Annotated in this window: 57 protein-coding genes, 1 tRNA gene and 1 pseudogene (1 of these 59 running past the window's edge); 52 read left to right on the forward strand and 7 right to left on the reverse strand. The window is 43.5% G+C overall.

The features are described 5' to 3' along the window. Positions 1-100 precede the first annotated feature (100 nt). Positions 101-838 (reverse strand): tRNA pseudouridine(38-40) synthase TruA, encoded by a 738-nt coding sequence (truA, locus tag GT508_RS06800; protein WP_118310182.1) that lies wholly within the window; start codon positions 836-838, stop codon positions 101-103. A 112-nt stretch (positions 839-950) separates the two neighbouring features. Here truA and GT508_RS06805 point away from each other — a divergent pair, with 112 nt between their 5' ends. Then, positions 951-1,421: an acyl-CoA thioesterase gene (locus GT508_RS06805; protein WP_226851036.1), complete on the forward strand. Its 471-nt coding sequence runs from the start codon at positions 951-953 to the stop codon at positions 1,419-1,421. A gap of 19 nt (positions 1,422-1,440) precedes the next feature. Here GT508_RS06805 and GT508_RS06810 read toward each other — a convergent pair whose 3' ends face one another. From GT508_RS06810 to GT508_RS06825, 4 genes are all read right to left on the reverse strand, one after another. Next, positions 1,441-1,770, reverse strand: a complete 330-nt coding sequence (locus GT508_RS06810; RefSeq protein ID WP_044925018.1) for a hypothetical protein — start codon at positions 1,768-1,770, stop codon at positions 1,441-1,443. Continuing rightward, positions 1,763-2,239 (reverse strand): hypothetical protein, encoded by a 477-nt coding sequence (locus GT508_RS06815; protein ID WP_117597861.1) that lies wholly within the window; start codon positions 2,237-2,239, stop codon positions 1,763-1,765. Before GT508_RS06815 ends, GT508_RS06810 begins: the two co-directional genes overlap by 8 nt. A gap of 98 nt (positions 2,240-2,337) precedes the next feature. Continuing rightward, positions 2,338-2,649 carry a chorion class high-cysteine HCB protein 13 gene (locus tag GT508_RS06820; protein WP_117597862.1) on the reverse strand — a complete coding sequence of 104 codons (312 nt, stop codon included), beginning with the start codon at positions 2,647-2,649 and terminating at the stop codon, positions 2,338-2,340. A gap of 68 nt (positions 2,650-2,717) precedes the next feature. After that, positions 2,718-3,380: a DnaJ domain-containing protein gene (locus tag GT508_RS06825; RefSeq protein WP_055282666.1), complete on the reverse strand. Its 663-nt coding sequence runs from the start codon at positions 3,378-3,380 to the stop codon at positions 2,718-2,720. 181 nt (positions 3,381-3,561) lie between these two features. On the opposite strand from GT508_RS06825, the gene ylxM reads away from it, so the two are divergent. The 27 genes and pseudogenes from ylxM (at position 3,562) to GT508_RS06960 (ending at position 29,091) form a co-directional block, all read left to right on the forward strand. Further along, entirely contained in the window at positions 3,562-3,906 is a 345-nt protein-coding gene (gene ylxM, locus GT508_RS06830) for a YlxM family DNA-binding protein (protein ID WP_028087456.1), read from the forward strand. Between the two features lies 1 nt (position 3,907). Beyond that, positions 3,908-5,257 carry a signal recognition particle protein gene (gene ffh / locus GT508_RS06835; protein WP_028087457.1) on the forward strand — a complete coding sequence of 450 codons (1,350 nt, stop codon included), beginning with the start codon at positions 3,908-3,910 and terminating at the stop codon, positions 5,255-5,257. Between the two features lie 122 nt (positions 5,258-5,379). Beyond that, positions 5,380-5,625: a 30S ribosomal protein S16 gene (rpsP, locus tag GT508_RS06840; protein ID WP_022415031.1), complete on the forward strand. Its 246-nt coding sequence runs from the start codon at positions 5,380-5,382 to the stop codon at positions 5,623-5,625. Between the two features lie 24 nt (positions 5,626-5,649). Then, on the forward strand, positions 5,650-5,880 hold the full coding sequence (locus tag GT508_RS06845) for a KH domain-containing protein (protein WP_006427257.1): 231 nt from the start codon (positions 5,650-5,652) through the stop codon (positions 5,878-5,880). Positions 5,881-6,031: 151 nt separating this feature from the next. Next, entirely contained in the window at positions 6,032-6,538 is a 507-nt protein-coding gene (gene rimM, locus GT508_RS06850) for a ribosome maturation factor RimM (protein WP_117597864.1), read from the forward strand. Positions 6,539-6,552: 14 nt separating this feature from the next. Beyond that, positions 6,553-7,359: a tRNA (guanosine(37)-N1)-methyltransferase TrmD gene (gene trmD / locus GT508_RS06855; RefSeq protein ID WP_117597865.1), complete on the forward strand. Its 807-nt coding sequence runs from the start codon at positions 6,553-6,555 to the stop codon at positions 7,357-7,359. A 155-nt stretch (positions 7,360-7,514) separates the two neighbouring features. Next, on the forward strand, positions 7,515-7,862 hold the full coding sequence (rplS, locus tag GT508_RS06860) for a 50S ribosomal protein L19 (protein WP_022415029.1): 348 nt from the start codon (positions 7,515-7,517) through the stop codon (positions 7,860-7,862). Between the two features lie 113 nt (positions 7,863-7,975). Then, complete coding sequence (gene lepB / locus GT508_RS06865; RefSeq protein ID WP_161143849.1) at positions 7,976-8,632, forward strand: signal peptidase I; 657 nt, start codon at positions 7,976-7,978, stop codon at positions 8,630-8,632. Between the two features lie 22 nt (positions 8,633-8,654). Next, positions 8,655-9,503, forward strand: coding sequence for a ribosome biogenesis GTPase YlqF (gene ylqF, locus GT508_RS06870; RefSeq protein WP_161143850.1), 849 nt, complete (start codon positions 8,655-8,657; stop codon positions 9,501-9,503). A 17-nt stretch (positions 9,504-9,520) separates the two neighbouring features. Next, the gene (gene lepB / locus GT508_RS06875; RefSeq protein WP_055282658.1) at positions 9,521-10,090 is read left to right on the forward strand and encodes a signal peptidase I; all 570 of its coding nucleotides are present in this window, start codon (positions 9,521-9,523) and stop codon (positions 10,088-10,090) included. Next, positions 10,083-10,742: a ribonuclease HII gene (locus GT508_RS06880; RefSeq protein ID WP_161143851.1), complete on the forward strand. Its 660-nt coding sequence runs from the start codon at positions 10,083-10,085 to the stop codon at positions 10,740-10,742. Before lepB (GT508_RS06875) ends, GT508_RS06880 begins: the two co-directional genes overlap by 8 nt. 57 nt (positions 10,743-10,799) lie before the next feature. Continuing rightward, a complete protein-coding gene (locus GT508_RS06885) occupies positions 10,800-11,177 on the forward strand; it encodes a YraN family protein (protein ID WP_117597867.1) in 378 nt (125 codons plus the stop codon). A gap of 33 nt (positions 11,178-11,210) precedes the next feature. Continuing rightward, positions 11,211-12,065 (forward strand): peptidoglycan editing factor PgeF, encoded by an 855-nt coding sequence (gene pgeF, locus GT508_RS06890; RefSeq protein WP_055282652.1) that lies wholly within the window; start codon positions 11,211-11,213, stop codon positions 12,063-12,065. Positions 12,066-12,068: 3 nt separating this feature from the next. Then, positions 12,069-12,962, forward strand: a complete 894-nt coding sequence (locus GT508_RS06895; protein ID WP_118377887.1) for a mechanosensitive ion channel family protein — start codon at positions 12,069-12,071, stop codon at positions 12,960-12,962. Positions 12,963-13,044: 82 nt separating this feature from the next. After that, positions 13,045-13,117: transfer RNA gene (locus GT508_RS06900), tRNA-Thr, on the forward strand. A gap of 144 nt (positions 13,118-13,261) precedes the next feature. Further along, a complete protein-coding gene (locus tag GT508_RS06905; RefSeq protein ID WP_161143852.1) occupies positions 13,262-14,383 on the forward strand; it encodes a ComEC/Rec2 family competence protein in 1,122 nt (373 codons plus the stop codon). 34 nt (positions 14,384-14,417) lie between these two features. After that, positions 14,418-14,864: a prepilin peptidase gene (locus GT508_RS06910; protein WP_161143853.1), complete on the forward strand. Its 447-nt coding sequence runs from the start codon at positions 14,418-14,420 to the stop codon at positions 14,862-14,864. Positions 14,865-15,109: 245 nt separating this feature from the next. Continuing rightward, positions 15,110-17,221 (forward strand): NAD(P)-dependent oxidoreductase, encoded by a 2,112-nt coding sequence (locus GT508_RS06915; protein ID WP_161143854.1) that lies wholly within the window; start codon positions 15,110-15,112, stop codon positions 17,219-17,221. Next, positions 17,218-18,111, forward strand: coding sequence for a hypothetical protein (locus GT508_RS06920; RefSeq protein ID WP_161143855.1), 894 nt, complete (start codon positions 17,218-17,220; stop codon positions 18,109-18,111). The genes GT508_RS06915 and GT508_RS06920 overlap by 4 nt, the downstream gene beginning before the upstream one ends. Further along, positions 18,099-19,943 carry a DUF2194 domain-containing protein gene (locus tag GT508_RS06925; protein ID WP_243144086.1) on the forward strand — a complete coding sequence of 615 codons (1,845 nt, stop codon included), beginning with the start codon at positions 18,099-18,101 and terminating at the stop codon, positions 19,941-19,943. Before GT508_RS06920 ends, GT508_RS06925 begins: the two co-directional genes overlap by 13 nt. Before the next feature lie 39 nt (positions 19,944-19,982). After that, complete coding sequence (gene pelF, locus GT508_RS06930; protein ID WP_161143856.1) at positions 19,983-21,407, forward strand: GT4 family glycosyltransferase PelF; 1,425 nt, start codon at positions 19,983-19,985, stop codon at positions 21,405-21,407. Further along, entirely contained in the window at positions 21,388-22,857 is a 1,470-nt protein-coding gene (pelG, locus tag GT508_RS06935) for an exopolysaccharide Pel transporter PelG (protein WP_055282631.1), read from the forward strand. The genes pelF and pelG overlap by 20 nt, the downstream gene beginning before the upstream one ends. Then, the gene (locus tag GT508_RS06940; protein ID WP_243144088.1) at positions 22,844-24,622 is read left to right on the forward strand and encodes a CotH kinase family protein; all 1,779 of its coding nucleotides are present in this window, start codon (positions 22,844-22,846) and stop codon (positions 24,620-24,622) included. Before pelG ends, GT508_RS06940 begins: the two co-directional genes overlap by 14 nt. Next, the gene (locus GT508_RS06945; RefSeq protein WP_118697987.1) at positions 24,612-25,361 is read left to right on the forward strand and encodes a polyphosphate polymerase domain-containing protein; all 750 of its coding nucleotides are present in this window, start codon (positions 24,612-24,614) and stop codon (positions 25,359-25,361) included. Before GT508_RS06940 ends, GT508_RS06945 begins: the two co-directional genes overlap by 11 nt. Continuing rightward, positions 25,358-26,029 (forward strand): DUF4956 domain-containing protein, encoded by a 672-nt coding sequence (locus GT508_RS06950; protein WP_055282628.1) that lies wholly within the window; start codon positions 25,358-25,360, stop codon positions 26,027-26,029. The genes GT508_RS06945 and GT508_RS06950 overlap by 4 nt, the downstream gene beginning before the upstream one ends. 68 nt (positions 26,030-26,097) lie before the next feature. Next, positions 26,098-26,271 (forward strand): annotated as a pseudogene (locus tag GT508_RS06955) (response regulator); the annotation flags it as partial. 51 nt (positions 26,272-26,322) lie between these two features. Continuing rightward, complete coding sequence (locus tag GT508_RS06960) at positions 26,323-29,091, forward strand: response regulator (protein ID WP_161143857.1); 2,769 nt, start codon at positions 26,323-26,325, stop codon at positions 29,089-29,091. A gap of 41 nt (positions 29,092-29,132) precedes the next feature. On the opposite strand, the gene GT508_RS06965 is transcribed toward GT508_RS06960, so the two are convergent. Both GT508_RS06965 and GT508_RS06970 read right to left on the reverse strand, forming a co-directional pair. Next, complete coding sequence (locus GT508_RS06965; protein ID WP_330419042.1) at positions 29,133-30,014, reverse strand: ABC transporter permease; 882 nt, start codon at positions 30,012-30,014, stop codon at positions 29,133-29,135. Further along, complete coding sequence (locus GT508_RS06970) at positions 29,992-30,786, reverse strand: ABC transporter ATP-binding protein (protein WP_161143858.1); 795 nt, start codon at positions 30,784-30,786, stop codon at positions 29,992-29,994. The genes GT508_RS06965 and GT508_RS06970 overlap by 23 nt, the downstream gene beginning before the upstream one ends. A 143-nt stretch (positions 30,787-30,929) precedes the next feature. Here GT508_RS06970 and GT508_RS06975 point away from each other — a divergent pair, with 143 nt between their 5' ends. The 24 genes from GT508_RS06975 to GT508_RS07090 all read left to right on the forward strand — a co-directional run. After that, on the forward strand, positions 30,930-31,577 hold the full coding sequence (locus tag GT508_RS06975) for an epoxyqueuosine reductase QueH (protein WP_161143859.1): 648 nt from the start codon (positions 30,930-30,932) through the stop codon (positions 31,575-31,577). A gap of 156 nt (positions 31,578-31,733) precedes the next feature. Beyond that, positions 31,734-33,110, forward strand: coding sequence for an argininosuccinate lyase (argH, locus tag GT508_RS06980; protein WP_161143860.1), 1,377 nt, complete (start codon positions 31,734-31,736; stop codon positions 33,108-33,110). Between the two features lie 27 nt (positions 33,111-33,137). Next, positions 33,138-34,223, forward strand: coding sequence for an aspartate-semialdehyde dehydrogenase (gene asd, locus GT508_RS06985; protein WP_055282621.1), 1,086 nt, complete (start codon positions 33,138-33,140; stop codon positions 34,221-34,223). Positions 34,224-34,608: 385 nt separating this feature from the next. Beyond that, positions 34,609-36,747, forward strand: coding sequence for a polyphosphate kinase 1 (gene ppk1 / locus GT508_RS06990; protein WP_161143861.1), 2,139 nt, complete (start codon positions 34,609-34,611; stop codon positions 36,745-36,747). 71 nt (positions 36,748-36,818) lie between these two features. Beyond that, positions 36,819-38,864, forward strand: a complete 2,046-nt coding sequence (locus GT508_RS06995; protein WP_161143862.1) for a DNA topoisomerase — start codon at positions 36,819-36,821, stop codon at positions 38,862-38,864. Positions 38,865-38,879: 15 nt separating this feature from the next. Beyond that, positions 38,880-39,557, forward strand: a complete 678-nt coding sequence (locus GT508_RS07000; protein ID WP_055193692.1) for an acyltransferase — start codon at positions 38,880-38,882, stop codon at positions 39,555-39,557. A gap of 22 nt (positions 39,558-39,579) precedes the next feature. Further along, a complete protein-coding gene (locus tag GT508_RS07005; RefSeq protein ID WP_161143863.1) occupies positions 39,580-40,455 on the forward strand; it encodes an NAD(P)-dependent oxidoreductase in 876 nt (291 codons plus the stop codon). A 388-nt stretch (positions 40,456-40,843) separates the two neighbouring features. Then, complete coding sequence (locus GT508_RS07010) at positions 40,844-41,569, forward strand: CpsB/CapC family capsule biosynthesis tyrosine phosphatase (protein ID WP_161143864.1); 726 nt, start codon at positions 40,844-40,846, stop codon at positions 41,567-41,569. A gap of 1 nt (position 41,570) precedes the next feature. Then, entirely contained in the window at positions 41,571-42,353 is a 783-nt protein-coding gene (locus tag GT508_RS07015; protein ID WP_161143865.1) for a YveK family protein, read from the forward strand. Between the two features lie 9 nt (positions 42,354-42,362). Further along, entirely contained in the window at positions 42,363-43,058 is a 696-nt protein-coding gene (locus GT508_RS07020; protein WP_161143866.1) for a CpsD/CapB family tyrosine-protein kinase, read from the forward strand. Positions 43,059-43,069: 11 nt separating this feature from the next. Continuing rightward, complete coding sequence (locus GT508_RS07025) at positions 43,070-43,867, forward strand: immunoglobulin-like domain-containing protein (RefSeq protein WP_161143867.1); 798 nt, start codon at positions 43,070-43,072, stop codon at positions 43,865-43,867. Positions 43,868-43,886: 19 nt separating this feature from the next. Then, a complete protein-coding gene (locus GT508_RS07030) occupies positions 43,887-45,323 on the forward strand; it encodes an LCP family protein (RefSeq protein ID WP_161143868.1) in 1,437 nt (478 codons plus the stop codon). A gap of 178 nt (positions 45,324-45,501) precedes the next feature. Next, positions 45,502-47,316 carry a polysaccharide biosynthesis protein gene (locus GT508_RS07035; RefSeq protein WP_243144089.1) on the forward strand — a complete coding sequence of 605 codons (1,815 nt, stop codon included), beginning with the start codon at positions 45,502-45,504 and terminating at the stop codon, positions 47,314-47,316. A gap of 25 nt (positions 47,317-47,341) precedes the next feature. Then, entirely contained in the window at positions 47,342-48,544 is a 1,203-nt protein-coding gene (locus tag GT508_RS07040; RefSeq protein WP_161143870.1) for a DegT/DnrJ/EryC1/StrS family aminotransferase, read from the forward strand. Between the two features lie 39 nt (positions 48,545-48,583). Continuing rightward, positions 48,584-49,264, forward strand: coding sequence for a sugar transferase (locus tag GT508_RS07045; RefSeq protein WP_161143871.1), 681 nt, complete (start codon positions 48,584-48,586; stop codon positions 49,262-49,264). A 5-nt stretch (positions 49,265-49,269) separates the two neighbouring features. After that, entirely contained in the window at positions 49,270-50,040 is a 771-nt protein-coding gene (locus GT508_RS07050; RefSeq protein ID WP_161143872.1) for a glycosyltransferase family 2 protein, read from the forward strand. Positions 50,041-50,048: 8 nt separating this feature from the next. Then, the gene (locus GT508_RS07055; protein ID WP_161143873.1) at positions 50,049-50,822 is read left to right on the forward strand and encodes a glycosyltransferase family A protein; all 774 of its coding nucleotides are present in this window, start codon (positions 50,049-50,051) and stop codon (positions 50,820-50,822) included. Further along, positions 50,819-52,183 (forward strand): O-antigen polymerase, encoded by a 1,365-nt coding sequence (locus tag GT508_RS07060; protein ID WP_161143874.1) that lies wholly within the window; start codon positions 50,819-50,821, stop codon positions 52,181-52,183. The genes GT508_RS07055 and GT508_RS07060 overlap by 4 nt, the downstream gene beginning before the upstream one ends. A 23-nt stretch (positions 52,184-52,206) precedes the next feature. After that, positions 52,207-53,220 (forward strand): glycosyltransferase, encoded by a 1,014-nt coding sequence (locus tag GT508_RS07065; RefSeq protein WP_161143875.1) that lies wholly within the window; start codon positions 52,207-52,209, stop codon positions 53,218-53,220. 1 nt (position 53,221) lies between these two features. Beyond that, positions 53,222-54,664, forward strand: a complete 1,443-nt coding sequence (locus GT508_RS07070; protein ID WP_161143876.1) for a lipopolysaccharide biosynthesis protein — start codon at positions 53,222-53,224, stop codon at positions 54,662-54,664. A 1-nt stretch (position 54,665) separates the two neighbouring features. Beyond that, positions 54,666-55,769 carry a DegT/DnrJ/EryC1/StrS family aminotransferase gene (locus tag GT508_RS07075; protein WP_161143877.1) on the forward strand — a complete coding sequence of 368 codons (1,104 nt, stop codon included), beginning with the start codon at positions 54,666-54,668 and terminating at the stop codon, positions 55,767-55,769. Positions 55,770-55,802: 33 nt separating this feature from the next. After that, positions 55,803-55,940, forward strand: coding sequence for a helix-turn-helix domain-containing protein (locus GT508_RS07080; RefSeq protein WP_161143878.1), 138 nt, complete (start codon positions 55,803-55,805; stop codon positions 55,938-55,940). Positions 55,941-56,151: 211 nt separating this feature from the next. Further along, positions 56,152-56,844, forward strand: a complete 693-nt coding sequence (locus tag GT508_RS07085) for a response regulator transcription factor (protein WP_007890426.1) — start codon at positions 56,152-56,154, stop codon at positions 56,842-56,844. Then, a protein-coding gene (locus GT508_RS07090) for a sensor histidine kinase (RefSeq protein WP_055192238.1) crosses the window boundary here: on the forward strand, positions 56,841-57,671 show its 5' portion. It continues 201 nt past the right edge of the window; 831 of the gene's 1,032 nt are visible here — the first part of the coding sequence; it begins with the start codon at positions 56,841-56,843; the stop codon falls past the right edge of the window. Before GT508_RS07085 ends, GT508_RS07090 begins: the two co-directional genes overlap by 4 nt.

Genomic DNA, 57,671 nt, shown 5'->3' on the forward strand with positions numbered 1-57,671 from the left:
GTTTCTTATGGTATGGAACCTGAACAAGAAGCCTTATCTATTGTTTCCTTCAAGGACTGAGAGGCCGCTTCCCCGTTAATAAATTAAATCCCAAATCAAATTAATAGGTAACCTCCTGCAAATACAACCCCTTCGGATCGCAAGGTGCACTGGCTTCCAGGATTCCGGCAAAGATATCATCGATATCCTGCACAGAGCGGTTGCCGAGTCCGATATCCATCAGTGTACCAACGATGATGCGGGCCATGTTGTGAAGAAAATCATCAGCATGGATCAGGATCTGCATTTCCTCAATGTCTCCATAGATATCAATATCAAAGATCTCTCGGACTGTAGATTTCGTCTTCTTCGCACTGGAGAAATTGCGGAAATCGTGACGTCCGGTGAGCTTCTCGGCGGCCTGCTGCATCATGCGTTTGTCCGGGATACGGTAGCAGTGGTAGGTATATTTACGGTCAAAGACACTTGGCACATCATCAATAGTCATGCGGTATACATAAGTCTTGGATGTAGCATTGAGCTGTGCGTGGAAACGTTCCGGCACTTCTTCCACTTCGATGATCGCAATATCCATCGGAAGATAACGGTTCAGATAGTGCTTGATGTTCTGTGTGCTGATAGAACAGGATGTCCGGAAGTTGGCAATCTGCGCATAAGCATGTACGCCGACTTCGGTACGGCATCCGCAGAAAAGTTCCAGATCATCTTCTTCTGTCATTTTCTTTAAAACTTCTGTGATTTTATTCGATATGGTATTGCCGGATTCGTCTTTTCCCAGTCTTGTCCATCCCTGGTAACGGCTTCCATCGTATTCGATCGTTAATTTTATATTTCTCATGAGAACTCCATTCCGCTGTGAAACAGCTTTTATTGAAATTAGTTTAAGTATAACAAATACGGTGCTATAATAAAAGAGTTTAAAAAGAAAAGAGAGGTGTTTTTTTGTGGAAATGGAAAAAAGAAAGGTATCGGATTCAATCGTAGAGACGGTTCATATGGTAAGACCGCAGCACCTGAATGCGTCTGACCGTTTGTTCGGAGGGGCACTTATGCAGTGGATCGATGAAGTGGCAGGTATGGTGGCAAAACGCCACACAAGGAGAAATGTGATCACAGCATCTGTAGACAGTCTGAGTTTCCTTAGGGGTGCATATGTCAAAGATACAGTTGTGATCATTGGAAAAGTGACTTATGTTGGGAATACCTCTATGGAAGTAAAGGTAGATACTTATGTAGAGGCATTGAGCGGGGAACGTACGCCGATCAATCATGCGTATTTTACGATGGTGGCACTGGACAAGAATGACAGGCCGGTAAGAGTACCGAGACTGGAACTTGAGACAGAAGAAGAAAAAGAAGAGTGGGATAAGGGAGAAAAGAGAAGAGAACTCCGTATGATGCGTAAAGAAGAAGGACTTTAAAGCCCTTCTTCTATTTTTGTTATGTATGATTCTTCATATGTGTGCGGACCATCTGCACCATCTGGTCAATCTGCTCCTGCTCTTTGGCGGGGCGTCCCTCTTTCAGGATGTCGAGGATGAGAGACATTTCCTGCGGAGTGAACTGGATCCCTTTTTTGTTTGCGCTGGTGATGAGTGCCATCATCACAGGAGCCAGTGATCTTCCGCTTTTGCCGGCGGTCTGTTTTGCGGCGAGCCGGATCAGCTCCAGTTTGACAGGATCCATTCCATTTATAGCCGGATGATCCATCCAGCTGTTGCCGGTGTTGCTTCCGGAAGAGTCCGTTGTATGAGTGGTTCTTTCATTCATGTGAAGAGTCTCCTTTCTTTGCCGGTGATCCAGATGCGGAAAGTTCCTCGTCGAACAGTTTCATGTAATTCTGGAACATTTCCATATCTTCGCCGGACATCATTGCTTTCATAAGATCAACAGGGCTTGCAGGACCGGAAGCACCGGGATCTCCGGTTGTGGAACCGGCCTGCGCCATTGCCATCATTTCCGCCATCTGCATCACAGAAGTCATCTGATTCATCATATCCCGTTCATTTTCATCCATATAAGGCGCAAGTTCGCTGATCGATTGAAAAGAAAATGCATGGAAAGGAAGTCCCCGGAAATAGTCCATCGTATACCGGAATTCGGTAAATTTGATGTAGACGGCAAGAAAGCGCTGAATGGAAGGAGGCAGGAAGGCAAGAAACAGCTTCCATTTATATAAATAGGAGGGTGTGACAGATTTATCGAAGGGTGTCATTGGTTTAGAAGGTTTTCCGGCCATGGTGACTCCTTCCGGTATCAGCGTTATAAATATATATGAAAAAAGAGACGGGAAAATGACTCCGTCTCTTAAGTCCTATACAGGAAAATGTAAGTTGTCTAGCATCCACATCCACAGCCGTTGCCGCAACCATTACCGCAACCATTGCCAAAGCCGCCGCAGCAGCAGAGAAGAAGGATGATCCACAGACAGCTGTCGTTACCGTTGCCACATCCGCAGCCATTGCCGCAACCATTGCCAAAGCCGCCGCAGCAGCAGAGAAGAAGGATGATCCACAGGCAGCTGTTGTTGCCGAAGCCGCATCCGCTGTTATTGCATCCACAACTGCATCCGCCGCATCCACAGTCCCCGCCGAATCTGTCGCGTCCTTCGCATCCGCATCCACAGTTTGCTGTACTCAAATCGCTCATATTGAATCCTCCAATAATGATGTTTACAGTACATAATATGCAGACGGTGCAGATGTGTGAGCAGAATATTAAGTATAACTGACCAGCCGTTTCAGAGAATACTGGAAATGAAGCAGTTCTTTCTGAAGCTTCACACGTTTGAATCCACTGAGTTCTTTTTTTGAATAATCATCGTAAACCTTCAATAGATAAGATACCGGGAGATTCCGGTTCTTATACCAGGTAAAAAGCAGCCAGTCCATGATCGGAGGCAGCCAGTACTTTTCGGGAATCTCTGCCTCTCGCAGTGTTATGGCATAGCGGAGTGCCTGAGAGGAAAGATCCGACAGCCTGTCCGCTGCCTGTTTCTTATTTTTTTCTTTGAAAAGCTGTTCGCTTTCCAGCGTGATATCATATAAAGAATCAGCTGCCCGCCAGTAATTCACAAATGGTGTACCGGTGACCGGCGCTGTTTCTTCCATATTATGAAGATTGAACAGATCAAAGTTCCGGTCTGCACCTGCAGATGGCTTTCCGAATACTTTGCGGTCGTAAGAAGCACGTTTCTTCGGATCGGAAAGTATGCGGTAGGCTTCCAGGATCTGCTGCATTTTTCTGGTTGTATCGATACCATTCTTCATGTTGGCATCGGGATGATATTTTTTCGCAAGTCTGTTCTTGGCGGCAGAGATTTCTTCAGGAGAAGCTGTTCTTGACACACCAAGCATCTTGTAATAATTCTTTTTTGCCATTATATTCTCCCCTTATAATATATGGACATGATCGGAAGATACTGCATCCGGCAATATCTCCCATCAGATATATTACGACAAAGCCGGTGGGAAATCAATTTTATTTTGAAAAAACAAAGGTGTAAAGAAAAAATACTTGACACCCATCCGGAAGTGTTATATGATATCGGAGGTGAAAGACATGAATGAAATATTAGAACAGGCATTATTATATGATTTTTATGGAGAACTTCTTACGGATCATCAGAAAGAAGTGTATGAGCAGTTTGTCCTGGAAGATTTATCACTCGGCGAGATCGCAAGAGAGGAAGGAATCAGCAGACAGGGTGTACATGATCTGGTAAAGAGATGTTCCCAAACACTGAAAGGCTACGAAGAGAAACTTCATCTGGTAGAGAAATTCGTGTCGGTCAGAGAAAAAGTAAAGCAGATTGATGAATTGCTGGATGGATATGAGAAGGAGAATGCAGAAGAACTTGTTGCAGACATCCGGAAGATATCCGATGAAATTATAGAGGAGTTATAGCATGGCATTTGACAGCTTGACAGAGAAACTTCAAAACGTATTTAAGAACCTGCGAAGCAAAGGACGTCTGACAGAAGATGATGTCAAAGAAGCTTTAAAAGAGATCAAGCGCGCATTACTCGCAGCGGATGTTAACTTTAAAGTGGTAAAAGATTTCATCAAGAGCGTGCAGGAGCGTGCGATCGGTCAGGATGTAATGAATGGTCTGAATCCGGGACAGATGGTGATCAAGATTGTAAATGAGGAACTGATCAACCTGATGGGTTCGGAGACTACAGAGATTCAGCTTCAGCCTGGAAAGGCCATCACGGTCATCATGATGGCAGGTCTTCAGGGAGCAGGTAAGACGACCACGACAGCAAAGCTTGCCGGAAAGTTCAAGTTAAAGGGCAAGAAACCACTGCTGGTTGCATGTGACGTCTACAGACCGGCTGCGATCAAACAGTTACAGGTCAATGGTGAGAAGCAGGGTGTGGAAGTCTTCTCCATGGGAGAGAACCACAAGCCGGCGAATATCGCCAGGGCAGCGATCGAACATGCGCAGAAGAATGGCAACGACCTCGTGATCCTCGATACAGCCGGACGACTTCACATCGATGAAGATATGATGGCAGAGCTTGAAGAGATCAAAGAGGAAGTAGAAGTACATCAGACCATACTTGTTATTGATGCAATGACCGGACAGGATGCCGTGAATGTGGCAAAAGAGTTCAATGAAAAGGTCGGCATCGACGGTGTGATCGTTACCAAATTAGATGGTGACACAAGAGGTGGTGCGGCACTGTCCGTAAAGGCAGTTACCGGAAAGCCGATCCTGTATGTAGGTATGGGAGAAAAACTTTCGGATCTGGAACAGTTCTATCCGGACCGTATGGCGTCAAGAATCCTCGGAATGGGAGATGTCCTGTCACTTATCGAGAAGGCAGAGGCCGAGATCGATGAAGAGAAAGCCAGAGAGATGACCCAGAAGCTTAAGAAGAACCAGTTTGATTTTGACGATTATCTGGAAAGCATTAAGCAGATGAAGAATATGGGTGGTCTTGGAAATATCATGAACATGCTGCCGGGTCTTGGAGGCATGGGCAGTAAGATGAAGGGATTGGACGACGAGCAGACAGCGGAAGCTGAGAGGAAGATGGGAAGGATGGAAGCGATCATTCATTCCATGACACCGGCGGAAAGAGCTAATCCGGATATTCTTTCTCCATCCAGAAAGCACAGAATTGCCAAAGGTGCAGGGGTGGACATCAGCGAAGTGAACCGCATGATCAAGCAGTTTAACGAGATGAAAAAGCTGATGAAACAATTTGGCAAGCCGGGAAAGAAGAAAAAATTCGGATTCCCGTTTTAAATATGATATACCGCGGATCCCGCGTTATATAGATTCCAGATTATACATTAGAAGATGCCAAAGGCAGGTTCTGGGTATAAGAATAAACTATGAATATTATGATTTTACGGAGGTAAACTAACATGGCAGTAAAAATGAGATTAAGAAGAATGGGACAGAAGAAGGCTCCTTTCTATAGAATCATCGTAGCAGATTCTAGATCACCAAGAGACGGAAGATTCATCGACGAGATCGGAACATACGATCCGAACTGTGATCCAAGTGCTATCAAAGTTGACGAAGAAGCAGCTAAGAAATGGCTTGCAAACGGAGCACAGCCTACAGAAGCAGTTGCAAAGATTTTAAAGGCAGCAGGCATCGAGAAATAATTATGCCACTGGAGGTGTGCATTTATGAAGGAATTAGTTGAAGTAATTGCGAAAGCATTAGTCGACGATCCAGAAAGCGTTGTTGTAAATGAACGCGAAGAGAAGAAGACGACAGTTCTGGAAGTACGGGTTGCTGAATCTGATATGGGAAAAGTAATCGGAAAACAGGGCCGTATTGCGAAGGCGATCCGCTCAGTTGTGAAAGCCGCAGCAGCGAAGGAAGATAAGAAAGTTATCGTAGATATCATGGACTAGAATAATAATGGGGATTCCCATTTTGTCCCGGGACAGGCCCGTTTGTGGTCTGTCCCGCTTATCTTATATCAGAGTATGTGAACAGTATCTGTTATGAAAGAGGAAAAGAGCGGTATAGAAATGCCCGCAACATATAAGAAAAGGAGTATCTATGGAAGAATTGTTACAGGTAGGCGTCATCACTTCGACACACGGAGTGCGCGGGGAAGTCAAAGTATTTCCGACTACAGATGACCCGGAGCGTTTTAAGACGTTAAAGCATGTGCTGTTAGACACCGGGAGAGAGAAAAAACCTCTGGAGATCCAGGGGGTCAAATTCTTTAAACAGTTTGTGATCCTGAAATTCAAAGGAATTGATAATATAAATGATATTGAGCGATATAAGAGATGCCCGCTTCTGGTAGAACGAAAAGATGCGGTGGCACTGGAAGAGGATGAATATTTTATCGCCGATATGATCGGTATCCAGGTTGTAACAGAGGACGATGAACCATTCGGAACATTAAAAGATGTCATGGAGACCGGTGCGAACGATGTTTATGTGATCGATACCGAGGAACATGGAGAAGTGCTGGTTCCGGCAATCCGCGAATGTATCCTGGATGTTGATATAGAGAATCAGAAGATGAAGATCCACCTGATGGACGGGCTGATCTAGAAAGAGGATAGTATATGAATTTTTATATTATGACATTATTTCCGGAGATGGTCATGGACGGGCTGAACACCAGTATCATCGGGCGTGCGGTGAATAAAGGACTTCTGTCTATAGAGGCTTTGAATATCAGGGATTATGCGTTCAATAAGCATCACAGCGTGGATGACTATCCGTATGGCGGCGGTGCAGGGATGCTGATGCAGGCGGAGCCGGTATATCAGTGCTATGATGCACTTGCAAGACAGATCCGGGAAAGGAAAGCCGGGGAAGAAAGATCCGGAGAACAGCCGGACATGGCGTGTGGAAAGAAACGCACAAGAGTCATCTATCTGTCCCCGCAGGGGAAGACATTCAACCAGTCTATGGCAGAAGAATTCGCACAGGAAGAAGATCTTGTATTCTTATGCGGACATTATGAAGGGATTGACGAACGTGTGCTGGAGGAGATCGTGACCGATTATGTATCCATAGGGGATTATGTCCTGACCGGGGGAGAACTTCCGGCGATGATCATGATTGATGCGATATCCAGACTGGTTCCTGGAGTCCTCCATAACGATGTATCTGCCGAATTCGAAAGCTTTCAGGATAATCTGCTGGAATACCCGCAGTATTCCAGACCGGAAGTGTGGCATGACAAAAAAGTACCGGAGATATTGATGTCCGGTCATCATGCCAATATTGAAAAATGGAGACGCGAACAGTCTGTGATCCGCACTGCGAAGAACCGGCCGGATCTGCTTGAAAAGGCAGAGCTTACCGAGAAAGAAAAAAAGCTGGCAAAGGAAATACAAAGAGACGGGCAGCCGGTTACAGAGTAGGATCATATAAAGCAGAAAAGAGTGCAAAAAACAAGAAAAAATCCTTGTAATTTTGCACCGGGTATGATAGAATATAGCGTGTTGTGAAGAAAAATAGATGGTCCTCTGGTACAAATGTATTAAGAACATCCAAGTAAACAAGGAGGTCACACATAATGAACGATATTATTAAGAACATTGAAGCTGCTCAGTTAAAAGAAGTAGCACCAGAATTCCACGTTGGAGATACTGTTAAAGTTTACGGAAAGATCAAAGAAGGAAACCGTGAAAGAGTACAGATTTTCGAAGGAACAGTCCTGAAGAGACAGGGTGGCGGAGCAAGAGAGACATTTACAGTTAGAAAGTTTTCTAACGGAATCGGTGTTGAGAAGACTTGGCCGGTACACTCACCAAACGTTGAGAAGATCGAAGTAGTAAGAAGAGGTAAAGTAAGAAGAGCAAAACTGAACTACTTAAGAGACCGCGTTGGTAAGAAAGCTAAAGTAAAAGAATTAGTAAAATAATCAGGAAAATGAATGTAAAAAGGACAACTACATAATGTAATTGTCCTTTTTTGATATTGCCATGTATTTCGCAGGGAGCTGCCCGTGGCAAGTCATGAAGATAAGGGGATTATATGAGACGCAGAAGTAATTTGGATTTTGAAAGACGAAGAAGATCCCGGAGATCAAGTTACCGCAGACGTCAGGCAAAAAAGAAACTGTTGGGAAAACTTCCGAAGGAGAAGAAGATTCACCTGAATCTGGAAAAGATCGTATCCGGCATAAGCTGGGTGTTTAAGATCGCAGTCACCTGCCTGATCGCATTTGTCGCAGTATGGTACTGGGGACAACAGGTGAGTACCGTGGGAGATTCTATGAGACCGGTACTTAAGAATGCGGATAAAGTGCTGGTAAACCGTATTGTATATAATGCATCTTCTCCAAAGCGTGGAGATATCATTGTCTTTAAGCCGAAGGGCAATGAAAGTTCGCATTATTATACGAAGAGGATTGTTGGACTTCCGGGAGAAACGGTACAGATCGTAGAGAACCGGATTTATATCAATGGAGAGAAACTGGAAGAAGATTATACAACCACGAAGATTGATACCGCAGGCATCGCAGCCGAGAAGGTTAAGCTTGGCGGGGATGAATATTTTGTGATGGGTGATAACAGAAAGAACAGCGAAGACAGCCGGAGTGCAGATATCGGAGCGGTAAAACGGTCTTATATTTACGGAAAGGCCTGGTTTGTGGTATCACCGAAGAAGAATTTTGGATTCGTGAGATAATAGATAAGAGGAGAACGAAGATATGCATTTTCAATGGTATCCAGGGCACATGACGAAAGCAAAACGCATGATGCAGGAGAATATCAAACTAATAGATCTGGTCATTGAGCTGGTTGATGCCAGAGTACCGATTAGCAGCAGGAACCCGGACATTGACGAACTTGGAAAGAATAAAGCAAGGCTGATCCTTCTGAACAAGTCAGATTTGGCAGAAGATAAATGGAACGATGCCTGGTCGGAATATTTCCGCGAAAAAGGGTTTTCCGTTGTAAAAGTGAACTCTAAAAAAGGCGGGGGGATCAAGTCTATCAACGGCGTGATTCAGGAAGCATGTAAAGAAAAGATTGAAAGAGACAGAAAGCGCGGTATCCTGAACCGTCCGGTCAGAGCCATGGTAGTAGGAATCCCGAATGTCGGAAAGTCAACATTCATCAATGCACTGGCAGGAAAAGCCTGTGCGAAGACGGGCAACAAGCCGGGTGTGACCAAGGGAAAACAGTGGATCAGACTGAACAAGAATGTAGAACTTCTTGATACACCGGGAATCTTATGGCCAAGATTCGAAGATCAGGCAGTAGGTCTTAAGCTTGCATTTATCGGTTCGATCAAGGATGAGATCCTGCAGACGGAAGAACTGGCAGCAGAGCTTGTGACATTTATGAACAAGAATTATCCGGGAGTTTTGGAGAGTAAATATAACGTAGAAGAAGATGCGGATCCATACGGCATGATCGCAAGGATCGCTGAAAGCAGACATTGCCTGGTACGCGGAAATGAAATGGATACAGAGAAAGCGTCTGTCCTTCTGATGGATGATTTCCGTAACGGACGCCTGGGAAGACTGACTCTGGAATATCCGGATGCATATTAGAAAGGACACGCGCGAATATGTCCAGACATTCAAAGAGAGAGGAAGAAGAAAGAGACATCCTGGGGGAACTCGGCGGATGGCTTGTGTATATACTGCTTATCATCGGTCTGACCTATCTGATCATCACCTTTGTCGGACAGCGGACGATGGTAAGCGGCTCTTCCATGGAGACGACATTACAGGATGGAGACAATCTGATCGTTGATAAGATCAGTTACCGGTTCCGGGATCCGAAACGCTATGATATCATTGTATTTCCGTATAAATATGAAGAAGATACATATTATATCAAACGTATCATCGGAATGCCGGGTGAGACTGTGCAGATCCGGGACGGATATGTGTATATCGATGGAAAACGCCTGACCAGTGATATCTATGGGAAGGAGAAGATCAAGGATCCGCAGACGGCTGCAGAACCGGTTACGCTGGGAGATGATGAATACTTTGTGATGGGAGATAACCGTAATCACAGTATGGACAGCAGAGATCCGGGAGTAGGAGTGCTGACCCGGAAGGATCTGATCGGCAGAGCCTGGGTGCGTATCTATCCATTTGACAATATAGGAGTGATCCGACATGAATAAACGAGAAGAAGAAAAACTGAAAAAACAGCAGGAAAAGCTTCAGAAAGAACTGGAGCGTACCGAAGCAATGAGCGTCTATGAAAAAGAATACAGCGACTGTACCTATATCTGTGGGATCGATGAAGTCGGCCGCGGTCCATTTGCCGGTCCGGTGGTAGCGGGAGCAGTCATTCTGCCAAAAGATGATCCGATCCTGTATCTGAATGATTCGAAAAAGCTTTCGGAGAAGAAGAGGGAGGCACTTTACGATGAGATCATGGAGCGTGCAGTGGCGATAGGAATCGGGATCGTAAGTCCGGCAAGGATTGATGAGATCAATATCCTGCAGGCGACTTATGAGGCGATGCGCATGGCGATAGGGAACCTGAAGGTAGAGCCGGATCTGCTTCTGAATGATGCAGTGACGATACCGGGCGTCGATATCCGGCAGGTGCCGATCATCAAAGGAGATGCCAAAAGTGTGTCCATTGCAGCGGCAAGCATCATTGCCAAAGTGACCAGGGACCGCCTGATGGTAGAGTATGATGCAGTGATGCCGGGGTATGATTTCGCTGCCAATAAAGGATATGGCACGAAGAAGCATATTGAAGGTCTGAAAGAATTAGGACCATCACCGATCCACAGAATGACATTTATAAAAAAATATATATAAAAATATATCACAGACAGCAAAGTTGTAAGAATGTTTGCTAAAATGAACGGGAGGACTATGGCCGGAGATACAGGAAGAGAACGGAAGAATAACCGGGAGACCGGAAGCCATTATGAACGGCTTGCCGGTGCATATCTGGAGCAGGAAGGATATGAGATCCTGGAGTATAATTACCGGTGTAAGACCGGAGAGATTGATATCATAGCAAGAGAAGCGGGATATCTGGTCTTCTGTGAGGTGAAATACCGCGCTTCAGATAAAAAAGGACATCCGGCGGAGGCTGTAAATCCAGCCAAACAGAGAACCATTTCCAAAAGTGCACTTTGCTATATGGCGGTCAACGGAATTGATGAGGTACCATGCAGATTCGATGTGGTGAGCATCGAGAATCATGAGGTGACACTTTACCGGAATGCATTTGATTATACAGGATAGGAAGAGATCCGGAACAGAAAGGATGAATATGGCATGAATCTGGGCTTACATTATAAAAATCAGGACCATATATTTGATGAAAAAGAAGTGAACGGTGTCCCGTTCTTAAGTTATCCGATGCTGGAAGAGACCGGAATCGTGAATCATGGATTCTCGACCAGACTTGGCGGTGTCAGCAAAGGATGCTGGGCAACGATGAATATCAGTACAACCAGAGGTGACGATCCGGAAGATGTCAGGGAGAATCAGAGAAGGATTGCCGGAGCCATCGGTGTACAGCCGGAAGATATGACATTCACCAATCAGACCCATACGACCAATGTAGCGGTAGTAAAAGCCGGAGACAGGGGAAAGCGTTTTCAGGAGACCGATGGAATGATCACAGATGTGCCGGGAATCTGTCTGGTTACATTTTACGCAGACTGTGTGCCGTTGTATTTTGTTGATCCGGTGAAGAAGGCGATCGGTCTTTCACATTCCGGATGGCGGGGAACCGTCGGTAAGATAGGAAAAGTTACCATAGAACTGATGCAGAAGACATATGGCTCTGATCCGGAAGATATCATTGCGGCAATCGGTCCGTCCATCTGCCGGGACTGCTATGAAGTGAGCGGGGATGTGATACAGCAATTCAGGGAAAGCTTTGACGAAGCGTACTGGCCGGAGCTGTTTTATAAAAAAGAAAACGGGAAATACCAGTTGGATCTCTGGCGTGCCAATGAACGGATATTCACAGAAGCCGGAATCCGCGAAGATCATATTGCGGTAACCAATGTATGCACACACTGTAACCCGGATATCCTGTTCTCGCACAGGACTACCGGAGATAAAAGGGGAAATGTAAGCGCATTTCTTGCGCTGAAACAGATGACAACAAGAGGAGTATAACATATGACAGATACAACAATTGCAGATACGACGCAGGAAGTAACCGATGCGACCCAGGAAGCGGTCAAACAGGTTAATCAGCTGACACAATATGTACAGGACAGCATACCGGAACTGATCACGTTCGGATTGAAAGTGCTGGCGGCATTGGTGGCATTCTTTGTCGGACGGCTGGTGATCCGGTGGATCAGGAAGATCGTCAGACGTTCCTTTGAGCGCTCCGGTGCGGACAAAGGAGTGGAGCAGTTTGTAGATTCCCTGCTGAAATACGGACTGTATGCCCTGCTTGTCTTCAGTCTGATCTCCAGCCTTGGATTCGATACAACATCCGTGGCGGCAGTACTGGCATCCGGCGGTGTGGCAATCGGTCTTGCATTACAGGGAAGTCTTTCGAACTTTGCAGGCGGAGTCTTGATCCTTTTATTAAAACCGTTTGTAGTCGGAGATTATATTATCGAGGATAGCAACGGAAAAGAAGGAACCGTAAAAGAGATCCAGATCTTCTATACCAAGCTCAGTACGATCGATAACAAGACAATCGTAATCCCGAATGGAATGCTGACCAACAACAGTATTACCAATGCAACGGCAAAAGATGAAAGGCAGCTTGATCTGCGTGTGGGTATTTCTTATGATGCGGATATCCGACAGGCAAAATCAGTGATCGAAAATCTGCTGATCAAAGATGAATGTATCATCAAGAACGAACAGATCAATGTATTTGTTCATGAGCTGGCAGACAGTGCGGTTGTACTGGGAATCCGTGCATGGGTGAAGAATGAGGAATATTGGGAAACCAGATGGAGACTGCTCGAAGAGATCAAGATCCTGCTGGATGAAAATGGAATTGAGATTCCGTATCCGCAGATGGCAGTGCATATGAAGGAAAATGTGTAATTCACTACACATTTTCCTGAAAAAGTACTTGCAAATATAATAAAATGCGGTATAATTATAGACGTGGCTGTCACAGACACATGCTGGAATAGCTCAGTCGGTAGAGCACTTCACTCGTAATGAAGGGGTCGTCGGTTCAAGTCCGATTTCCAGCTTATTTTTTTAGAATCCTTGGAAAAGGGTTCTATTTTTTTGCCTGAGTATGTAAAAGTAACTGTTCGGATAAGAAATTGTCCGGATACACAGAGTGAGGGATTTCGTGTATAATAAATATGTGGATGTGAAAGGGGAAGACACAGATGAAACAAATATGGAAACAAACATGGAGACAGCGGCTGGCAGCAGCGTTGATACAGCTGCTTATGGTGCTTGCAATGGCAGGTGTCGGAATCCGGATGCCGGTGCAGGCGGCAGAAAAGAATGCGGTCACACAATCCGGTGAGATGAAGGTACATTTCCTCGACGTAGGACAGGGACTGTCTATTCTGGCCCAGTCGGAAGGAAAGACGATGATTTATGACGGTGGGGACAGGAAGACTTCAAGATTCGTAGTATCCTATCTGAAAGAACATGGCGTATCGAAAATTGATTACCTGATCAGCAGCCATTACGATGCAGATCATATGGCAGGACTGATTGGATGCCTGAATGCATTTGATGTGAAAAATGTCATATCCAGCAACTATGTGCATACGAGCAAGCTGTATCAGTCATTTGTGAAAGCAGTCAAATCCGATGGACTTAAGATGCAACATCCGGCGGTTGGAAAGACGTATAAATTTGGAAGAGGCTCATTCGAGATCCTTGCACCGAAGACGATAGAGGCGAAGGGAAGCAACAATAATTCAGTAGCAATCAAGTTGATGAATGGTGAAAACAGCTTTGTATTTACCGGAGATGCGGAGCACGAAAGCGAAGCAGCAATGTGTAATTCCGGTATCGACTTAAGTTGTGATGTGCTTGTCCCGGGGCATCACGGATCTGCAACAGCGACCTCATGGGATTTTCTTCAGAAGACAGTGCCGGAATATGCGGTGATCAGTTGCGGAACGAATAATAAATATGGACATCCGGACAAAGATACCATGGATAAGCTCCAGAGTATGGACATCCAGGTATACAGGACGGATAAGCAAGGAACGATCGTTGTGACCAGCGACGGCACGAATCTGAACTGGAGTGCGGAACCGTGTAATGACTATACACCGGGAGACGATTCGGATCAGGGAACGCAGAGTACGTCGGAAGTACAGCAGGAGGCATCAAAGACAGCAACAGGAGAGCATGTATGGGTGTCTGCGACAGGAAACAAATACCACAAGACGAATCACTGTGGCAATATGAATCCGAATACGGCAAAAGAAGAAACCCGGGAAGAAGCGGAAGCGCAGGGACTTGAACCATGTAAGAAATGTTACTAAATGAGATAAACAGTGAGAAAACGGAAAGGAATGTTTGAAAATTACAGAGTATGGAATTACGGTTGTTTACCTGATGATTTTATGCCGTATTGCTTATGCGGACTGGAAATATCAGATCATTGAGCCGTGGACACATATAGGAATCCTGACACTTGCCTGTATGGAAATGTTATTCCGTGTGGGAGTGTCTGTCCAGGAACGGTGTCTGGGCGCTGTGGTCATTGCAGTACCAATGCTGGTGTTGACAGTTCTGTTAAAAGGCGGATTTGGAGGCGGCGATATAAAGCTGATGGCGGTATCCGGTTTCCTGAACGGCGTGAAAATTATCACATATGCAGGAATGCTGGGAATCATATTGAGCGGTATATATGTAAGCATGATGCTGGCAGCAGGAAAGATGGGACGAAAGGACAGTTTTGCTCTTGGTCCCTTTCTTGTTATGGGAATTATTGGAATGAAATTATGGACTTCAATTAGTTGATATGGTAGTATATTATATTGGAGAGTATATTTTTAGACACAATTAGAGGAGAATATAGATAAATGGGAGCGTTAAGTATCAAGCGTGGGACAAAGATGCAGAGGAAAAGAATCTGCCGGAGCTGATCCATTGTGCTGCCGAGAAGATGTATAAAGACAAAAAGAGGATAAAAGAAAATACACCTTCTGCATAAATGATAGTTTGGAAATGATAGAAATGCGCAATATATGATTACGAGGTGACGTATGAAATTACTGGTGACCGGAAATATCGGATATATTACAACAGAATTTATCGAGGAGGCTTTCCCTGAGTGTCAGATCCTTCTTCTTGGAGAGACTGAACAAAAGTCAAATCGCAATAAGAGCTTATCGGTATACCCGATGCCGAAGACGGAGGAAGAATTCAAAGACATTTTCAAGACGTATGAATTTGAGGGAGTGATTTATTTTTCTAATTATCTTACATTTCATGGGACGATGGAGGGTGAGATTGAGACTTTACGCAAACTATTACATTACTATAAGGGGAATCTGAATTCCAGGCTTCTGTATATTACAGGACCGGATAGTTTATATGAAGATACAACAGGAAAGACGCTGATGGTCCGCTCGGCAGAAGAGTTCTGCAGGCAATACGGTGAACTGCATCAGATCGCTGTCAAGATTCTGCGTGTGCCGTATCTTTATTCCGGTACTTATGAGGAGGATTATTTTTTCAAGCTGTTCTCAACTGTGATCAATAAGAAGCAGATTACATTTGAAGAAGCACCGGCACAGGAGATGCATTTTCTTGCTTTGAGTGATCTTGGGGATTTATTATACAAGATTTTTGATAACTGGGGAGAGGGGAGCGCCTGTCTTCAGGTTCCGCAGGTATTTCATTTTACTTTTCAACAGTTCGGGGAGAGACTGGCACAGATGTTTCCGGCTGCAAACATTACCTATTTGTCAGAGGTGCTGATCCGGGATGGGATATCTGATGACCACGTTCTGAGAAATGAATACGGTTGGTTTCCGAAGATTTCTCTTTTGGAGGAACTCACAGAAATTTATGAGGATTATTGTGAGAAAACGAACCATAAGACACGGAAGATCGATGTAGTAAAAACTTTTTTGAAAGTACATGATAAAATCGTGAAAATCGCGGAATTGCTGCTCACATTTTTTGTTTTTGAAGCACTGAACCGGGTGGCGGGAAATCAGGTGCAGTTTCAGATGATCGATCTGAGGCTTGTTTACATCGTGCTGTTCAGCAGTCTGTACGGCATTAATTACGGGCTTGCGGCAGCGGGGCTGGAAACACTTTCATTGCTGGCAGCATATACGAAAACCGGGATCGGCTGGACGACACTTTTCTACGAACCTTCGAACTGGATTCCGTTTATCTTCTATTTTGCAGTCGGCGCGATCTGTGGTTACATCCGACTGAAAAACAGAGATAATATTCAATTCATGAAAGAGGAGAATAAACTGATCCTGGATAAATTTCTGTTTATGAGAGAAATGTATCAGGAGACGCTTTCTGATAAACGGCAGTACAAGAAGCAGATTCTGGGAAGCCGTGACAGCTTTGGTAAGATTTTTGATATTACGAAAAAACTGGATATCATTCTTCCGCAGGAGCTTTTTATTGAAACTCTGCATGTGATGGAATCAGTTCTTGAGAATCATACATTTGCGATTTATTCAGTTGGAAAGAATCAGAGATATGGACGTCTTGAGATCGCATCCCAGGGAATGACAGATGTGTTGAAAAAATCCATTTGTCTGGATGATTATCTGGAAGCGAAAGAGACGATTGTGTCCGGAAAGGTGTGGGTAAACCGGAATTTCCTGGACGGCTATCCGATGTATATGAACGGGATTCACAAGGATGGAGAGCTCGTGATGCTGATTTTCATTCAGGAAGTGGGAAATGAACAGCTTTCCCTCTATTATCTGAATCTGTTCCAGATTCTCTGCGGTCTGGTAGAAACAGCACTTTTGCGCGCACTGGAATATCAGGAGGCAATCAAGAACAGGCAGTACGTGCAGGGTACACGTATATTGAAGCAGGAGTATTTTGAAGAACGGCTGTATTCCTTCCATTCTATGAGGGAGGAGAATCGGGCATCCTATGTGCTTTTGAAGCTGGAGTATCCGAAGATGACACTGGAAGAGGCAGACACAGCGCTACAGGCTTCGGTCCGTGAAAATGATGTCAGGGGGATTTCTGAAAAAGGAGAGCTCTTCCTCATTCTTTCACAGACGGACAGAAGTTCCTTGCCGATCATTCTTGCAAGACTGGAAAATAACGGCTTCGTCTGTCATGAGATCGATACCATGGAGAATGCAAATACAGGAGAAAAATTATGATTCAGACAGTGCTTGGAGTATTCCTGATCCTGTTACATATTGTCTGCTGTGTGCTGGTCTGGCTGGGGATAAAGACACATCTGCTGAAGGTGAAAAAATATCTGATGGCACTTGTGATCTTCGTTCCTTTCTGGGGAACAGTGTGCGTGCTGCTTTTGCATTTGCAAATGCTGACCAGAAGAAACAATAGGATAGAACCGGGAGTGGAAAAGCTTCGTGTAAATGAAGAGATTTATAAAAATATTTTTCAGGCAGTTTCGGATACGGACAAAAAGATCGTTCCGTTAGAGGAAGCACTTTTGATTAACGAACCGGGAGTGCGCCGTGAACTGATCATGGATGTGTTAAATGATGATCCGGAAGAATATATGGATCTTCTGAAACAGGCCCGCATGAATGAAGATGTAGAGGTTGTCCATTATGCGATCACAGCCATGGTTGAACTTTCCAAGGAATATGATTTTCGTTTGCAGAAGATGGAGAAGCTGTATGAGGCATCACCGGACGATCCGGAGATCCTGGAGCAGTACTGTGATTTTATGGAAGAGTATCTGAATCAGGGGATTCTGGAAGCCCAGATGGAGAGAGAACAGAGGGAACGTTATATCCGTCTTTTAAGACAAAAGCTGAAGGTGAAAACGACGCTTTCCACATGTGTGCGTCTGTTCCAAAATCTGATGAAAACAGGAGATTATGTTCAGGCGGAAGAGATTCTAGGGCTGATGGATCAGAAATGGCATCGGAAAGAGGAGTTCTGGATTTTGAAGATCCGGTATCTGGCAGAACGAAAAAAGGGAGCGGAGTTGCAGCAGTGTTTAAGACAGATGAAAGAGGAGCAGATCTATCTGTCGTCTAAGAGTAAGGAGGTATTGGCTTTTTGGCTGGATTAAAATCATTGAAAACATTTCCGTTTAAAAGTATGCTGGTGATCCTGGGTGTATTTCTGATGATCGCGGTCTTCCTTTTTGCTGAACGAAGTGGAATTCAATATACTGAAAAAAACAGAAAAGTCGCATATCTCAGTCGGGAAGAAGTGGTTACGGAACAGATGGCTGCGAAATCACTGCCGAAGACCTGTCTGGTACTTCGTAACAGTGAAGATGAGGCGAGTGTGGCTGCATGGGAGCAGTTTCAACAAATTTTTAAAGATATGAAGGTTGGAACAGATGTGGTAGACCTGCAGAGTGCATCCTCTATTCCAGATTATCATGCTTATGAAACGGTTGTTGTATTACTGAGCGATGTAAGTCCGTTGAAAGAGAATCTTATGGAACTGTGTGATTGGGTGTCAGAGGGTGGGAATGTACTTTTTGCCCTGACACTTCAGAAAACAGCGTATTCATCAGTGATTGAGCAGAAGCTTGGAATCGTTTCTTCCGGATATGACAATATACGTGTAGACAGTATTTATTTTGAACCGGAATTTATGCTTGGCGGCGGACAGGCTTATGCAATCACGGATCCGTATGACTCTGCCTGGGCAGTGCAGCTGAGTGAGAATGCGAAGGTTTATGCGCGTGTCAATGGAAAAAACGGTCAGCCTGTCATTTGGGAGAACCAATATGGAAAAGGGAAGTTTGTAGTAGACAACTTTGGACTGTATGAGAAAGCGGTGCGTGGATTCTATGCGGCTTCCTACAGTCTCCTTACTGATGTGGGGGTTTATCCGGTGATCAATGGATCAGCATTTTATCTGGATGACTTTCCGTCACCGGTTCCGGAGGGAGATGGTACTTATGTGAAGCGGGACTATGGAATGAGCATTAGTGATTTCTATATGGATGTGTGGTGGCCGGATATGCAGGAGCTTGCATCTGATCACAACGTTCGCTATACCGGTGTGATTATTGAAAATTATGAGGATGCGACGGATGGAACGATTAAGAAACAGAAGGATACCAGACGTTTTCAGTATTTTGGAAATATGCTGCTTCATCAAGGTGGAGAACTCGGGTATCATGGATACAATCATCAGCCGTTGAGTCTTTCAAATGTAGATTATGGTGACGCGCTTCCGTATGATACATGGAAAAATGAGGCGGCCATGAAAAAGGCTGTAAAAGAATTGATCCATTTTGGAGAGGATACATTTCCCGGTGTATCAATGTCAGTCTATGTACCGCCGTCCAATGTATTGTCAGCAGAAGGAAGGGAGATGCTCGCGAAAGATTTCCCGGAGATCCGGACGATCGCCAGTAATTATTTCACCGGTGAGTTTGCGTATGTGCAGGAATTTGAAGTTGCAAAGGATGGGATTGTAGAACAGCCGCGTATCATCTCCGGTGCAATTATCGATAATTATATGAAGATGGCGGCACTGTCGGAATTAAATATGCATTTTGTGAACAGTCATTTTATTCATCCGGATGATCTTCTGGACGAAGACCGCGGTGCGGCGCTTGGCTGGGAAAAGATGAAGGGCAACCTCGCTGATTATATGGACTGGCTGGTGGATTCGGCACCGTCCTTGAGACAACTCACCGGTTCAGAACTATCCGGTGCGATCCAGCGTTATGGAGCGGTTACATTCACAAAGACAGTGACAGAGCGGTCTATAGAATTGAAGCTTAAAAACTTCTATGATGAAGCATATTTTATGGTGAGGATCAATGAAGGAACACCGGGTGAAGTTTCGGGAGGAAAACTTACACATCTGACAGGAAATCTCTATCTGCTTCAGGCAAAGGAACCAACAGTAACTATTGAGAAATTAGAAGATTGAAATACAAAGCGGTAACACGCGACAGATAAGGAGTTAATTGTGAGAATCTGTCTCATATTGGAGGGGTGTTATCCCTACATATTTGGAGGTGTATCCACCTGGATGCACCAGTATATCAATGAAATGAAAGAGCATGAGTTTGTTCTGTGGGTGATTGGGGCAAATGCGAAGGATAAAGGGAAATTTGTCTACGAGCTTCCGAAAAATGTTGTAGAAGTTCACGAGGTCTTTCTGGATGACGCTTTGCGACTAAAGGATTCTGGAAAAATGCTTCATGCCTTTACAGAGGAAGAGACGAACAGCCTGAAAGAGCTGATGCTGTGTAGACGCCCGAATTGGGAAATCTTGTTTCGGCTCTATCATGACCAGAAGCTGAATCCTATGTCTTTTTTAAGAAGTGAGGAATTCCTGAATATATTGACGGAGTGCTGTATAAAAGATTATCCATATACTCCGTTTGCGGATGCATTTCACACAATGCGTTCTATGCTGCTTCCGGTCCTTTATCTAATGGGAAGTGAAGTGCCCAAGGCAGATGTCTATCATGCAATCTGTACAGGATATGGCGGACTTCTTGCATGCCTGGGCGGGCATGTTTATAAGAAGAAAGTGCTGCTGACAGAGCATGGAATATACACAAGAGAGCGTGAAGAAGAGATCATTCGTGCAAAATGGGTACAGCCGGCATTTAAAAAGCAGTGGATTTCTTTCTTCTATATGCTGTCGGATATTATTTATACGAGAGCGTTTCTAGTCTCAGCATTATTTACCAATGCCATGCATGCACAGATCCAGATGGGATGTGACAAGGAGAAATGTCGTGTCGTTGAGAACGGAATCAACTATGAAAGGCTTTCCCCTATTCCATTGAAAGAGGAAGACGGATGGGTTGACATCGGTGCGATCGTGCGTCTGGCACCGATCAAGGATATCAAGACGATGATCTATGCGTTTTATGAGCTTTGCACGACAAGAGAGCATGTGCGTCTCCACATTATGGGAGGCGTCGATGATGAGGAGTATGCGCAGGAGTGCTATGCGCTGGTCGATCAGCTTCATCTGGAAAATGTGATCTTTACAGGACGAGTGGATATCATCTCTTATATGGAGAAGCTGGACTTTACAATTTTGACGAGTATATCGGAAGGACAGCCGCTGTCTGTTTTAGAATCATTTGCTGCAAGGCGGCCTTGTGTGACTACAGATGTAGGATGCTGCAGGGAACTTCTGAATGGTAACGAGGAGGATCGATACGGAAAAGCAGGATATTGTGTTCCACCGATGTATCGAGAGGGGCTCGCGCAGGCAATGGATCGGATGTGCGCTTCCAGAGCTCGGAGACTCCGCATGGGGGAGAATGCACAGAAACGAGTGAAAGCATATTATCGAAAAGAAGAAATGATTGAAAAGTACCGGAAGATGTATCAGGAGGTGGAAGAGGCAGATGGCCGGAATCGGATTTGAGTTAAAAAAATTATTCCAGAAGCGCGGACTTGCAGCGACGGCAAAAGCGTATGGGTATGCAGGAGTGATCTGTACAGGTCCGATGCTGCTTGGTATCGTGCTGTTGGTAGGAATCGCTTTTATCTGCGATCATACCGGTGCGACGAGACATAACCGGGAACTTCTGAACTGTATGATTACTTACACACTTCTCGCTTCGCTGACCGTGACTAGTTTCTTCTCTATGGTCGTGACGAGATATATTGCGGATATGCTGTATGAAGAACGCCACGAGGCGGTGCTTTCTTCTTTCTGGGGTTCAACAGCGCTCCTGCTTGTAGTCGGCGGAATCATGTATGGGATTTTTCTTCTGTTTTCAGGAATCAATCTGATCGATCAGTTTTTGTGCCTGGAGTTTTTCGGAGAATTGATCGTCACCTGGAATGCGATGAGTTATCTGACAGCGATCAAGGATTACAAAGGGATTCTTATTTCATTTATCACAGCGGTAGCGGTATCATTGTTGGTCGGATTCCTATTGATCCTGATTGGGATTCCACATGTAGAGGCGTTGATGATCGCAGTTACGATCGGTTATGGAATCATGCTGCTTTGGGATGTGACGCTGTTGTACCGTTATTTTCCGCAGAGAGAGATCAGTGCATTTTTCTTTTTACGCTGGGTGGATCAGTTCCTTCCGCTTGCGTTTACAGGCTTGTTCACGAACATCGGACTATTTGCACATCTTGTTATCATGTGGTGCGGACCGATCCGTGTACATGTTCAGGGATTATTTTATGGTGCACCGTATCATGATGTACCTGCGATGATCGCCTATTTGACGATTCTTATTACAACCGTTAATTTCGTTGTATCTGTGGAAGTGAATTTCTATCCGAAATATCGGAATTATTATAGTTTGTTTAATGACAAGGGAGAAATCAAGGATATCCTGCAGGCGGGAAATGAGATGAGAAAGGTTTTAAACATGGAGCTGAAATATACGGCGTTAAAGCAGCTACTTACAACGGCACTGGCGATTTCGATCGGACAGCTGCTTCTGACATATCTTCCGCTTGGATTTAATGATCTTATGGAAGGATATTTTAGGACACTTTGTGTCGGCTATGGACTCTATGCAATTGCTAACACAATGATGTTGATCTTACTTTATTTTACAGATTACAAGGGAGCATTATTTGCAACAGGAATGTTCGCCGCATGTACGACGACATTTACCTGTGTGTCTTTATTCTTCCCACAGGTGTATTATGGGTTTGGATTTTTACTGGGAAGTGCAGTGTTCTTTTTGATCTGTACACTGCGTCTTGGATATTTTATAAAAAAACTTCCGTATTATATTTTGAGTGTACAGCCGATTGTGGCAGAGGATAAAACAGGTTTCTTCACACGGCTTGGATGCTTTTTGGAAGAGAAAATAGAGAGGGGAGATAAGCTTGAAAAAATATAAATTACTTGCGTTGGGATGTGCCCTTTTATTAGGAATGTCCTGTTGCCTGACGGGATGTACCACCCCGGAGAAAACAGGGGATACTTCAAAGAAACAGACAGAACAACAGGAAGAGATAAAAAAGGCAGAGACACAGGATATCAACGACGTTCACCTCAGGGATAAGGATAGTCTCTATGAAAATGATGACGAGACAAGTGTTGTGACGATGTATCTCACCGTTTCCCGTGGAAATTCTTCAGAGGGAACGGCTCATACCTGGAAGGAGATCAACAGTTATTCGGCCTATGATTATGACAAGATGGGAGTAGAACGTTACCAGACAGTGGCGCTTCTTCAGGTTGGTGATGAGTCAGGTCCGCAGAGCGGAGAGGTTGGATATGGTGAAAATGTGCCGAATGCTACCGTGCAGATCAGAGGACAGACATCGAGCCGTAATTCGCAGAAAAACTATAAGATTGAGCTGAAGAAGAATAAGGGAACCTGGCGTGGACAGCGCACGATCAATCTGAATAAACATCAGACAGATGGAATGCGTTTCCGTAATAAGCTGTCCTACGATCTTCTGAAAGGGATACCGCAGCTGATGTCACTTAGAACTCAGTTCGTACATTTATATGTAAGAGATCTTACCGAAGGAAACAGCGCAGAGTTTCAGGATTATGGATTGTACACACAGGTAGAACAGCTGAACAAGACAGGAATGGAGAATCACGGAATGGACTCGAAAGGACAGTTATATAAAATCAATTCGTTTGAGTTTTTCCGTTATGAAGATGTAATAAAAAAAGAAGACGATCCGACCTATGACCAGAAAGCCTTTGAAGAGCTTCTGGAGATCAAAGGAGATTCTGACCATACAAAATTGATCGATATGCTTACGGATCTGAATGATAATTCAAAATCGATTGGTGATATCCTGGATCAATATTTTGACAGAGAAAATCTGACGTACTGGATGGCGTATCAGATACTGACCGGAAATGTAGATACACAGAATCGTAATACATATTTATATAGTCCACAGAATTCGGACACATGGTATCTGATCGCGTGGGATAATGACGGCTCTTTCATGAGAACCGAATACAACATTCAGAATCGTTTCGATCAGGGAAGTTGGGAATGTGGAGTCAGCAATTACTGGGGAAATGTTCTTTTTCAAAGATGTCTGCAGTCCGAGGATTTCCGTGAGGAACTTGACGCGGCGATCCAGGAGCTGAGATCCTATCTCAGTGTGGATCGGATCAGTAGTATGATAGAGGAATATCGTACAGTTACTCAGAAGTATTTAAATCAGATGCCGGACCAGATGTATGCACCGTTGACTGAAGCGAAGTATGAAACAATTGCATCGGCAATCCCTTCAGAGGTAGAACAAAATTATGAACTTTATAAGGAGAGCCTGGAAAAGCCACTGCCGTTTTATATCGGAAAACCGGTGATCAAGGGAAATATTTTGAAGTTCAACTGGGACGCATCGTATGACTTTGATGCAGAGACGATCACTTACACAGTTGAACTGGCAAAAGATTATAAGTTTAATGAGATTGTATTTCGTAAGGATAATATTCAAATTCCGGAAGCGGAGACTACAGTTCCGGCAGATGGTCAGTATTTTGTGCGTATCCGTGCGACAAATACATCTGGACAGACGCAGGATGCTTTTGATTATTATGTAACAGACGCTGGAAAGAATTATGGTATGAAATGTTTCTACATTACAGGCGGCCAAAATGTTGAGGAAGATATTTATGAGGAATGATTTATCAAAAGAACGCTTCCGTAATGAATGGAAATATCTGATCAGTACCAGTGAGAAAGAATTGCTGGAGCTGAGGATGAAGCATTTGCTGAAAAAGGATCCAAATGCAAAGGGAAATGGTTATATGATCCGCAGCCTCTATTTTGAAGATTATTTCAACAGCGCTTATGCGGAAAAGGAATCTGGTGTCCTGATGCGAAAAAAATACAGGATCCGTATTTATGATTGTAGTGACCGTTCGATCAAGCTGGAGCGGAAGAAGAAATTCGGAAGTTATATTTATAAAGAAAGTGCTCCGCTGACAAAGGAAGAATTCTATAAGATCCTTGATGGAGATTATAAATTTTTGTTAAGCAGTCCGTATTCATTGTGCAGAGAATTTTATGTGGAATGTGTCAGCAATCTCATGCGTCCACGCACGATCGTTGACTATGACCGTGTACCGTGGATCATGGATGAGGGGACAGTCAGGATTACATTTGACAGTGATGTGAGGGCTGCGGTCGGAAGTTATGACATCTTTGATCCGTCCCTTCCGACACTTCCGGTGCTTGAACCGGGGAAACTGGTTATGGAAGTGAAATTCACAGAGATGCTTCCACAGATCGTGCGTGACTTGCTTCCACCAAATGCACAGGAATTCACAGCAGTATCAAAATATGTACTTTGTTATGAAAAATCGCAGTATTTGCATGGATTTGAATATTGGAATGAAACACAGGAGAGAAAACTATTATGAGTATACAAGATATGATTAAGAAGTCGGTGCTGGAATCCGGCGTATTTGACAGCTTTAATGCACCGAAGATGGCAATTTCGCTGATCGTGGCGTTGCTTCTCGGAGCAGTGATCTATATGGTTTATAGCAAGTTTTATGTAGGGGTGATCTTCTCTCGGAGCTTTGCAGTTACGTTGGTCGGCATGACACTTCTCACTTGCATGGTTACTCTGGCAATCAGTACGAATATCGTGATTTCCCTTGGTATGGTCGGTGCATTGTCTATCGTACGTTTCCGTACGGCGGTGAAGGATCCGATGGATCTGCTCTATCTTTTCTGGGCGATCACGACAGGTATCACGACTGGAGCGGGAATGTATCCGTTGGCACTGATTGCAGCAGCGGTTATGATCATTATGATTTATCTGTTTTATCATAAGCAGCAGAAAGGCAGAATCTATATCGCCGTGATCCATTATCAGGGAGATGAAGCCGGTGATGAGATCATCCGCAGCTTTGGCAGAATGAAATACTTCATAAAGTCAAAGACGATGCGTGGGGAGAAAACAGAGATGGCAGTTGAGGTATTCTGTCGGCAGAATGATCTTGATTTCACAGAGAAGATCCGGAAGATCACAAATGTAGAAGATATTACATTGATCCAGTATAATGGAGAGTATCACGGATAAAATGAAAAAACTATAACTGGTTGATTCATTAAGAATATATATTCCCTTTCGTGGACAGAATGGATGGAAGTGCAATCCGGTCACTGAAACATCCAGATGCTGAGACGATCCCGATTGTTGCCATGACTGCCAATGCTTTTGCAGAAGATGTACAGCTGGCCAAAAATACAGGAATGAATGAACATATCGCAAAACCACTTGATATGAATAAGCTGAATGATGTTCTGGAAAACTGGCTGTAATTAATGTCCACAGTGCGCTGAAAAAGCAGTACTTAATTTGGAGAGAATTATATGAAAAAATTTAAGATAAATGTACAGAGATATATCTGTATTTTATTATGCCTTGTTTTATATATTACTGTGTTTCCCTTTCCTGTATCAGCAGAGGAAGAAAAAAACCGGACAGTCAGAGTAGGCTGGTATGAAGGGACCTATAATACCACAGAACCAAACGGTGAGAAAAGAGGCTACAGTTACGAATATCAGCAGGCAGTGGCTGCGCATACAGGATGGAAATATGAATATGTGGAGGGAAACTGGGCAGAACTGATGAGTATGCTGAAAAATGGAGAAATCGATCTGATGGGAGATATGTCCTATGCAGAGGAACGTTCTGCTTCCATGCTCTTTTCAGAACTGCCCATGGGCGAGGATAAGTATTACCTTTATATAAATCCTTCTGATACAGATATCTCGGCTTCAGATCTGACTACATTGAATGGGAAGAGGATCGGGGTGGTGCCGGATACACTTTCTGCCAGTCGGTTCTGTGAGTGGGAGAAAAGCCATGGAGTAAACACGCAGCAGGTTGATATTACCAGTACAGATGATGCCCGTCAGAAACTACAAAATCAGAAAATTGACGGATTTGTTTTAAATGAGTCTCCACAGTGGGAAAGAGACAACATTTCTCCTGTGCTTCTGATCGGCAGTTCCTATAATTATTTTGCAGTTAGCAAAAAACGTCCGGATCTGAAAAAGAAGCTGGATCAGGCAATGCAGAGGATAGAAAAGGAGAATCCTTTTTATACAGAAGATCTTTATAAGAGGTATCTCTCCGCAAATTCCATTGAAACTCTTACGGATGAGGAACAGAACTGGCTGGAGGAGCATGGGGCGGTCAGGGTTGGATATTTGAAAAGTGATGTAGGTATCAGCCGGGTGGATGCAGAGTCAGAGAAACCGGTAGGAATTATTAACGATTATATCAGTCTGGCTTCCGATTGTATGGGAGAAAAAAGCATAGAATTTCAGACGACAGGCTTTGATTCCCAGGAGGAAGAACTGCAGGCATTAAAGGATAACAGGATTGATATGATTTTTCATATGAACCAGAATCCATATGAAGCTGAGCAGAACGGCATTATATTGTCAAATACTGTTTTTGAAGTCAATGTTGCAGTGCTCACCGGTGTTGAAAAGTTTGATGAAAACAGGAAAAACACAGTGGCGGTGAGCAGAAATAACCTGCTGGGAAAGTGGTATATTTCTTTTAATTATCCTTTCTGGAAAATAAAGGAATATGATTCATCTGCTGAGGTTGAGAAAGCAGTTCGCAGTGGTGAGGCAGACTGCTTTGTTGTGAAGGCAGGACAGTCATTAAAGACGCTGGCAAACAGCAAAATGTACAGCGTTTTTCTTACGAAACCCGGCGATTCTTGCTTTGCAGTCACCAGGGAAAATATAACATTAATGAATATCCTGAATAAAACCATCCAGACTCTGCCTGCTTCCAGACTTTCAGGCCTGTTTTCTGTATATGAAAACGCACCGGGAAGGGTTACTCTGGCAGAATACATAAAGGATAATTTGCGGGTAGTTTCCATGAGTTTTGTAAGTGTGACCCTGGTTATTATACTGATTATAGTTTACCTGATGATGAAAGCAAGGAAAGCCCAGATTCAGGCAGAAAAGGCTAATGCTGCCAAATCGGATTTTCTTTTCAATATGTCACATGATATCCGTACACCGATGAATGCCCTGCTGGGATACAACGAGCTGATGAAAAGGGAACTGACAGATCCAAAGCTTCTGGATTATCAGGAGAAGATGGAACAGTCCGGAAATCTGCTGCTGTCTATTATCAATAATGTGCTGGACATGGCCAAAATTGAAAGCGGTAAGATGGAACTGGATGAGAATTATGTGAAGATCAGAGATGTTTATCAGGGAGTTTACAAAATTTTCCAGGCAGAAGCGGAGAAAAAGGGTATTCACCTTGAGATGGAATATGAGGTGCAGCATGAACATGTAATCTGCGATGAGACAAAGAACAGGGAAATTTTCCTCAATCTGATCAGCAATGCGGTAAAATATACAGCTTCAGGGGGAGCAGTTACCATAAGGATTACAGAGCTTGACTGTGACAGGAAAGACTATGTGAGGATACAGACTCAGGTAATTGATACCGGTATTGGAATGAGTGAAGAATTCCTGCCATCCCTGTTTGAGGCTTTTGCCCGGGAACGCAATACAACAGCCGCAAAGGTTGCAGGAACAGGTCTGGGAATGCCGATCATAAAGAAATATGTTGATATGATGGGCGGAACCATTAAAGCAGAAAGTAAGCTGGGAGAAGGAAGCAAATTTACAGTTATCATGGAATACAGGATTGCTGATAAGGGTTACTACGAGCAGGTTACGGATCCGTCCCCGGATACAGAGGAAACAGACAGGATCAGCGGAAAATATGTTCTGCTGGCTGAGGATAATGACCTGAATGCGGAAATCGCAGAGTTTATCCTGGAGGATATGGGACTTATGGTCGATCGTGTTGAGGATGGAGTTCAATGTGTGGCAAGGATGGAACAGAAACCGGCAGGGACCTACGATCTGATCCTTATGGATATCCAGATGCCGAACATGGATGGCTATAAGGCAACTCAGGCAATCAGAAGGCTGGAAGATAAGAAAAAAGCCGTTATTCCGATCATAGCTATGACAGCCAATGCATTTGAGGAAGATAGAAAAAAGGCATTTGAAAAAGGAATGAACGGACATATCGCAAAGCCTGTTGATGCAGAAAAGGTTAAGAAAACCATTCTTTCAGCTTTACGATGAGATGAAGGGAATGAGGAGAAATAAGAGATGAACGGAGAGGCTCATCTCTTATTTCTTTTTAGGTAGCAGGATTCAAGCTGATTGATGAGTGCATACAAACACATGGCAAACAGGCAGAGAAGACAGATGCTCATGAGGAGCCAATCCATTTTGAACACCTGACTGGAATAAATAATCAGATACCCCAGCCCTTCTTTCGCAGCAAGAAATTCCCCAATGATCACCCCGACCAGACACAATCCGATATTTACCTTCATATTGCTGATGATCGCCGGAATCGAACTTGGAAGCACAACTTTAGTCAGTACCTGATGCCGTTTCCCGCCAAGTGTATAGATCAGCGTCATCTTTCCCGGATCCGCGGACATAAAACTGGTATACAGATTCAGGATGCTTCCGAAGATAGCCACCGACATACCGGCAACAATGATGGTGGTACGTGTGGCACCGAGCCATACGATGAGAAGCGGGGCCAGGGCGGATTTTGGCAGACTGTTTAGAACAACCAGATACGGCTCCAGGATTTCTGAAAGCTTCTTACTGAACCACAGAAGCACCGCCGTCAGGATACTGAAGACGATAACCAGAAGGAAACTTACGATCGTCTCATATAAGGTGACGCCAAGGTGCAGGAAGATGCTGCGGTCTGCGACCATGTCGAGAAAACACCGGGCAATCTTAGAAGGACTGCTAAAGATAAAAGAATCGATGATTTGATGTGAGGCGGTCAGTTCCCAGACAGACAGGAAGACAACCAGAAGGAGAACCCGGGCAGCAGCTACGAACTTTTTGTGCAGCCGGTACTTTGATAAAAAGGTTCTTTGCGCTGTAGAAGATGAGGCGGCGGTAGAGATGGCACTTGCATTGGAAGTGATATTTGTGCCAGAGGCAGCAGGAATCTCAGTCTTTGACATTCGGTTCATCTTCATTCAGCTCCTTCCATATCAGATTAAAATAATTCTTGAATTCCGGCGTACTCCTGCGCTTCAGCGGAGTATCATGATCCAGGCGGAAGATAAGCGGAATTGTCTGCCGGATCGTTGCCGGCCGGCTGGAAAGCACGATCACACGGTCGGCAAGAGAGATCGCTTCCGACAGGTCATGCGTGACCAAAAGTGCAGATTTTCCTTCATTCCGGATGATCTGCCCGATGTCATCGCCAACCTGAAGTCTGGTCTGATAGTCCAGGGCGGAAAAAGGTTCATCCAGAAGAAGAAGCTCCGGCTCCAGGACGAGTGTGCGGATCAGGGCAGCACGCTGCCGCATCCCGCCGGACAACTCCGAAGGCCTTGCATTCTTAAAGTCACCGAGTCCATAGATGTCAAGAAGCTCATGTGCCCGTTGCTTTGTACGCGCTGTCAGTGCGTGCTGGACTTCCAGCCCAAGGACTACGTTATTATAAATCGTGCGCCATTCAAAGAGTTCATCGTGCTGTAACATATAGCCGACATTTGTCGTGCTTTCTTTCAAAGGCTTTCCGTTGAGCTTAATCTGCCCCTCTGTACAAGGCAGCAGTCCGCAGATCAGCGAAAGCAGTGTGGATTTGCCACACCCGGAGGGGCCCACAATGGCGGCAAATTCGCCTTTTTTCAATGAAAATGAGATATCAGACAGAGCCAGGGTCTCCCCTTGCAGAGTATGATACGTGTAAGAAATGTGCTGTAGATTTAAAATCTGTTCCCGAACCGGTTCCATAGAAGACCTCCTACAAGCGAAAAATAACCTATATAAGTAAGATATGCCGCAGACAGAAAACAGGTGAATAAATGTGGTGTGTGTGGTAAAATGCTGATATGGAAATGCCAGAAAGACATTAACACACCAGGAGAGGTCATTACATGTTACAAAAAATAAATTATCAAAAAGAACTGGATAGATTAATTACTGATCTGCAAAAAGAAGAAAAAGTCCCGACGCTTCTGCTTCACAGCTGCTGCGCCCCGTGCAGCAGTTATGTGCTGGAATACTTAAGCAATTACTTCAGGATTACGGTACTTTATTACAACCCGAACATTTACCCGGAGAGTGAATACAGCAAGCGCATCATCGAACAGCAGACACTGATCGGGGCGATGCATACGAAATATCCGGTGCAGTTCATTGCGGGCAGCTATGAGAAAGAGAAATTCTATGCGATGGCAAAGGGACTGGAAGAAGTAAAAGAAGGCGGCGTGCGCTGCTTCAAATGCTATGAACTCCGCTTAAGAGAGGCCGCAGAGATTGCAAAAGCCGGAGGATATGAGTACTTCACGACGACGCTCAGCATCAGCCCGCTTAAGAATGCAGCAAAATTGAATGAGATTGGATTAAAACTTGCAGAAGAGTATGGCGTGGCATATCTGACGTCAGATTTCAAAAAGAAGAACGGATATAAGCGGTCCGTAGAATTATCCGCACAGTACGGGCTTTACCGGCAGGATTACTGTGGCTGTGAATTCTCCATGCGCCAGCGCATGGAAGAACAGCAGGCACGAAAAGAACAGTGAAAATGCATAAATGGAATCAGAAAAATGCATGGATTAAGAAAAAAATCACGTTTCAGGGTGAATAAATATGTAAATTTCTGCAATAATATTTGCTTTTACGCGGAAATGTGTTAAAATCTGAAACAGTAAACTTAAAAATGAAAGGAAGAAATCCATATGGCACAGTTATGGGGAGGCCGTTTCACAAAAGAAACAGACCAGTTAGTATATAATTTCAACGCTTCCATTACATTTGACAAAAGATTCTATAAGCAGGATATCAAAGGCAGTCTTGCACATGTAGCAATGCTTGCAAAGCAGGGAATCTTAACGGAAGAAGAAAAAGAACAGATCACAGACGGACTGAATGGCATTTTGGCAGATGTAGAGTCCGGAAAATTAGAAATATCAGATAAATATGAGGACATCCACAGCTTTGTGGAAGCAACACTGATCGACCGCATCGGCGATCCGGGAAAGAAGCTTCACACCGGACGAAGCAGAAATGACCAGGTTGCATTAGATATGAAGCTTTTCACCAGAGACGAGATCCACGAGATCGACGCACAGGTAAAAGAACTTCTGGAAGTGATCCTTCACGTGATGGAGGAAAATGTCGAGACATACATGCCTGGATTCACACATCTTCAGAAAGCGCAGCCGATCACACTGGCCCACCACATGGGAGCATATTTTGAAATGTTCCGCAGAGACCACGAGAGACTGCAGGACATCGCAAAGCGTATGAATACCTGTCCGCTCGGTTCCGGAGCACTTGCGGGGACAACCTATCCGCTGGACCGTGAGTACACAGCCGAATTACTTGGATTCGACGGACCGACACTGAACAGCATGGACGGGGTATCCGACAGAGATTACTTATTAGAACTGTTATCTGCACTCAGCATCATCATGATGCACCTGAGCAGATTCTGTGAGGAAGTCATCATCTGGAATTCGAATGAATACCAGTTCGTGGAGATCGATGACGCATACAGCACCGGAAGCAGTATCATGCCGCAGAAGAAGAACCCGGATATCGCAGAACTCGTAAGAGGTAAGACAGGACGCGTATATGGTGCGCTCAATGCACTCCTTACCACAATGAAAGGGATCCCGCTTGCATACAATAAAGACATGCAGGAAGATAAAGAATGGGCATTCGATGCCATGGATACCGCAAAAGGATGCATCACATTATTTGCCGGCATGTTAAAGACCATGCAGTTCAACAAAGACCGCATGGAAGAAAGTGCAAAACACGGGTTCACCAACGCAACAGATGCGGCAGATTATCTGGTAAATCACGGTGTACCATTCAGAGATGCACACGGCATCGTAGGAAAACTTGTGCTGACCTGTATCGAGAAGAAGATCCCGTTAGATGCACTTCCGCTGGAAGAGTACAAGAAAATCTCACCGGTATTCGAAGAAGACATATATGAAGCAATTGATCTTGAGACATGTGTGAATAAGCGTATCACGATCGGAGCACCGGGAAAGGATGCGATGGAGAAGTCGATCGCAGCTTATAAGAAATATATGGCTGAATAAGAACAAAAGAAAGGGAGAGAAAAGAAGATGGAGAAGAAATTAAGAGTAGGTATTTTAGGAGCAACAGGAATGGTTGGACAGCGTTTTATCTCATTGCTTGAAAATCACCCTTGGTTCGAAGTAGTAACAGTAGCAGCAAGCCCGCGTTCCGCAGGAAAGACATACGAAGAGGCAGTCGGCGGACGTTGGAAAATGGATACACCAATGCCGGAAGGCGTTAAGAAACTGATCGTAAAGAATGTAAATGAAGTAGAAGAAGTATCTTCTACCGTAGATTTCGTATTCAGTGCCGTAGATATGACAAAAGACGAGATCAAAGCGATCGAAGAAGCATATGCAAAGACAGAGACACCGGTTGTATCAAACAACAGCGCACACCGCTGGACAAAAGATGTACCGATGGTAGTACCTGAGATCAACGCAGCACATTTCGACCTCATCAAGACTCAGAAAGAACGTCTCGGAACAACACGCGGATTCATCGCAGTAAAACCAAACTGCTCCATCCAGAGCTACACACCTGCACTTGCAGCATGGAAAGAATTCGGACCAAAAGAAGTTGTTGTAACAACATACCAGGCAATCTCCGGAGCAGGTAAGACATTCAAAGACTGGCCGGAAATGATCGAGAATATCATCCCATACATCGGAGGAGAAGAAGAAAAGAGCGAAAAAGAACCTCTGCGTGTACTCGGAACACTGGAAAATGGTGAAATTAAACTTGCAGAAGAGCCAAAGATCACATGCCAGTGCTTAAGAGTTCCTGTACTGAACGGACACACGGCAGCTGTATTCATCAACTTCGAAAAGAAGCCAACCAAAGAACAGCTGATTGAAAAACTGGAAAGCTTCAAGGGATTCCCGCAGGAAGCAGAACTTCCAAGTGCACCAAAACAGTTCATCCAGTACCTGTCAGAAGACGACAGACCACAGGTAAAAGCTGACGTTAACTACGAGAACGGAATGGGCGTATCCATCGGACGTCTGAGAGAAGACAGCATGTATGATTACAAATTCATCGGACTGTCACACAACACTGTCCGCGGTGCGGCAGGCGGAGCCGTACTTTGCGCCGAAGCACTGACTGCTAAGGGATACATTCAGGCGAAGTAGCCAGGGGGACGGGAAATCCGGCTTTTTTAGTGTCCCTGGTGGTACACTCACCGGCTTAGCATTCATAAGGCGAAGACATAAAAAGGCAAAAACATAAAAAAGATGAAAGCATAACATATAAAAAGGCGGGAACTGCAACATGTAAAAAGGCGCAGTTCCCGCCTTTTTATACGTTATATCTCCAGCAAAGAAGCCGGTCCCGCCTGCCGATACAAAATCCGATCACAAATCTGAACACCATACATCTCAGTGTTGAGAATAAAAGATGGTTTTGCTATAATAAAGTATACAATAAATTCGCTGATTACAAAGTGCCGGTGGGGACACTAAAAAAACCAAAAACACCGTCCCCATGGCCCCATGGCAAGAAACGGAGGAAGCCCCTATGGACCGAGAACTATTGAACTACACACAGAACCGAGAACTTTCCTGGCTGAGATTCGATCAGCGTGTATTGGAAGAAGCAAGAGATAAGAGCGTGCCGCTATTAGAACGTATGAAATTCGTGGCCATCTTCACCAGTAACTTAGATGAATTCTTCATGATCCGTGTCGGAAGTCTCTATGACATGGTGCAGACAGACGACAGACACAGAGACAGCCGGTCGGGAATGACGCCGCAGGAGCAGCTGGATGCGATCTACGCCGCAGTTGCCCCGTTATATAAAGAACGTGACAAGACCTACGCCGGGATCAAGAAAGAACTGTCCCCATACGGAGTCTGCGGACTGGACTTTAAAGAACTGGAGACAGATGAGAAGAAATATGTTAAGAAATGTTTCAAAGAGCAGATCCTGCCGGTACTGTCACCGCAGATCGTAGACAGCAGCCACCCGTTCCCGCATCTTATGAATAAAGATATCTACGTAACAGCCAATCTGAAGCATATCAATAGCAGGAAGAATAAAGACGACAAAGAAAAAGAACAGATCCTCGGAATCGTACCGGTTCCGACCTATGTATCCGATATCCTGATGCTTCCGGGACATGACATCCGTTATATCCGCATGGAGAAAGTCATCATGGAATACCTCAATCTGGTATTTGACCAGTACGAAGTATCCGACCCGAACTACATCTGCGTGACAAGAAATGCAGACGTATCTCCGGACGATGAGGCACTGGAGGTCACCGATGACTTCCGGAAACTCATGCAGAGTACCCTGCACAAACGCCGCAGGATGGCGGTAGTAAGATTAGAAACAGCGGAGAAACTGACACCGGAAATGCAGGAATACTTCTGTAAGAAATTCAAGATCACACCGGAGCAGATCTTCCGCACGAAGATGCCGATGAAACTGGATTATATGTTCTCCATCGCAGGAAATCTCCCGGAATCCATGAAGAAAGCACTGGTCTACGAACCATTCTCCCCGCAAAAATCAGCACATGTACAGGACGGAAACATGTTAAAACAGGTGAAAAAGAATGATATCCTGTTGTTCTACCCATACGAAAGCATGGATCCGTTCCTGAAGCTGATCAAAGATGCCGCGGCAGATCCGAACGTTATGACGATCAAGATCACCATCTACCGCCTGGCGAAGAAGGCAAGACTGGTGGAATACCTGTGCGCAGCTGCGGAAAATGGAAAAGAAGTTACCGTGCTGATCGAGCTGCGTGCAAGATTTGACGAGCAGAACAACATCGACTGGTCGGAACGTCTGGAAGAGGCAGGATGCCGTGTGATCTACGGATTTGACGGTTACAAAGTGCATTCCAAGATCTGTCTGATCACATACAGGAACCGCAATGACATCCAGTATATCACACAGGTCGGAACTGGCAATTATAACGAGAAGACAGCTGCCATGTATACCGATCTGTCCCTGATGACTGCTGATCCGCGAATCGGACAGGACGCCGCAGAATTTTTCAAGAATATGTCCATCGGCAATCTGCAGGGCAGCTATCAATACCTGATCGTATCACCGGTCAGTTTAAAGAGCCGTATCTTACAGATGATGGACGAAGAGATAGCAAAAGGAAGCGAAGGACGCATCATTATGAAGATGAACTCCGTGACAGATGTGGACTTCATAAAGAAAGTATCCGAGGCCTCCTGCGCCGGAGTAAGGGTAGACTTGATTGTTCGCGGAATCTGCTGTATACTACCGGGAGTGCCTGGATTTACGGAAAATGTCAGAGTGATGAGTGTGGTTGGCCGCTATCTGGAACATCCACGTATCTTCAGCTTCGGAACCGGCAAAGAGCAGAAGATCTATATCGGCTCCGCAGACATGATGACAAGAAATACAGAAAAAAGAGTAGAAGTAGCCTGCCCGGTATTAGACGGGCAGATCAGACGCCAGATCAACCATGACCTGAAGATCATGTTAAGCGATAACGTGAAAGCAAGGATCATGCAGAAAGACGGCACATATATGAAACGGACCGGCGGCATAAAAGCTGTGGACTCTCAGGCAGTTTTCATGGAAGAAGCACAGCATGGCGGCCGAGAAGAAGACCAACGGGGACGGGGATTACTGGCTTTTTTCCTGTCCCTTCGGCACAGAAAAAAATAAAAGCCATCAGGGACAGGAAAAAAGCCAGTAATTCCCGTCCCCATCGGCTCACCAAGGAGTAACACAATTACATGGGAAAATCACTATACATTGCCGAAAAACCCAGCGTAGCGCAGGAGTTCGCCAAGGCATTGCATATTAATACACAGAGAAAAGACGGATATCTCGAATCAGCAGAAGCAATCGTAACATGGTGCGTCGGACACCTGGTCACAATGAGTTATCCGGAAGAATACGATCCGGCATTAAAAAGGTGGAGTCTTGAGACTCTGCCTTTTATCCCGCAGGAATTCAAATACGAAGTCATCCCGGCAGTGTCAAAGCAGTTCCGAATCGTATCGGGACTGCTGAACCGCACAGACGTAGACACCATCTACGTCTGTACTGACTCGGGACGGGAAGGAGAATACATCTACCGTCTGGTCGAACAGCAGGCAGGCGTAAAAGGCAAGAACCGCCGCCGCGTATGGATCGACTCCCAGACAGAAGAAGAGATCCTGCGCGGGATCAAAGAAGCAAAAGACTTAAAAGAATACGACAACCTGGCAGCATCGGCTTACCTAAGAGCCAAAGAAGACTACCTGATGGGAATCAACTTCTCCCGCCTTCTGACATTAAAATACGGTAACAGCATCTCCAATTATCTGAATACGAAATATTCCGTCGTATCCGTAGGCCGCGTTATGACCTGCGTTCTCGGCATGGTCGTGCGCAGAGAACGGGAGATCAGGGAATTCGTAGAGACCCCGTTCTACAGAGTCCTAAGCACCATCGGAGAGAAAGGGGCAACATTCGAAGGCGAATGGCGGGCAGTCAAAGGATCAAAATGGTTCGAATCCTTCGACCTCTATAAGGAAAATGGATTCAAAGAAAAGGAAAAGGCAGAAGAACTGATCCGCTTCCTAAGCAACAGCGAGTCAGACGCCAGCCAGCCCCTGACTTGCCAGATCGTGTCCATAGAAAAAAAGAAAGAAAAGAAGAACCCGCCGTTATTATTCAACCTGGCCGAGATCCAGAATGAATGTTCCAAGCGGTTCAAGATCAGCCCGGATGAGACCCTCCGGATCATCCAGGAACTATATGAAAAAAAGCTCGTCACCTACCCAAGAACAGATGCCCGTGTCCTGTCGACAGCAGTGGCAAAAGAGATCCACAAGAACTTGAACGGCCTGATGCAGTACGAACCGGCAAAGCCATATCTTCAGGATGTCGTGAAATTTGGCAGCCACAAAGGACTGGAGAAGACGAGATACGTCAACGACAAACAGATCACAGACCACTATGCGATCATCCCGACAGGACAGGGCATGGGAGCACTAAAAGGACTTCCAAATCTGTCACAGAGGGTGTATGATGTGATCGTAAGACGATTCTTAAGTATCTTCTACCCACCGGCTGTCTATCAGAAAGTATCGATCGTGACGAAGATCAAAGAAGAATCCTTCTTCTCAAGCTTCAAAGTACTGGCAGAAGAAGGCTATCTGAAAGTTACAGGCGTGCCGGGCAGGAAGAACGACAATAACGATAATACAGACAGTACCGAGGACAAAGACACTGATGCAGCCTTCTTCGCCAGGATCCAGAGCCTCAAGAAAGGCATGACTCTTCCGGTGCAGTCCCTGGACATCAAAGAAGGCAAGACCTCGCCGCCGAAGCGCTACAACTCCGGTTCACTGATCCTTGCCATGGAAAATGCAGGACAGCTCATCGAAGACGAAGAACTCCGAGCCCAGATCAAAGGAAGCGGAATCGGCACCAGTGCCACCAGAGGCGAGATACTGAAGAAATTATTCAATAATAAATATCTGGCCCTCAATAAAAAGACCCAGATCGTCACGCCGACGATGTTAGGGGAAATGATCTACGATGTCGTAGACCATTCCATCCGGCCGCTCCTGAACCCAGAACTTACGGCAAGCTGGGAAAAAGGTCTGACGTATGTAGCAGACGGAGATATCACATCAGATGAATATATGAAAAAGCTGGATGATTTTGTATCAAGACGCACACTTGCAGTCAAAGGTCTGAACAATCAGTATCAGATGCGGGCGTGCTATGATAAGGCAGCGCAGTTTTATAAGAAGCCGGTGAGAAAGACCGGAAAAACTAAAAAATAAAAAAGGAGAACCAACATGTCAGAACAATTAACCATCAAAAACCTCTACAACCACATGGATGAAACCATCGCAAAAGACATCTTCGAAGGAGCCACCTACCCATGGGAAATCCTTCCAAAGATCAGCGGCTTCATCAAAGAACTCGGAAAGACCCTTCCGGCAGATGAATACGATCAGGTCGGCGAAGACGTATGGATCGCCAAATCCGCAACCGTATTCCAGACAGCCTACATCCACGGACCGGCGATCATCGGAAAGAACGCAGAAGTCCGCCAGTGCGCATTCATCCGCGGAAATGCGATCGTCGGCGAAGGTGCAGTCGTAGGCAACTCGACAGAACTTAAGAACGTCATCCTGTTCAATAAAGTACAGGTGCCGCACTATAATTACGTGGGCGATTCCATCCTCGGCTACAAATCCCACATGGGGGCCGGATCCATCACATCCAATGTCAAATCCGACAAAAAGCTCGTCGTAGTAAAAGCCGGAGACGAAAGGATCGAGACAGGTCTTAAGAAATTCGGAGCCATGCTCGGAGACGAAGTAGAAGTCGGCTGCGGCAGCGTACTGAATCCGGGAACCGTGATCGGAAGCCACAGCAACATCTACCCACTGTCAAGCGTCAGAGGATTCGTACCGGCACACAGCATCTACAAGAGACAGGGCGAAGTAGTGGAGAAAGTAGAAGAGTAATCAACACACGGAGGAAAAATCAATGAACAAAATAGCATTCATCGGCGTAGGCATCATGGGCAGATCCATGGTCCGCAATCTCATGAAAGCAGGATTCGAATTACACATCTACGCCAGAACCAGATCCAAAGTCGAAGACGTGATCAACGAAGGAGCCACCTTCCACGACACCATCGCAGACTGCGTAAAAGACGCAGAAGCAGTCATCACCATCGTAGGCTTCCCGACCGATGTAGAAGAAGTCTACTTCGATGCAGGCAACATCTTAGACAGCGCAAGAGAAGGCGCATACCTGATCGACATGACGACCACAAGCCCGATGCTGGACCAGAAGATCGCAGAAGAAGGAACCAAAAGAGGCTTCCACGTACTGGACGCACCGGTCACCGGCGGTGACACCGGAGCAAAGAACGGTACACTCTCCATCCTGGTCGGCGGCTCCAGAGAAGACTACGAAGCCTGCATGCCGTTATTCGAGGCGATGGGAACCAACATCAACTACCAGGGAGGATCAGGATGCGGCCAGCACGCCAAGCTTGCGAACCAGATCATGATCGCCGGCACCTTATCCGGAGTCTGCGAGGCACTCACCTATGCGAAGGCAAAAGGCCTTAACCTTCAGACGGTACTCGATTCCGTATCGACCGGAGCGGCAGGAAGCAAGCAGTTAGATACCTTCGGACCGAAGATCCTGGCAGGAGACTACGCACCGGGATTCTTCCTGAAGCACTTCGTCAAAGACATGAAGATCGCCCTTACCGAAGCGAACATGAGCAATCTCAATCTGGACGTATTAAGCCAGGTGCTTGCCAACTACGAACTCCTCCAGGCAGAAGGCTGCGGAGATCTCGGCACCCAGGCACTGATCAAGTACTACGAAGAAGAGATGGACGTATAAAACATGTCGAAAAAAAGATAAAAAATAGGGAAAATTGTATAAATTGTTGATACATAGTTGAAGCCTGCTTAAAGATATGATAAAATCATATATGTTTATGAATGGATGAGGGATGTGGGCAAAAAAATGATATATAATAATCCCAGTTATTTGTGTTTCAAAAACAGAAAACCGAATATAGAGATATTACATAACATTTATAACATGTATAAATATACGAAGAGCTTGAGAGATACCCTTCCTTCCATTGGTATGAAATGATAAGAATACCGGGGGGGGGGGTATTTTGGTGCGCAAAAATATGCGCAGAGAAGAAAAAGATATAATGAATTTATTCAAACTTGTAAGAAACCGATAAAAAAGCAGAGAATAAAGGAGTAACCACCAGATGAAAGAATGTTACATAGATATGCATTGCCACATTCTGCCGGGAGTCGATGACGGGGCGAAAGACCTTGCCGAGACGAAGAAGATGCTTGAGATCGCATACGCAGAAGGAATCCGGTGTATCATAGCAACCCCTCACCACCATCCGCACCGCGGAAAGGCACCGGTGGAGAAGCTTCGTGAAAAGGCAAAGCTTGTGCGCGAAGCAGCACACGAGATTGACGAACGCTTCCGGGTATACCTTGGAACGGAAGTCTATTTCGGACAGGATGTTGCAGACAAATTAAAAGAAGGAAAGATCCTTTCGATGAACCGCAGAGAGTATGTACTGGTAGAATTTCCGCCCTCACAGACATACAGCTACATCAGACAGGGGATCCAGCAGCTGCAGTTCGCAGGATACGAAGTCATACTGGCGCATGTCGAGCGCTATCACTGCATCGCCGAAGATGTAGAACTTGCGGAAGAACTGTACGATATGGGTGTGAACCTGCAGGTAAATGCAGACAGCATCACCGGGGGATCCGGCCGTAAGATCCGAAAGTTCATCGAAGAACTGATGAACCGCGACCTGGTATTCTGCGTCGGAACCGATGCACACGATACAAAGCACAGACCGCCGAAGATGAAGAAGGCGGCCGCTCACGTAGAGAAACGATACGGAGAAGATTATACAAGGAGGATATTCTACAGCAATGCCAAGAGTATGCTGAAGAAGAGAGATTAAGATGAGCCGAGAAAATTATGGAATGATGAATCAGGAGATTCAGGATGACGAAGTTACCATTGATCTGATGGAATTATTCAGTGCCTTATGGGCCAAGAAGACGATAATTATTCTGTCTGCAGTATTCATGGCACTGGTAGCGTTCGTGGGAACGAAGATGTTCGTGACACCGAAGTACACGTCAGTAACAAAGCTCTTCGTTATGGCGAAGAATGACGACACCTCCGCAAGCGCAACCTACACAGACTTGCAGACGGGAAGCATGCTGACAAAGGACTATATGGAACTGGTAAAGAGCCGCCCGGTACTGGAGAAGACCATCTCCAAGCTGAAGCTTGATGTGACACCGGAAGAACTGGCAGGTATGATCACCACAGAGACACCGACCGACACACGTATCATGAGCATCAGTGTGACGGACGATGATCCGAAAGAAGCAAAACAGATCGCAGACACACTCAGAAAAGCAGTCAGCGTACAGATCACAGAGATCATGAGTGCGGATTCTGTCAACACCGTAGAAGAAGGTAACCTTCCGACCAGCCCGTCTTCCCCGAATGTCAAGAAGAACATGATGCTCGGTGCACTGCTCGGACTTGTCATCTCTATGGGATTCATTGTACTGATCTCTATCTTAGATGATACGGTCAAGACTCCGGATGACGTAGAAAAGTACCTCGGACTGAATGTACTGACTTCCATCCCGATCCAGGAAGGAAGCAGTGCACCGAAGAGAGCGAAGCAGCAGAGAGAATCAAGAAATGCTGTAAAAAGCAGAAGATAGGAGAAGGACATGGCAGAGATAGTATTAAAGAATCTAACGAAAGATTACCGGAGCAACGAAGCATACAAGACGCTTCGTACCAACATCGAATTCTCCGGATCAGATAAGAAAGTAATCGTATTCACAAGCTGTACACCGAACGAAGGGAAGAGTACCGTGACGATGGGACTTGCAGCGTCCCTCGCAGAAGGCGGCAAGAGAGTCCTGTTTGTGGACGCAGACCTTCGGAAATCCGTCCTGATGGGACGCCACAGAGTCACAGGAGAAGTGAAGGGACTGACACACTTCCTCTCCGGACAGGCCGATGTAAAAGAAGTGATCTTAAGAACACAGGAACCGAATCTCTTCGTGACATTCGCGGGACCGGTTCCGCCGAATCCTGCAGAACTGCTCGGCAGCAGAAGGTTCGAAGCCTTCCTTGACGGTGCAAGACAGGCGTATGATTATGTGATCATCGATGCGCCGCCGCTCGGAAGCGTTATCGATGCGGCGATCATTGCAAAATTCTCAGATGCATCTGTGATGGTCATCTCAGCGAAGACGATCAGCTACAAGTTCGCCAGAGTGGTAAAAGACCAGCTGGAGAAGGCAGACTGCCCGATTCTCGGCGTGGTATTGAATAAAGTAGATATGAAACAGAACAAGTATTATGGTAAATACTACGGTGATTACTATGGCAATTACGGAGAAAACGGAAAGAAATAGAGGGTGAGCGTATGAACCAGCGCGTGGTTACCGGCCTGTTGACGGCCGGATGTATAGCACTGGCAGGTGCAGGATATATGACCTATAAGAATCAGGACCGCACTGCACCGGAGATAAAAGTAGACCAGAGTGAGAAGATTGCCTATACAGAAGGAGAAGACTACGGAAAGCTTCTGGAAGGCGTGACGGCACAGGACGATAAGGACGGAGACCTGACCAGTGAGGTATTTGTAGAAAAGGTCGTGCCGGTCAGTAAGAAGAAGGCAGTTGTCTATTACGGTGTCACAGACAAGGCGAAAAATGTAGGAACAGCAAGCCGGGAAGTGACCTATCAGGAAGCAGAAGACAGTGATGCGGCAGAAGAGACCGCACAGGATACGGCTTCGGAAGATACAACGCAGAAGACGGATGAAAAGTCGGAAAAGAAGACGAAGAAGAAATCAAAAAAAGCAAAGGCAAAGAAGACTGCTGAAGAAAAGAAGACAGAAGAGACCGCACAGGATGCAGCGGCAGCAGACCAGCAGAGCGCAGACCAGCAGAGTGCGGCCCTGCAGCCGAATGGCACACGCCCGGCAATGAAGCTTGCCGAAGATGCGAAGACGATAGCCAGAGGCACATCATTCAATGCACTGAATGAAGTGACCGATGCAGTGGATGACAAAGACGATAGAGACACCTTGTTCCGCGGGCTTCATATTGACGGTAATTACAATGTGAACCAGGCAGGAACCTATACATTACAGTATTACGTACAGGACAGTGACGGTAATACCTCAGATCCGATCACATTTACACTCACTGTACAGTAACAGACGAAGGATGAATGATATGAGACAGAGACTTCTGGAAATGGAAAGAAAGAACCTGATAGGAAAACTGATCACACTGATCCAGCTTCTGGTATCGGTGATCTGCATCGTGACTGTGGCAGGCAGCGGGATGCTGCCGAAGAAGTACCTGATCTTCCTGATCGGGGCACTGGCAGTACTCTTCGGTGCGACACATATCCTGCAGTATCCGAAGAATAAGGTGCTGCGCTATACAGGTATGATCATCAGTCTCCTGATGACCATCATACTGGCGGCGATCAGCATGGGAATGATGAAGACCGATGATGTACTTAAGAAAGTCGGCGGAGCCACCTACAAGACGGATAACATGGTCGTGGTCGTGAAGAAAGGTGATTCTGCGAAGAACATCGAAGATGCCGAGGATTACCGGTTCGGTTATCAGACGGCAGTAGATCAGAAGAATACCGATAAGATGATCAAGGACATCGAGAAGAAAGTCGGCAAAGACGTGAAGACCGAAGAATACGAATCATTGACGGATGAGGCAAATGCACTTCTGAATGGAAATGTGGACGCGGCGGTGTTCAATGAGGGGTATATGAGTATGATCGATGAGTCGGTAGAGGGGTTCTCGGAGAAAGTCAAGATTCTGTATCAGTATGGAATTAAGACGAAGGTAAAAAGTGAGAAGAAAGCTGATGTGACGGAACCGTTCAATGTGTTTATCAGCGGTATTGATGTGTCCGGTCCTATTACAACGAACAGTCGAAGTGATGTAAATATTATTATGACGGTGAATCCGAATACGAAGCAGATCCTGCTCACAACGACACCGAGAGATTATTATGTTACGATCCCGGGGGTATCGGGTGATGCAAGGGATAAGCTGACACACGCAGGTATCTATGGAGTAGATGCTTCTATGGCAACACTGGAGAATCTGTATGGAATCGACATCAGTTACTATGCGAGGGTGAACTTTACATCACTGGAGACGATAGTAGATGCGCTTGGCGGTGTGGATGTGAATTCGGAAGTGGAGTTCGAAAAGAATGGATATAGCTTCCATAAAGGCATAAATCATATGAATGGAGCACAGGCACTTACTTTCTCAAGAGAGAGATATAGTTTTGCAGAGGGAGATAACCAGCGTGGTAAGGATCAGGAAGCGGTATTGACTGCGATTATTCAGAAAGCCACATCTCCGGCGATCATTAAGAGTGCTAACGAGATCCTGGCAACGATCAGTGATTGTGTAGAGACGAATATGACATCGGATGAGATGGCAAAATTCATTAACATGCAGCTTAATGACGGGGCAAGTTGGAAGATTGAATCGCAGGCGGCGTCCGGTAAGGGGGATACGCAGGCTTGTTATTCATCTGGATCACAATTATTGTATGTGATGTGGCCGGATGAAGCAGTGGTAGCAAATATAAGTGATAAGATGCAAAAAGTATTAACAGAGAAATAGTATAGGAAAAGAGAAACAGGTTATGAAAATACAGGAGAAGAAAAAAGTTCATATTCGGTGGATGTTGGTCTGCTATGATATATTGATATATTTATTGTCGGCAATATTATTGCTGAGACTATACGGAGGAAATGATAAATTATCATATACAGGCATACTTCAACAAATGTGTATATCTATGGTGTGCATATTTGGCATCCGCCTGCTTGGAAATATATATGGACAGGTATGGAGATATGGAGGCATCCAGTGCTATATGCGCCTGATCTTTGCAGATGGAATAGCATGTGTGCTCTATATGATCATAGAATTTCTTCTTCCTGTTGAAAGCATTACTTTTGCAAGAATGCTTTCTCTTGTAAGTGTAGATCTGCTTGGAGCATTAACGATACGTATGTTGTACCGCTATGCATATAAATGTGGGAACAGTAATGATATACAGGGTAGATTCTGGGCGGTGCTTCTGAAGATATTCTCGGGAATTGATGCAGGACGTGAAAAAGAAATCCAGAAAATCAAAATTGCGATTATCGGTGCAGGCCGCGTAGGTGTCGGTCTTGCAGAAGAACTGCTGAATAACGAGCAGGCATCTTACGTTCCAAGATGCTTTATCGATATTAATAAGGAAAAAGTAGGACGTGAGATTCAGGGGATTCCTGTATGGTCGGAAACGGATGCAACATTATCGAAGCTGGATGATTATGAAGTGCAGGAGATTATCTTTGCAATTCCGTCTATGGAGACAGAAAAGCGTAAAGAACTGTATGATTATTATAAGAATGCCGGCTATAAAGTGAAAATCTATGATTATCCGACGATGCATGCTGCCGGAGGGAAAAGATATCTGAGAGAGTTCGACATTGAGGAATTACTCTTTAGAAAGCCGCTGGTAGTTGCAGATGAACAGACGAATGCATATTACAAAGATAAAGTAGTATTGATCACCGGTGGCGGAGGCTCGATTGGATCGGAACTCTGCCGTCAGATGGCTAAGATGCAGCCGAAACAGCTGGTTATTCTGGACATCTATGAAAATGGTGCTTATGATGTACAGCAGGAACTGAAAATTGCCTACAAAGGAAAATTAAAGTTACAGGTTGAGATTGCGTCAATTACGAATCGAAAGGCGATGACAAGAATATTCGAACAGTATCATCCGCAAATTGTAATTAACGCCGCTGCGCATAAACATGTGCCATTGATGGAACATAATTGTATTGAGGCAATTGAAAACAATATATTTGGAACGAAAACCATGGTGGAATTATGCGAAGAATATGGTGCGGAACGATTTATGATGGTATCTACGGATAAGGCAGTCAATCCGACGAATGTCATGGGTGCCACAAAGCGTATGTGTGAGATGATCGTACAGAGTGCAAGTACACATGGAAATGTAAAGTATAGTGCAACCAGATTCGGCAATGTACTTGGAAGCGCAGGATCGGTGATTCCGCTGTTCAAAAGACAGATTGCAAATGGCGGTCCTGTGACAATCACAGACAAGAGAATCATCCGGTACTTTATGACGATTCCGGAAGCGTCTCAGCTGGTACTGCAAAGTGGTGCAATGGCGCAGAATGGTGAACTGTTTGTACTGGATATGGGAAAACCTGTGAAGATTATGGATCTTGCCGAGAATATGATCCGCTTATCCGGAGTGCAGGGGATTGAGATTGTTGAGACGGGGCTTCGTCCGGGCGAAAAGCTTTATGAAGAGTTATTGGTAAAGACAGAGGAACTGGACAAGACAGAGAACAGCATGATTTTTATCGAAAGAGATACTGCACTCAGTGCAGCCGAAATTGATGACAAACTTGCAATGTTGAAGGAAGCTTGTGCTACGGATGACGACTTGAAGGCGAAAGAAGTGTTGAGAAAGGTTGTTCCAACGTTCAAAAAACCGGAAGAGGTAAATAAGACGGCATTTAAAAAACAACATAGAGAAAATGAAGAAAATTCGAAAAAGGGAATGAAAGTTGCATTGTTTTAATGAGAATAGAAAGGAAGTATAGATTATGAAAATTCCATTTTCACCACCGGATATTACAGAAGAAGAAGTCGAACAGGTTGCAGAAGCATTAAGATCGGGGTGGATTACAACCGGACCGAAGACGAAAGAGTTAGAGCGTCAAGTGGCAGGACTGTGTGGAACAAGCAGGGCTGTATGCCTGAATTCTCAGACAGCATGTGCAGAGATGACTTTAAGACTACTGGGTGTAACGGAGGGTGACGAAGTAATCGTACCAGCTTATACATATACGGCTACAGCATCAGTAGTATGCCATGTAGGTGCTAAGTTGGTCATGGTAGATGTTCAGGATGATTCATTGGAAATGAATTATGATAAACTGGCAGATGCGATTACAGAAAAAACAAAAGTAGTTATTCCGGTTGATCTGGGTGGCGTTCCGTGTGATTACGATCGAATTTTTTCAGTTGTAGAAAGTAAGAAACATTTATTCCATCCGTCTAATGAATTACAAAAAGCAATCGGAAGAGTAGTAGTGATGGCAGATTCGGCACATGCATTTGGGGCTACATGGAAAAACAAACCGGTTGGAAGCATCGCTGATTTTTCTAATTTCAGTTTTCATGCGGTTAAAAACTTTACAACTGCAGAAGGTGGCGCGGTAGCCTGGAAGAATATTGATGGAATTGATAATGAAGAGATATATCATCAGTATCAGTTGTTATCACTTCATGGACAGTCAAAAGATGCATTGGCGAAGACTCAGCTTGGAGCATGGGAGTATGATATTGTAGGACCATGGTATAAATGTAATATGACAGATGTGACTGCAGGAATCGGTCTTGCACAGATGAAACGATATAAAGGATTACTTGCAAGAAGAAAAGAAATTATTAGAAAGTATGATGAAGCATTCAAACCGCTTGGAATTGAAGTCTTGAATCATTATACAGAAGATCATCAGTCATCAGGACATTTATATATTACAAGAGTTCCTGGTATTTCATTGGAACAGAGACAGGAAATTATTGTGAAGATGGCTGAAGAAGGAATTGCTTGTAATGTGCATTATAAACCATTAGCGATGATGACTGCTTATAAGAATATGGGATTTGATATTAAGGACTATCCGAATGCTTATAAGAGATTTGAGAATGAGATTACATTGCCGCTTCATACGAAATTGACGGATGAAGAAGTGGAGTATGTGATTGAAAAGTATTGTGCGATTGTAAAGCAGTATATATAATATGGGAGTTGGTCCCAGCTGAGAGTATGAGGAATTGTTATGAGAAAATGGGAAGATCTTCCTGAATATATGAAATGTGATGAAGTGAAAGAGTATTATGATATTCTTAGTAAAAAAAAGCTCAGCTTAGTGATGAAACGTGCATTTGATATAGTTGTCGGTACGTGTGTACTTGTTGTGACTGCAATACCGATGATTGTTATAAGTGTTAAAATTGCGACGGAATCTAAAGGCGGAGTGTTTTATAGACAGGAACGAGTTACAACTTATGGTAAAAAATTTAGAATTCATAAGTTTAGAACGATGGTTGCAAATGCTGATCAGATCGGAAGTGCGGTTACTGTTTCGGGAGATAACCGCATTACGCCAACTGGTGCGTTTCTAAGAAAGTATAGATTAGATGAACTGCCACAGATATTTGATGTGTTATCTGGGAATATGAGTTTTGTTGGAACCAGACCTGAGGTAACGAAATATGTGAAGAAGTATACGAAAGAGATGCGTGCTACATTGTTGTTGCCGGCTGGTATTACTAGTGAAGCTAGTATTCAGTATAAGGATGAAGCTGAGCTTTTAGATGCGGCAGATGACGTGGATAGAGTTTATGTGGAGAAGGTGCTTCCGGAGAAGATGAAGTATAATTTGGAGAGTATTAGGAAGTTTAGTTTTTTGAGAGAAATTGCTACTATGGCGAAGACTTTAGTGGCGGTTATGAGGTAAATAGGATGATAGACGGATTAGTGTCAATAATTATGCCTTCTTGGAATACGGGAAAGTTTATAGCAGAATCAATACAATCAGTTGTTAATCAAACATATGAAAATTGGGAGCTAATTATTGTCGATGATTGTTCAACCGATAATACGGATGAAGTTGTGGCAATGTTCAATGATAAAAGAATTAAGTATTTAAAAAATAAAAAAAATAGTGGTGCTGCATTAACAAGAAATAAAGCATTACGAGAAGCTAAAGGTGAGTGGATTGCGTTTCTGGATTCGGACGATTTGTGGACTCCAGAGAAACTTGAACATCAACTGCGCTTTATGAAAAAAAACGGGTATACTCTTTCATTTACGGAATACGAAAAGATTGATGAAAAGTCCAAGCCATTAAATATTTATGTTTCGGGTCCGAAGAAGGTAAATAAGCATAAGATGTATAATTATGATTATATTGGTCAGCTTACAATGATGTATAACGTAAAGAAATTTGGGACTATTCAGATTAAAGATATTAGAAAAAATAATGATTATGCAATAAGACTTCAGCTCTATAAAAAGCCAGAAACATGTGCTTATTTATTGAAAGAAAATTTGGCAAAGTATAGAGTTAGAAAAGTAAGCATTAGCCATGATAAGTTTAGAAAAAAATTTAAAAGTCATTATGATTTGTTTCACATGTGTGATGAAAAGTCGGTGTTAGTTGCTGCGTGGTATACTTGTTGGAATATGTTTTATGGGGTATTAAAGAAAAAAAAATATGAAAAAGAAAGATAGGAGGCTTTATGAGGGTTCAGGTTTTAGTTGCGGCAATGAATCAGTATAATCATTCTTTGCTAGAAAAAATGCATATACAATCAGATGTTATAGTGGGAAATCAGTGCGATTTTAATGGTATAGAACATTTTGAGTATAAAGGATATTCAGCTACATATTTGAATTTTGAGGAACGTGGTGTCGGACTAAATAGAAATAATACGTTGATGAGAGCTACGGGTGATATTTGTCTATTTGCTGACGATGATATGGTTTATGTTGAAAATTATCCAGAGCTTATTGAAAAGGCCTTTTTGGATTATCCAGATGCAGATATTATTGCATTTAATTTAGTGGAGAAGATTCCAACCCGTTATATTATAAAAAAAGCAAAAAGGATTAGATTTTATAATTTCCTGACGTATGGTACTGCTAGAATTGCAGTGAGATTAAGTAAAGTTAGGGAAAATGGTATTTCATTTAATTTGTGCTTTGGAGGTGGAACAGAGCACTGTCATGGGGAAGATAACATTTTTATAGCTGATTGTTTAAAAAGAGGTTTAAAAATGTATGCAGTTCCAGTTAGTATAGCAAATCTTACAGAAGAGAGAGAATCTACTTGGAATAGTGGATATAACAGGGAATATTTTTTTGATCAAGGGGTATTATATAAAACTATATCAAAAAAATTATGGAGATTATTATGTTTGCAAGATGCAGTGCGACATGCAAAAAAAGAATATAAAACCAGTTGGAAAAATGCATATACCTTAATGATTAAAGGTGGCAAGGGGCTGAAATGATGACTAATAAAATAAAAAGGGAAAATGGTGGTTTTTTTTTCCTATTATTAATTAGAATTGTATATGTTGTTACTACGATAAAAATATTAGATGGTTTGTGGTACTATGGTGGAGGATATGATATAAATTTTAATCTTCAAAAAGAAATATTTGCACTATGTATGTTTGCTGCTATGACTTTTTATTTTAAATATAATTATTATGCTAATAATTTTAAAAGCATAGTAATAAAAGTTCTTTTTACATTATATTACATACCACTTAATGCGTCGTTTTCGATTCATGATCAAACAGTGTTGTATTTTGCGATAACAAATATTTATTTTTTCTTATTAATGTTTTTTTGCTGCAAAGCAATGAGAATTGGTACAATTACAATAAGTACTAGAAGTGAGCAGGGGTTTGATAGATATGAAAAATATGATCAAAAAAAATTATTTGATTTGTTGAATAGAAGAGTTGTCCGTGTAGTTTTATTCTCGATATGTTTGTTATGTATAGCTTACAAAATTTCTTATAATGGTTTTTCTTTTTCCTTAAATATATTTGGTGATTCTGTTTATACAACTAGAGAAAGTTATGTCGAAACTATGAATACGCTGGATAGTACGGCAATAGGATATATAGTTACATTAATTATGAATTTAGCTGGTTATACGGTTCCTTTTTATCTATATTTAGCAATTAGAAAAAAAGATTATTTTGCCGGATTTGTTAGTATTATAGCTTTATTATCGATATTTAGTGTTAATTCAAGTAAAAGTGCAATGCTATTTGTTTTTATTGTTTTTGCTATTGGTTTTTTGGAGAAAAATAATCTACTTAGTAAATTTTCAAAATATTTTGAGGTTTGTATTTTTTGTGTCTTAATTCTATCTTTATTTACATATTTAATTTTTAAAAGATATGATTTTTATTTTTTAATATTACGTAGAGAGATGTTTTTACCAGCTTGGCTTGATACAAAATATTATATGTTATTTGAAAATGCTCCGAAACTAGTCTGGTCTCAAGGCACTTTTTTGTTACAAAAGTTAATTCCTAGTATATATTCAACAGGATATTTACAAATGATAAATAATAATTATTTTGGAGGATATGTTCCGTCGCCAAACACAGGTTTGTTTGCAGATGCGTATATGAATTTTGGAATTATTGGTATAATAATATACCCTCTGTTAATTAGCTTTGTTTTAAATAAAAGTGAAGGTATATATCGAAAATATGGTTTGGGTATAATGACTGTTATGGCTGTTAAATTAGCAATTCATTTGACTAATGTACCACTTCTGAGAACAGATTTTATTCTTTCGTATTTTTTGTTTACATTTATTTTATGGCTTGTTTCAAAAGTTAAATAATTAGTAAATGAGGTGATGTTTGGATGGATAAAGAGGAAAAAATAAAAGTTACAGTATATTGTTTGGCATTTAATCATGCTAATTATATAGAACAGACACTTATTGGTTTTGTTTCTCAAAAAACAAATTTTGCAGTAAAATTTGTTATTCATGATGATGCTTCAACAGATAATACTGCTGAAATAATTAGAAGATATGAAAAAAAATATCCAGATTTAATATATGGAATTTATCAACAGGAAAATCAGTATTCAAAAGGAGAAAGAATTTTGGCAAAATTTATTCTTCCGCATGTAAAAGGAGATTACATTGCAGTGTGTGAAGGTGATGATTATTGGTCAGATTCATCTAAATTGCAGAGACAAGTGGATATGTTAGAGGCAAATAGTAATTGCTTTATGAGTGTTCATAAAACAAAAGAGATATATGAAAATGGGATATCGACAGGCTTCTATTTTCCTAATGAAAATTTAGAAACGGGTATTATAGAACGTGATGATTTTTTGAAATTGAGATATGGTTTTCATACAAGTTCCTATATGTTTAGAAAGAATGAATGGGTAGAATATATTAATAATCCACCAAGTTTTAAGACTACATATGGGGTAGGTGATGTCCCTTATCTTTTATATTTTGGTGCGTTAGGAGATGTGGCATATGTTGGTCGAGAAATGTCATGTTATCGTCGAGGGGTTGCAACGAGTTGGACTGTGCATCATGCTAGGTTAAATGTAAAAGAATTAACTAATCATGCATCACAGATTTACAAGATGTATGTTGAATTTGATAAATATACGGATGGACAGTTTAAAGAAATATGTATGAGTCGTGAAGCTGTGTATAAAATGCAAGAAATGGTTTTGAAAGAAAAACCAAGAGAATTGTTAACAAACGAGTATAGACAATTGATACGGTATTTGCCTATAACAAGAAAGGTGTTTTTGGTATTGTCGTTGGTTCTACCTAAAGTATTAAAAAAGGTATATATAAGACATTTGGAGTTTAATAATAACAAATGGCTAAAGAACAGGAGATAATATGAACAGTAAAACAGTTTTTACAAATTTAATATGGAGATTTGCAGAACGTTCGGGTGCACAGTTGGTAAAATTTTGCGTGGAATTAATTCTAGCAAGGATATTGCTTCCAGATGATTATGGACTAATAGCCTTAGTTACTGTTTTTATTACAATATCAAATGTTTTTGTAGATAGTGGGTTAGGAAATGCATTAATTCAAAAAAAAGATGCAGATCAAACTGATTTTTCTACAGTTTTTTTCTTTAATCTTGTTTGGTGTTTGATATTATATGGTTTGTTGTTTTTTCTGGCACCGGTTATAGCTAGCTCTTTTTCCCAACCAGAATTTTCGGCAGTTTTAAGAGTTTTAGGGTTACAGATAATTATTTCTGGAGTGAAAAATGTTCAACAAGCATATGTTTCTAAGAACTTTATGTTCAAAAAATTTTTCTTTGCAACGTTAGGAGGTACAATAGGGGCTGCGGTATTGGGCATATGGATGGCGTATCAGGGGTTTGGTGTATGGGCGTTGGTTGCTCAGCAATTGTTTAATGTAACTGTTGATACAATAATATTGTGGATTACAGTCAAATGGCGCCCATCGAGGGAGTTTTCGTGGAATAGATTTAAAAGGTTGTTTGCCTATGGATGGAAATTGCTAGCATCAAGTTTGCTAGAAGCTGTTTATAATAATATTAGGCAGTTGATTATTGGTCGGTTTTATTCATCGGGAGATTTAGCATTTTATAATAGAGGAAGACAATTTCCAGATTTTATAACATCAAATGTAAATAGTTCTATAGATAGTGTTTTACTACCTACATTAGCATCAATACAGGATAGAAGGGAACAAGTAAAACAAATGACAAGGAGGGCTATCAAAACGAGTACATATATTATGGCTCCATTAATGTTGGGCTTAGCTGCTGTTGCAGAGCCGATGATACGAGTTATACTCACAGAAAAATGGTTACCCGCATTGCCATATCTTAGGATTTTTTGTATAACATTTATGTTTTACCCGCTTCATACTGCAAATTTGAATGCAATTAAAGCTTTGGGAAGAAGTGATTTGTTTTTAAAATTAGAGGTTATTAAGAAAATTATTGGAATTATAGTTTTGATTTTAACTATGAAGTTGGGAGTGATGGCAATGGCATATAGTTTGCTATTTACTACACTGACCAGCCAAATAATTAATTCGTGGCCTAATAGAAAATTGTTGGATTATGGATATATGGAACAAGTAAAAGACATTATACCAAATATTATTTTGGCATGTATGATGGGAATAATTGTATATCCAGTAAAATATATCGAGATAAATAGTTTGTTTATTCTATTAATTCAAATATTCATAGGTATAGTTATATATTTAACAGGATCATTTGTCTTGAAGTTAGATACATTTAATTACTTAGTTGAAATTGTAAGATTATATATAAGAAAAAGGAGTATATAAGATGTCGAAAATATTAGTAACACGTTCTTCGATGCCTTCATATGAAGAGTATTGTGAAGAAATAAAGGATTTGTGGGAGAGTCACTGGATAACGAATATGGGGACAAAGCATCAGAGACTTCAACTTGAACTCGAAAAATATCTAAATGTTCCACACTGTATTCTTTATACGAATGGTCATCTAGCTTTAGAAAATGCTATTGCAGCTTTGAATTTGCCGAAAGGTGGAGAGGTAATTACGACCCCATTTACATTTGCATCAACTACACATGCTATTGTAAGAAATGGACTAATACCGATTTTTTGTGATATAAAAGAGGATAATTATACGATTGATACTGAAAAGATAGAAGCATTAATTACTGATAATACAGTAGCAATTGTTCCGGTTCATGTATACGGAAATATTTGTGATGTTGAAGAGATTGATCGAATTGCAAAAAAATATGGCTTAAAAGTAATTTATGATGCGGCACATGCATTTGCAGTAAAATATAAAGGAAAATCGTCTGCAAGTTTTGGTGATATATCTATGTTTTCGTTTCATGCTACGAAAGTTTTTAATACAATTGAAGGTGGTTGTGCATGCTTTAAAGAAGATTCTTGGGTGACATTATTAAATGACATGAAAAATTTTGGCATACATGGTCCGGAATCCGTGGAATATGTTGGTGGAAATGCAAAAATGAATGAATTTCAAGCAGCTATGGGTTTGTGTAATATGAAACATTTAGATAAAGAAATAGCAAAGAGAAAAAAAGTCGTTATGAGATATAGAGAAAGGTTGTCAGGTGTAGATGGAATAAGGCTTTCAAAAATTCAAAAAGATGTGGAGTCAAATTATGCTTATTTCCCAGTGGTGTTTGATGAATATAAATATACAAGAAATGAAGTCTTTGAGCTATTGGCTGAAAATAACATAGGGGCTCGAAAGTATTTTTATCCATTAACTAACAGCTTTGAATGCTATAGAAATTATCCAACAGCAGGAACAGAAAAAACACCGGTAGCACAGCATATGGCTCTTCGTGTACTTACTCTTCCTCTCTTTGCAGATCTTAGTTTGGCGGATGTGGATAGGATTTGTGATTTGATTTTAGATTAAGAATATAACTTACATAAGGAGGACGAGAAAATCATGGATTTAAGTAGTTCAGGTAAAACAATTGCAAAATTGCGAAAATCTGCAGGATTTACTCAGGCCTCTTTGGCTGAACGGCTTGGAATTAGCGATAAAGCGGTTTCAAAATGGGAAAGAGGAGTTTCCCATAGTTAAAGATACCACACCAAATATGATGAACCCACGCTTATACACTACCAGCTATAATAAACCGCAAGGACAGCAATTTGATGATACTGCTGTCCTTTCTTTTATAAAATTGCAGTACACATAAAAAAGCTGTAAAATGATAAATATATTTGTCCTTGTAACATTTCACGGACATTTGCCTGTTATACTATCTGCAAAAAGCAAAGGAAGTGAGGATATGAAGCAGATTTTAATTGTCGAGGACGACAGTTTTTTGAATAAGATGTTGGCCTATAACCTGACAGCAGACGGCTACGGCGTGACTTCTGCCCTAAATGCCAGAACCGCAGCCGAAGCCATCCGCCAGCGGGAATTTAATTTAGTGCTGCTGGACATCAACCTGCCGGACGGGAACGGTTTTGAACTGTGCAAGCTGATAAAGCCCCAGCACCCGGATACCATCGTGATTTTCCTGACCGCCAACGATCAGGAAAGCGACCAGATACGGGGCTATGAGGTGGGCGCGGTGGACTACATCACAAAGCCCTTTGTGATCGGGGCCTTGCAGCGGAAAATCAAAGCCATGTTCGCCATGCTGGAACACCACAAACCGGCCAAGGACATTTACGACGACGGGCGGCTGTTTCTGGACTTCTCGGAACAGACGGCTTCCTTAAATGGCAAGCCCCTGACCCTATCCCCGATGGAGTACAAAATGCTGAACCTGTTCCGCAAAAATCCCCGGCAAGTGCTGACCCGTGGGCAGCTTTTGGAAAAGCTGTGGGATATAGACGAAAGGTTTGTAGACGAACACACCCTGACAACTTCTATCAGCCGGATTCGCAGCAAGATTGAATCCGACGGCGGCGCGCCCTACATCAAGACCGTTTACGGCATGGGCTATCAATGGACGGGAGGCGAGGCAAAATGAAGTTTCAAAACCTCTCGGTAAAGCGGCTGTTTGGCCGGGTGGCAATAGGGTTTGCCCTCTCCATGTCCGGGATCACCATAGCCCTTTTTCTTGTGACAAAACAGACGGCGGTGCTGCTGACGGGCGGGGCGCTGCTGTTGTGCGCCCTTGTAGGGATTTTTGTACTGACGCAGGCGTTTGGAAAACGGTTATCACAGTTTACCGCTGACCTGTGCCAGACCTTAGACCACATGATTGCCGGAAATGAAGCGCCCCAGCGGCCAGAGGACAGCGAAACCCAGCTTGCCAGAATCGGACACCGGCTGGCAAGGCTTTACCAGATCATGCAGGAGAACCGCCGCCGGGTGGACGAGGAACGGCAGGAGTTACAGACCCTTGTATCGGATATTTCCCATCAGGTGAAAACGCCGGTAAGCAATCTGAAAATGGCGACGGACACCCTGCTGGAAAAGCCTATGGCCGAGGCAGAGCGCACCGACTTTATCCGGGGAATCCGCAGCCAGACGGATAAGCTGGACTTTCTCTTTCAGGCCCTTGTGAAAACCTCCCGTCTGGAAACAGGCGTGATCCAGTTGGACAAGAAACCGGGCCGCCTCTTTGATACCGTGGCACAGGCCATGAGTGGGATCGTGTATGCAGCGGAGAAAAAGGAAATCGCCGTGTCCGTGGACTGCCCGGAGGATTTGACCGTTTCCCATGACAGCAAGTGGACATCGGAAGCCCTCTTTAACCTGCTGGACAATGCGGTGAAGTACACCCCGGCAGGCGGGAAAATCGCTGTGTCTGTGGTGCTGTGGGAAATGTATGTGGAAATCAAAGTGACCGAC

Origin of the sequence: Dorea sp. BIOML-A1 (assembly GCF_009875615.1) — a bacterium.
In the GTDB taxonomy this organism is placed as follows: domain Bacteria; phylum Bacillota; class Clostridia; order Lachnospirales; family Lachnospiraceae; genus Dorea_A; species Dorea_A amylophila.

Excerpts from the sequence above, each read along its gene's own strand:
- GT508_RS07010 (WP_161143864.1), top strand. The coding sequence starts at position 40,844 with ATGAAAGAATGTTACATAGATATGCATTGCCACATTCTGCCGGGAGTC.
- pgeF (WP_055282652.1), top strand. The coding sequence starts at position 11,211 with ATGAATCTGGGCTTACATTATAAAAATCAGGACCATATATTTGATGAA.
- GT508_RS06825 (WP_055282666.1), bottom strand. The coding sequence starts at position 3,380 with ATGGCAAAAAAGAATTATTACAAGATGCTTGGTGTGTCAAGAACAGCT.
- lepB (WP_161143849.1), top strand. The coding sequence starts at position 7,976 with ATGAGACGCAGAAGTAATTTGGATTTTGAAAGACGAAGAAGATCCCGG.
- GT508_RS06895 (WP_118377887.1), top strand. The coding sequence starts at position 12,069 with ATGACAGATACAACAATTGCAGATACGACGCAGGAAGTAACCGATGCG.
- GT508_RS06880 (WP_161143851.1), top strand. The coding sequence starts at position 10,083 with ATGAATAAACGAGAAGAAGAAAAACTGAAAAAACAGCAGGAAAAGCTT.
- GT508_RS06920 (WP_161143855.1), top strand. The coding sequence starts at position 17,218 with ATGATTCAGACAGTGCTTGGAGTATTCCTGATCCTGTTACATATTGTC.
- GT508_RS07040 (WP_161143870.1), top strand. The coding sequence starts at position 47,342 with ATGAAAATTCCATTTTCACCACCGGATATTACAGAAGAAGAAGTCGAA.
- GT508_RS07015 (WP_161143865.1), top strand. The coding sequence starts at position 41,571 with ATGAGCCGAGAAAATTATGGAATGATGAATCAGGAGATTCAGGATGAC.
- GT508_RS07085 (WP_007890426.1), top strand. The coding sequence starts at position 56,152 with ATGAAGCAGATTTTAATTGTCGAGGACGACAGTTTTTTGAATAAGATG.
- GT508_RS07045 (WP_161143871.1), top strand. The coding sequence starts at position 48,584 with ATGAGAAAATGGGAAGATCTTCCTGAATATATGAAATGTGATGAAGTG.
- trmD (WP_117597865.1), top strand. The coding sequence starts at position 6,553 with ATGAATTTTTATATTATGACATTATTTCCGGAGATGGTCATGGACGGG.
- GT508_RS06945 (WP_118697987.1), top strand. The coding sequence starts at position 24,612 with ATGAGGAATGATTTATCAAAAGAACGCTTCCGTAATGAATGGAAATAT.
- GT508_RS07070 (WP_161143876.1), top strand. The coding sequence starts at position 53,222 with ATGAACAGTAAAACAGTTTTTACAAATTTAATATGGAGATTTGCAGAA.
- ylqF (WP_161143850.1), top strand. The coding sequence starts at position 8,655 with ATGCATTTTCAATGGTATCCAGGGCACATGACGAAAGCAAAACGCATG.
- GT508_RS07065 (WP_161143875.1), top strand. The coding sequence starts at position 52,207 with ATGGATAAAGAGGAAAAAATAAAAGTTACAGTATATTGTTTGGCATTT.
- GT508_RS06915 (WP_161143854.1), top strand. The coding sequence starts at position 15,110 with ATGAAATTACTGGTGACCGGAAATATCGGATATATTACAACAGAATTT.
- GT508_RS06905 (WP_161143852.1), top strand. The coding sequence starts at position 13,262 with ATGAAACAAATATGGAAACAAACATGGAGACAGCGGCTGGCAGCAGCG.
- asd (WP_055282621.1), top strand. The coding sequence starts at position 33,138 with ATGGAGAAGAAATTAAGAGTAGGTATTTTAGGAGCAACAGGAATGGTT.
- GT508_RS07055 (WP_161143873.1), top strand. The coding sequence starts at position 50,049 with ATGAGGGTTCAGGTTTTAGTTGCGGCAATGAATCAGTATAATCATTCT.
- GT508_RS06950 (WP_055282628.1), top strand. The coding sequence starts at position 25,358 with ATGAGTATACAAGATATGATTAAGAAGTCGGTGCTGGAATCCGGCGTA.
- rpsP (WP_022415031.1), top strand. The coding sequence starts at position 5,380 with ATGGCAGTAAAAATGAGATTAAGAAGAATGGGACAGAAGAAGGCTCCT.
- GT508_RS07035 (WP_243144089.1), top strand. The coding sequence starts at position 45,502 with ATGGTGTGCATATTTGGCATCCGCCTGCTTGGAAATATATATGGACAG.
- GT508_RS06805 (WP_226851036.1), top strand. The coding sequence starts at position 951 with ATGGAAAAAAGAAAGGTATCGGATTCAATCGTAGAGACGGTTCATATG.
- ffh (WP_028087457.1), top strand. The coding sequence starts at position 3,908 with ATGGCATTTGACAGCTTGACAGAGAAACTTCAAAACGTATTTAAGAAC.
- ppk1 (WP_161143861.1), top strand. The coding sequence starts at position 34,609 with ATGGACCGAGAACTATTGAACTACACACAGAACCGAGAACTTTCCTGG.
- GT508_RS07025 (WP_161143867.1), top strand. The coding sequence starts at position 43,070 with ATGAACCAGCGCGTGGTTACCGGCCTGTTGACGGCCGGATGTATAGCA.
- pelG (WP_055282631.1), top strand. The coding sequence starts at position 21,388 with ATGGCCGGAATCGGATTTGAGTTAAAAAAATTATTCCAGAAGCGCGGA.
- rplS (WP_022415029.1), top strand. The coding sequence starts at position 7,515 with ATGAACGATATTATTAAGAACATTGAAGCTGCTCAGTTAAAAGAAGTA.
- rimM (WP_117597864.1), top strand. The coding sequence starts at position 6,032 with ATGGAAGAATTGTTACAGGTAGGCGTCATCACTTCGACACACGGAGTG.
- truA (WP_118310182.1), bottom strand. The coding sequence starts at position 838 with ATGAGAAATATAAAATTAACGATCGAATACGATGGAAGCCGTTACCAG.
- GT508_RS07080 (WP_161143878.1), top strand. The coding sequence starts at position 55,803 with ATGGATTTAAGTAGTTCAGGTAAAACAATTGCAAAATTGCGAAAATCT.
- GT508_RS06965 (WP_330419042.1), bottom strand. The coding sequence starts at position 30,014 with ATGAACCGAATGTCAAAGACTGAGATTCCTGCTGCCTCTGGCACAAAT.
- GT508_RS06820 (WP_117597862.1), bottom strand. The coding sequence starts at position 2,649 with ATGAGCGATTTGAGTACAGCAAACTGTGGATGCGGATGCGAAGGACGC.
- ylxM (WP_028087456.1), top strand. The coding sequence starts at position 3,562 with ATGAATGAAATATTAGAACAGGCATTATTATATGATTTTTATGGAGAA.
- argH (WP_161143860.1), top strand. The coding sequence starts at position 31,734 with ATGGCACAGTTATGGGGAGGCCGTTTCACAAAAGAAACAGACCAGTTA.
- GT508_RS07020 (WP_161143866.1), top strand. The coding sequence starts at position 42,363 with ATGGCAGAGATAGTATTAAAGAATCTAACGAAAGATTACCGGAGCAAC.
- lepB (WP_055282658.1), top strand. The coding sequence starts at position 9,521 with ATGTCCAGACATTCAAAGAGAGAGGAAGAAGAAAGAGACATCCTGGGG.
- GT508_RS07060 (WP_161143874.1), top strand. The coding sequence starts at position 50,819 with ATGATGACTAATAAAATAAAAAGGGAAAATGGTGGTTTTTTTTTCCTA.
- GT508_RS07050 (WP_161143872.1), top strand. The coding sequence starts at position 49,270 with ATGATAGACGGATTAGTGTCAATAATTATGCCTTCTTGGAATACGGGA.
- GT508_RS07005 (WP_161143863.1), top strand. The coding sequence starts at position 39,580 with ATGAACAAAATAGCATTCATCGGCGTAGGCATCATGGGCAGATCCATG.
- GT508_RS06970 (WP_161143858.1), bottom strand. The coding sequence starts at position 30,786 with ATGGAACCGGTTCGGGAACAGATTTTAAATCTACAGCACATTTCTTAC.
- GT508_RS06815 (WP_117597861.1), bottom strand. The coding sequence starts at position 2,239 with ATGGCCGGAAAACCTTCTAAACCAATGACACCCTTCGATAAATCTGTC.
- GT508_RS06810 (WP_044925018.1), bottom strand. The coding sequence starts at position 1,770 with ATGAATGAAAGAACCACTCATACAACGGACTCTTCCGGAAGCAACACC.
- GT508_RS06845 (WP_006427257.1), top strand. The coding sequence starts at position 5,650 with ATGAAGGAATTAGTTGAAGTAATTGCGAAAGCATTAGTCGACGATCCA.
- GT508_RS06975 (WP_161143859.1), top strand. The coding sequence starts at position 30,930 with ATGTTACAAAAAATAAATTATCAAAAAGAACTGGATAGATTAATTACT.
- GT508_RS06995 (WP_161143862.1), top strand. The coding sequence starts at position 36,819 with ATGGGAAAATCACTATACATTGCCGAAAAACCCAGCGTAGCGCAGGAG.
- GT508_RS07000 (WP_055193692.1), top strand. The coding sequence starts at position 38,880 with ATGTCAGAACAATTAACCATCAAAAACCTCTACAACCACATGGATGAA.
- GT508_RS06885 (WP_117597867.1), top strand. The coding sequence starts at position 10,800 with ATGGCCGGAGATACAGGAAGAGAACGGAAGAATAACCGGGAGACCGGA.
- GT508_RS06960 (WP_161143857.1), top strand. The coding sequence starts at position 26,323 with ATGAAAAAATTTAAGATAAATGTACAGAGATATATCTGTATTTTATTA.
- GT508_RS07030 (WP_161143868.1), top strand. The coding sequence starts at position 43,887 with ATGAGACAGAGACTTCTGGAAATGGAAAGAAAGAACCTGATAGGAAAA.
- GT508_RS07075 (WP_161143877.1), top strand. The coding sequence starts at position 54,666 with ATGTCGAAAATATTAGTAACACGTTCTTCGATGCCTTCATATGAAGAG.